57 protein-coding genes, 2 tRNA genes, 1 pseudogene and 1 riboswitch (1 of these 61 only partly in view) are annotated in these 54,057 nt (G+C 64.5%); of the genes and pseudogenes, 27 read left to right on the plus strand and 33 right to left on the minus strand.

The window, feature by feature from the left end:
* Positions 1-86: 86 nt before the first annotated feature.
* Positions 87-248, plus strand: coding sequence for a hypothetical protein (locus ACFTOW_RS10895; RefSeq protein ID WP_379915554.1), 162 nt, complete (start codon positions 87-89; stop codon positions 246-248).
* Positions 229-1,320 (plus strand): hypothetical protein, encoded by a 1,092-nt coding sequence (locus ACFTOW_RS10900; RefSeq protein WP_379915556.1) that lies wholly within the window; start codon positions 229-231, stop codon positions 1,318-1,320. The genes ACFTOW_RS10895 and ACFTOW_RS10900 overlap by 20 nt, the downstream gene beginning before the upstream one ends.
* Positions 1,321-1,403: 83 nt before the next feature.
* Here ACFTOW_RS10900 and ACFTOW_RS10905 read toward each other — a convergent pair.
* Positions 1,404-1,489: transfer RNA gene (locus tag ACFTOW_RS10905), tRNA-Leu, on the minus strand.
* Between the two features lie 119 nt (positions 1,490-1,608).
* Here ACFTOW_RS10905 and ACFTOW_RS10910 point away from each other — a divergent pair.
* A complete protein-coding gene (locus ACFTOW_RS10910) occupies positions 1,609-2,187 on the plus strand; it encodes a YqaA family protein (RefSeq protein ID WP_379915558.1) in 579 nt (192 codons plus the stop codon).
* Positions 2,184-2,654, plus strand: a complete 471-nt coding sequence (locus ACFTOW_RS10915) for a disulfide bond formation protein B (protein WP_379915559.1) — start codon at positions 2,184-2,186, stop codon at positions 2,652-2,654. Before ACFTOW_RS10910 ends, ACFTOW_RS10915 begins: the two co-directional genes overlap by 4 nt.
* 39 nt (positions 2,655-2,693) lie before the next feature.
* Here the strand turns inward: ACFTOW_RS10915 and ACFTOW_RS10920 are convergent, their stop codons facing one another.
* From ACFTOW_RS10920 to ACFTOW_RS10970, 11 genes are all read right to left on the minus strand, one after another.
* The gene (locus ACFTOW_RS10920; RefSeq protein ID WP_379915561.1) at positions 2,694-3,962 is read right to left on the minus strand and encodes an FCSD flavin-binding domain-containing protein; all 1,269 of its coding nucleotides are present in this window, start codon (positions 3,960-3,962) and stop codon (positions 2,694-2,696) included.
* Positions 3,963-3,989: 27 nt separating this feature from the next.
* Entirely contained in the window at positions 3,990-4,688 is a 699-nt protein-coding gene (locus ACFTOW_RS10925) for a c-type cytochrome (RefSeq protein WP_379915676.1), read from the minus strand.
* Positions 4,689-4,891: 203 nt separating this feature from the next.
* Positions 4,892-6,082, minus strand: coding sequence for a c-type cytochrome (locus ACFTOW_RS10930; RefSeq protein ID WP_379915563.1), 1,191 nt, complete (start codon positions 6,080-6,082; stop codon positions 4,892-4,894).
* Positions 6,066-7,337, minus strand: coding sequence for a sulfite dehydrogenase (soxC, locus tag ACFTOW_RS10935; RefSeq protein ID WP_379915565.1), 1,272 nt, complete (start codon positions 7,335-7,337; stop codon positions 6,066-6,068). The genes ACFTOW_RS10930 and soxC overlap by 17 nt, the downstream gene beginning before the upstream one ends.
* Positions 7,338-7,410: 73 nt before the next feature.
* A complete protein-coding gene (gene soxB, locus ACFTOW_RS10940; RefSeq protein WP_379915567.1) occupies positions 7,411-9,108 on the minus strand; it encodes a thiosulfohydrolase SoxB in 1,698 nt (565 codons plus the stop codon).
* A 115-nt stretch (positions 9,109-9,223) separates the two neighbouring features.
* Complete coding sequence (gene soxA, locus ACFTOW_RS10945) at positions 9,224-10,081, minus strand: sulfur oxidation c-type cytochrome SoxA (protein ID WP_379915569.1); 858 nt, start codon at positions 10,079-10,081, stop codon at positions 9,224-9,226.
* 78 nt (positions 10,082-10,159) lie between these two features.
* Positions 10,160-10,489 (minus strand): thiosulfate oxidation carrier complex protein SoxZ, encoded by a 330-nt coding sequence (gene soxZ, locus ACFTOW_RS10950; protein WP_379915571.1) that lies wholly within the window; start codon positions 10,487-10,489, stop codon positions 10,160-10,162.
* A gap of 25 nt (positions 10,490-10,514) precedes the next feature.
* The gene (soxY, locus tag ACFTOW_RS10955; protein ID WP_379915573.1) at positions 10,515-10,931 is read right to left on the minus strand and encodes a thiosulfate oxidation carrier protein SoxY; all 417 of its coding nucleotides are present in this window, start codon (positions 10,929-10,931) and stop codon (positions 10,515-10,517) included.
* Positions 10,932-10,965: 34 nt separating this feature from the next.
* Complete coding sequence (gene soxX / locus ACFTOW_RS10960; RefSeq protein WP_379915575.1) at positions 10,966-11,442, minus strand: sulfur oxidation c-type cytochrome SoxX; 477 nt, start codon at positions 11,440-11,442, stop codon at positions 10,966-10,968.
* A 120-nt stretch (positions 11,443-11,562) separates the two neighbouring features.
* On the minus strand, positions 11,563-12,141 hold the full coding sequence (locus ACFTOW_RS10965; protein ID WP_379915678.1) for a thioredoxin family protein: 579 nt from the start codon (positions 12,139-12,141) through the stop codon (positions 11,563-11,565).
* A 59-nt stretch (positions 12,142-12,200) separates the two neighbouring features.
* On the minus strand, positions 12,201-12,935 hold the full coding sequence (locus ACFTOW_RS10970; protein ID WP_379915577.1) for a cytochrome c biogenesis CcdA family protein: 735 nt from the start codon (positions 12,933-12,935) through the stop codon (positions 12,201-12,203).
* A gap of 76 nt (positions 12,936-13,011) precedes the next feature.
* On the opposite strand from ACFTOW_RS10970, the gene ACFTOW_RS10975 reads away from it, so the two are divergent.
* From ACFTOW_RS10975 to ACFTOW_RS10985, 3 genes are all read left to right on the plus strand, one after another.
* Positions 13,012-13,380, plus strand: coding sequence for a thioredoxin domain-containing protein (locus tag ACFTOW_RS10975; protein ID WP_379915578.1), 369 nt, complete (start codon positions 13,012-13,014; stop codon positions 13,378-13,380).
* A gap of 72 nt (positions 13,381-13,452) precedes the next feature.
* Complete coding sequence (locus ACFTOW_RS10980) at positions 13,453-13,782, plus strand: ArsR/SmtB family transcription factor (protein ID WP_379915680.1); 330 nt, start codon at positions 13,453-13,455, stop codon at positions 13,780-13,782.
* A 60-nt stretch (positions 13,783-13,842) separates the two neighbouring features.
* On the plus strand, positions 13,843-14,901 hold the full coding sequence (locus ACFTOW_RS10985) for a YeeE/YedE family protein (protein ID WP_379915579.1): 1,059 nt from the start codon (positions 13,843-13,845) through the stop codon (positions 14,899-14,901).
* Positions 14,902-14,977: 76 nt separating this feature from the next.
* Here the strand turns inward: ACFTOW_RS10985 and ACFTOW_RS10990 are convergent, their stop codons facing one another.
* The 3 genes from ACFTOW_RS10990 to ACFTOW_RS11000 form a co-directional block, all read right to left on the minus strand.
* On the minus strand, positions 14,978-16,213 hold the full coding sequence (locus tag ACFTOW_RS10990) for an acyl-CoA dehydrogenase family protein (RefSeq protein ID WP_379915581.1): 1,236 nt from the start codon (positions 16,211-16,213) through the stop codon (positions 14,978-14,980).
* A 139-nt stretch (positions 16,214-16,352) separates the two neighbouring features.
* Positions 16,353-16,439: transfer RNA gene (locus ACFTOW_RS10995), tRNA-Leu, on the minus strand.
* A 90-nt stretch (positions 16,440-16,529) separates the two neighbouring features.
* Positions 16,530-17,033, minus strand: coding sequence for a DUF2306 domain-containing protein (locus ACFTOW_RS11000; protein ID WP_379915583.1), 504 nt, complete (start codon positions 17,031-17,033; stop codon positions 16,530-16,532).
* Positions 17,034-17,080: 47 nt separating this feature from the next.
* Here ACFTOW_RS11000 and ACFTOW_RS11005 point away from each other — a divergent pair, with 47 nt between their 5' ends.
* The 6 genes from ACFTOW_RS11005 (at position 17,081) to ACFTOW_RS11030 (ending at position 22,249) form a co-directional block, all read left to right on the plus strand.
* Positions 17,081-17,920, plus strand: a complete 840-nt coding sequence (locus ACFTOW_RS11005; protein ID WP_379915584.1) for a LytTR family DNA-binding domain-containing protein — start codon at positions 17,081-17,083, stop codon at positions 17,918-17,920.
* On the plus strand, positions 17,917-18,576 hold the full coding sequence (locus ACFTOW_RS11010) for a DsbA family oxidoreductase (RefSeq protein ID WP_379915587.1): 660 nt from the start codon (positions 17,917-17,919) through the stop codon (positions 18,574-18,576). The genes ACFTOW_RS11005 and ACFTOW_RS11010 overlap by 4 nt, the downstream gene beginning before the upstream one ends.
* Complete coding sequence (lipB, locus tag ACFTOW_RS11015; protein WP_379915589.1) at positions 18,569-19,252, plus strand: lipoyl(octanoyl) transferase LipB; 684 nt, start codon at positions 18,569-18,571, stop codon at positions 19,250-19,252. Before ACFTOW_RS11010 ends, lipB begins: the two co-directional genes overlap by 8 nt.
* Positions 19,253-19,330: 78 nt before the next feature.
* The gene (locus ACFTOW_RS11020; protein WP_379915590.1) at positions 19,331-19,744 is read left to right on the plus strand and encodes a c-type cytochrome; all 414 of its coding nucleotides are present in this window, start codon (positions 19,331-19,333) and stop codon (positions 19,742-19,744) included.
* Between the two features lie 239 nt (positions 19,745-19,983).
* Positions 19,984-21,657, plus strand: coding sequence for a cytochrome c oxidase subunit I (gene ctaD, locus ACFTOW_RS11025; protein ID WP_379915592.1), 1,674 nt, complete (start codon positions 19,984-19,986; stop codon positions 21,655-21,657).
* Between the two features lie 85 nt (positions 21,658-21,742).
* Positions 21,743-22,249, plus strand: coding sequence for a DUF2244 domain-containing protein (locus ACFTOW_RS11030; RefSeq protein ID WP_379915682.1), 507 nt, complete (start codon positions 21,743-21,745; stop codon positions 22,247-22,249).
* A 10-nt stretch (positions 22,250-22,259) separates the two neighbouring features.
* Here ACFTOW_RS11030 and ACFTOW_RS11035 read toward each other — a convergent pair whose 3' ends face one another.
* From ACFTOW_RS11035 to ACFTOW_RS11050, 4 genes and pseudogenes are all read right to left on the minus strand, one after another.
* Positions 22,260-23,735 (minus strand): carnitine 3-dehydrogenase, encoded by a 1,476-nt coding sequence (locus ACFTOW_RS11035; RefSeq protein WP_379915593.1) that lies wholly within the window; start codon positions 23,733-23,735, stop codon positions 22,260-22,262.
* On the minus strand, positions 23,732-24,172 hold the full coding sequence (locus ACFTOW_RS11040) for a lipocalin/fatty-acid binding family protein (RefSeq protein ID WP_379915594.1): 441 nt from the start codon (positions 24,170-24,172) through the stop codon (positions 23,732-23,734). Before ACFTOW_RS11040 ends, ACFTOW_RS11035 begins: the two co-directional genes overlap by 4 nt.
* Positions 24,173-24,249: 77 nt before the next feature.
* Positions 24,250-25,164: a 3-dehydrocarnitine:acetyl-CoA trimethylamine transferase BcoG gene (bcoG, locus tag ACFTOW_RS11045; RefSeq protein ID WP_379915596.1), complete on the minus strand. Its 915-nt coding sequence runs from the start codon at positions 25,162-25,164 to the stop codon at positions 24,250-24,252.
* A 29-nt stretch (positions 25,165-25,193) separates the two neighbouring features.
* Positions 25,194-26,242: pseudogene (locus tag ACFTOW_RS11050) on the minus strand (aldo/keto reductase).
* A gap of 154 nt (positions 26,243-26,396) precedes the next feature.
* Between ACFTOW_RS11050 and ACFTOW_RS11055 the strand changes: the two are divergent.
* From ACFTOW_RS11055 to metG, 3 genes are all read left to right on the plus strand, one after another.
* The gene (locus ACFTOW_RS11055) at positions 26,397-26,996 is read left to right on the plus strand and encodes an ImuA family protein (RefSeq protein WP_379915597.1); all 600 of its coding nucleotides are present in this window, start codon (positions 26,397-26,399) and stop codon (positions 26,994-26,996) included.
* Positions 26,997-27,068: 72 nt separating this feature from the next.
* The gene (locus tag ACFTOW_RS11060) at positions 27,069-28,292 is read left to right on the plus strand and encodes an MFS transporter (protein WP_379915599.1); all 1,224 of its coding nucleotides are present in this window, start codon (positions 27,069-27,071) and stop codon (positions 28,290-28,292) included.
* A 146-nt stretch (positions 28,293-28,438) separates the two neighbouring features.
* Positions 28,439-30,148 carry a methionine--tRNA ligase gene (metG, locus tag ACFTOW_RS11065; RefSeq protein WP_379915600.1) on the plus strand — a complete coding sequence of 570 codons (1,710 nt, stop codon included), beginning with the start codon at positions 28,439-28,441 and terminating at the stop codon, positions 30,146-30,148.
* 2 nt (positions 30,149-30,150) lie between these two features.
* On the opposite strand, the gene ACFTOW_RS11070 is transcribed toward metG, so the two are convergent.
* From ACFTOW_RS11070 to metZ, 5 genes are all read right to left on the minus strand, one after another.
* Positions 30,151-31,599, minus strand: a complete 1,449-nt coding sequence (locus ACFTOW_RS11070; RefSeq protein ID WP_379915602.1) for a TrkH family potassium uptake protein — start codon at positions 31,597-31,599, stop codon at positions 30,151-30,153.
* Between the two features lie 115 nt (positions 31,600-31,714).
* A complete protein-coding gene (locus ACFTOW_RS11075; RefSeq protein ID WP_379915604.1) occupies positions 31,715-31,927 on the minus strand; it encodes a hypothetical protein in 213 nt (70 codons plus the stop codon).
* Positions 31,928-32,056: 129 nt separating this feature from the next.
* Complete coding sequence (locus ACFTOW_RS11080; RefSeq protein ID WP_379915606.1) at positions 32,057-32,488, minus strand: hypothetical protein; 432 nt, start codon at positions 32,486-32,488, stop codon at positions 32,057-32,059.
* A 184-nt stretch (positions 32,489-32,672) separates the two neighbouring features.
* Complete coding sequence (gene folE2, locus ACFTOW_RS11085; RefSeq protein WP_379915608.1) at positions 32,673-33,773, minus strand: GTP cyclohydrolase FolE2; 1,101 nt, start codon at positions 33,771-33,773, stop codon at positions 32,673-32,675.
* A 110-nt stretch (positions 33,774-33,883) separates the two neighbouring features.
* The gene (metZ, locus tag ACFTOW_RS11090) at positions 33,884-35,065 is read right to left on the minus strand and encodes an O-succinylhomoserine sulfhydrylase (protein WP_379915610.1); all 1,182 of its coding nucleotides are present in this window, start codon (positions 35,063-35,065) and stop codon (positions 33,884-33,886) included.
* Positions 35,066-35,128: 63 nt separating this feature from the next.
* A riboswitch (SAM riboswitch) is annotated at positions 35,129-35,205 on the minus strand.
* Positions 35,206-35,315: 110 nt separating this feature from the next.
* On the opposite strand from metZ, the gene ACFTOW_RS11095 reads away from it, so the two are divergent.
* Entirely contained in the window at positions 35,316-36,236 is a 921-nt protein-coding gene (locus ACFTOW_RS11095) for a DUF726 domain-containing protein (RefSeq protein ID WP_379915612.1), read from the plus strand.
* Positions 36,237-36,280: 44 nt separating this feature from the next.
* On the opposite strand, the gene ACFTOW_RS11100 is transcribed toward ACFTOW_RS11095, so the two are convergent.
* The 4 genes from ACFTOW_RS11100 to ftsY form a co-directional block, all read right to left on the minus strand.
* On the minus strand, positions 36,281-36,889 hold the full coding sequence (locus ACFTOW_RS11100; RefSeq protein ID WP_379915614.1) for an inner membrane-spanning protein YciB: 609 nt from the start codon (positions 36,887-36,889) through the stop codon (positions 36,281-36,283).
* Positions 36,890-36,902: 13 nt separating this feature from the next.
* A complete protein-coding gene (locus ACFTOW_RS11105; protein ID WP_379915616.1) occupies positions 36,903-37,805 on the minus strand; it encodes an EamA family transporter in 903 nt (300 codons plus the stop codon).
* Positions 37,802-38,236 carry a hypothetical protein gene (locus tag ACFTOW_RS11110; protein ID WP_379915617.1) on the minus strand — a complete coding sequence of 145 codons (435 nt, stop codon included), beginning with the start codon at positions 38,234-38,236 and terminating at the stop codon, positions 37,802-37,804. The genes ACFTOW_RS11105 and ACFTOW_RS11110 overlap by 4 nt, the downstream gene beginning before the upstream one ends.
* Positions 38,237-38,409: 173 nt before the next feature.
* Positions 38,410-39,597, minus strand: a complete 1,188-nt coding sequence (ftsY, locus tag ACFTOW_RS11115) for a signal recognition particle-docking protein FtsY (protein ID WP_379915619.1) — start codon at positions 39,595-39,597, stop codon at positions 38,410-38,412.
* Between the two features lie 110 nt (positions 39,598-39,707).
* On the opposite strand from ftsY, the gene ACFTOW_RS11120 reads away from it, so the two are divergent.
* From ACFTOW_RS11120 to ACFTOW_RS11145, 6 genes are all read left to right on the plus strand, one after another.
* Entirely contained in the window at positions 39,708-40,100 is a 393-nt protein-coding gene (locus tag ACFTOW_RS11120; protein ID WP_379915621.1) for a hypothetical protein, read from the plus strand.
* 232 nt (positions 40,101-40,332) lie between these two features.
* A complete protein-coding gene (locus ACFTOW_RS11125; RefSeq protein ID WP_379915623.1) occupies positions 40,333-41,433 on the plus strand; it encodes an alkane 1-monooxygenase in 1,101 nt (366 codons plus the stop codon).
* The gene (locus ACFTOW_RS11130) at positions 41,381-41,854 is read left to right on the plus strand and encodes a thioesterase family protein (protein WP_379915625.1); all 474 of its coding nucleotides are present in this window, start codon (positions 41,381-41,383) and stop codon (positions 41,852-41,854) included. The genes ACFTOW_RS11125 and ACFTOW_RS11130 overlap by 53 nt, the downstream gene beginning before the upstream one ends.
* A 194-nt stretch (positions 41,855-42,048) precedes the next feature.
* Entirely contained in the window at positions 42,049-42,447 is a 399-nt protein-coding gene (locus ACFTOW_RS11135) for a DUF4177 domain-containing protein (RefSeq protein ID WP_379915627.1), read from the plus strand.
* A gap of 82 nt (positions 42,448-42,529) precedes the next feature.
* Positions 42,530-43,159 carry a DnaJ domain-containing protein gene (locus ACFTOW_RS11140; RefSeq protein ID WP_379915629.1) on the plus strand — a complete coding sequence of 210 codons (630 nt, stop codon included), beginning with the start codon at positions 42,530-42,532 and terminating at the stop codon, positions 43,157-43,159.
* 186 nt (positions 43,160-43,345) lie between these two features.
* Entirely contained in the window at positions 43,346-44,617 is a 1,272-nt protein-coding gene (locus tag ACFTOW_RS11145) for an MFS transporter (protein WP_379915631.1), read from the plus strand.
* Positions 44,618-44,660: 43 nt separating this feature from the next.
* Here ACFTOW_RS11145 and msrB read toward each other — a convergent pair whose 3' ends face one another.
* The 4 genes from msrB to ACFTOW_RS11165 form a co-directional block, all read right to left on the minus strand.
* Positions 44,661-45,116 carry a peptide-methionine (R)-S-oxide reductase MsrB gene (gene msrB / locus ACFTOW_RS11150; protein ID WP_379915634.1) on the minus strand — a complete coding sequence of 152 codons (456 nt, stop codon included), beginning with the start codon at positions 45,114-45,116 and terminating at the stop codon, positions 44,661-44,663.
* A gap of 165 nt (positions 45,117-45,281) precedes the next feature.
* Entirely contained in the window at positions 45,282-45,842 is a 561-nt protein-coding gene (locus tag ACFTOW_RS11155; protein ID WP_379915636.1) for a fasciclin domain-containing protein, read from the minus strand.
* A 101-nt stretch (positions 45,843-45,943) separates the two neighbouring features.
* Positions 45,944-46,648: an anti-sigma factor gene (locus ACFTOW_RS11160; protein ID WP_379915638.1), complete on the minus strand. Its 705-nt coding sequence runs from the start codon at positions 46,646-46,648 to the stop codon at positions 45,944-45,946.
* Positions 46,645-47,190, minus strand: coding sequence for a sigma-70 family RNA polymerase sigma factor (locus ACFTOW_RS11165; protein ID WP_379915684.1), 546 nt, complete (start codon positions 47,188-47,190; stop codon positions 46,645-46,647). The genes ACFTOW_RS11160 and ACFTOW_RS11165 overlap by 4 nt, the downstream gene beginning before the upstream one ends.
* A gap of 136 nt (positions 47,191-47,326) precedes the next feature.
* Between ACFTOW_RS11165 and cobS the strand changes: the two genes are divergently transcribed.
* The 4 genes from cobS (at position 47,327) to ACFTOW_RS11185 (ending at position 52,605) form a co-directional block, all read left to right on the plus strand.
* Positions 47,327-48,313, plus strand: a complete 987-nt coding sequence (gene cobS / locus ACFTOW_RS11170) for a cobaltochelatase subunit CobS (protein WP_379915640.1) — start codon at positions 47,327-47,329, stop codon at positions 48,311-48,313.
* 124 nt (positions 48,314-48,437) lie between these two features.
* A complete protein-coding gene (gene cobT, locus ACFTOW_RS11175) occupies positions 48,438-50,312 on the plus strand; it encodes a cobaltochelatase subunit CobT (protein ID WP_379915643.1) in 1,875 nt (624 codons plus the stop codon).
* A gap of 77 nt (positions 50,313-50,389) precedes the next feature.
* On the plus strand, positions 50,390-52,189 hold the full coding sequence (locus tag ACFTOW_RS11180) for an aminopeptidase P family protein (protein ID WP_379915645.1): 1,800 nt from the start codon (positions 50,390-50,392) through the stop codon (positions 52,187-52,189).
* Positions 52,190-52,260: 71 nt separating this feature from the next.
* On the plus strand, positions 52,261-52,605 hold the full coding sequence (locus tag ACFTOW_RS11185) for a DUF427 domain-containing protein (RefSeq protein WP_379915646.1): 345 nt from the start codon (positions 52,261-52,263) through the stop codon (positions 52,603-52,605).
* 26 nt (positions 52,606-52,631) lie between these two features.
* Here the strand turns inward: ACFTOW_RS11185 and ACFTOW_RS11190 are convergent, their stop codons facing one another.
* Positions 52,632-54,057 carry the 3' portion of a chloride channel protein gene (locus ACFTOW_RS11190; protein ID WP_379915687.1) on the minus strand. The gene runs 212 nt beyond the window's last position, so 1,426 of the gene's 1,638 nt are visible here — the last part of the coding sequence; its start codon lies off the right edge, out of view; its stop codon occupies positions 52,632-52,634.

Here is a 54,057-nt window from a genome sequence, read left to right on the forward strand (position 1 = left end):
CTACGCCCTCCCTACGAGACCCCACCCCCGCGTTCTCATCCTGATTGACGCTGGATTCTCAGCCTGTTTGTCGCGCGGCAGCCGCCATGCTTGACATGACGGCGTCTGAGTTCCGTGACCTCGTTTCGCGAGGAGCTCTACCCCCGGCAAAGCCTATCGGAGGAACCATTCGTTGGTGTGTTGCGGAACTCGAAGCGATTTTGTCCGGCGCAACAAAAAGGCCAGAAGATGACGAAGACTTTGAGTAAGACAAGGCCGTCAAAGCCGAGGGTATCTCGGGAGCGTCTAAAGTGGGTATGGCATCGAAATGGAACCAACTGGGTCCCATATCACCGGGTCACTTGGATCGCTTCCACGGGCAAGCGCAAAGAGCGCGCAATCAAACTCAACTGGGAGGGCGACAAAAAGAAGCTCGACCAAGAATATTGGGCAGCGGAAGCTGGTCGACACCCATCACAGTATAGAGAACCCAAAAATACTTGGGGAGAGTGTATCAAGGCATGGAAAGCAGACCAAAAAAAACAGATAAAACTCGCCGCTGGGACGAAAAAATCCTATAATCGTGAATTTAACAAGATACTTGCAAAAAATGCAAACAAGCCGATGTCCGCGACGACACGCGCCGCCATTCGAAAAAAGCATAACTCGATGGCGGATACACCGCGTGCCGCTGACTGGATGCTCCAAGGCGTATCTTTGCTTTGGAACTACGCCAAGAATGAACTCGATTGGTCTTTGGGCGACAACCCGGCGTCACGAATGACAAAACACGGGGCTCAACGAGAGTTTCCAGCTTGGCCAGACTGGTTGCTGGATGCGCTGGATGAAGCGCCCGATACCGTGCGCATCGCAGGTGGACTGATTAGATTCACCGGTCAGAGACCTTCAGCAGCGATCGGGATGCTCAAGAGTGCGTTTATGGGCGACTGGGTTACCGTCGTTGACGAAAAAGACGATGAAACGTTTCCGATATACTGCCCAGAGCGGCTACGTGAGATTGTAAAAGATCTACCGGTGGGGCCGCGGCATGTCCTTGCGAAATCGAACACTGCGCCGCTGTCCTATAGCGCAGTCGAAAAGGCGTTCAGCGCTTGGCGCGAAACCCTTACCGAGCTCGCTAAGGAGCATGACGATGTTGCGAAGAAGTATAGCCTGCACGGTTTGAGAAAGCGCGCTTGCGTTGAGCTTGCTGAGGCAGGCTGCTCAGACGCAGAGATTCAGGCAGTGACTGGTCAGAGCTTGGAGATCGTGGCGAAATACAGAAAAGGGGCGAGCCGGAAAATGATGTCCCGGGCTGCCCAGATGAAGCGCTCAGAATAACCGAGTGGGAGTCGTCAGTGGGAGTCATGCGGATCTCCGGCTAAATCGCCAAAGCCCACACCCAGCAAGCTATTGAAATCATTTGGTGCCCAAGGCGAGACTCGAACTCGCACGCTGTTGCCAGCGGGGGATTTTGAATCCCCTGCGTCTACCATTCCGCCACTTGGGCCCGGAGCGGTGTTTAGCTTGGCGCAGCACGGGCGTCCAGAGACAATTCGCTTTGGTCTTGCCGCCAGTGCTGCACACGCTAAACAGGCGGAAATCCTTTCCCGGCACTGGAGTTCCGGCATGATCCGCCGCCTGTATGACTGGACGATGGCCCAGGCCGACCATCCGCGCGCCCTTTGGGTGCTGGCCTTCGTGTCTTTCATCGAAAGCTCGGTCTTTCCGATCCCGCCCGATGTGCTGATGATCCCGATGATCCTCGCCCGTCCCTCGCGCGCCTGGTTGATCGCGGGTGTGGCGCTGGTATCGTCGGTTCTGGGCGGGGTTCTGGGCTATGCCATCGGCGCATTTGCCTATGAACAGGTCGGTCAGCCCATCCTTGCCGCCATGGGCAAGGCCGACGCCATGGCCGAGTTCAACACGCGGTTCAACGATTTCGGATTCTGGCCGGTGCTGATCGCGGGGATGACGCCGTTTCCCTACAAGGTCATCACCATCATGTCGGGTTGGACCGGACTGCCGCTGACGACCTTCATCGTCAGCTCGATCATCGCGCGCGGTCTGCGGTTCTTCATCGTTGCCGCGTTGCTGTGGAAATTCGGCGCACCGATCCGTGATTTCATCGAACGGCGGCTGGGATTGATGTTCGTGCTGTTCCTCGTCATTCTGATCGGTGGCTTCTATGTCGTGAGGTTCCTGTGACGATCACCCGTCAGACCCTGATTCTGCTGGCCGCCGGTGGCTCGACTGCCCTGCTGGCCGGGGCGTTCCTGTTCCAGTTCCTGGGCTGGGCACCCTGCCAGCTGTGCCTGTGGCAACGCTGGCCCCATGCGGCTGCCATCGCCATCGGGGTGGCAGCCCTGTCTCTGGGCGGGGCCGCGATGGCCTGGCTGGGGGCTGCGGCGGCGGCCACCGCGGCGGCACTTGCACTTCATCACACCGGGGTCGAGCAGAAATGGTGGCCCGGCCCCAGCAGTTGCTCGGGCACCGGCCCCTTGCAGGGCGAGGGCGCATCGCTGTTGCCCGGAGCCAGTGCAGACTCCCCTGCCCTTGTCATGTGCGATCAGATCCAGCCATTTTTCGCCGGGCTGACCATGGCCAACTGGAACCTGGTGCTGTCGCTGGGTCTGGTGGGTCTGTGGTCTGCCGCCGCCCTTCGCCGGGAATGACGCCCGGGGCCACACCGGCCCCGGACAGATCGCACCGGATCAGCCGAACATATCGGCGGTGATCCCGGCATACCAGCCGATGCTTTCCTCATAGGTCTGCTTGCGCAGCGCCGCATCCTCGCCGGTCTGGCTGATGAAGCTCGACACGCTCGAGATCTTTTCATCCGTCGCCTCGTAGGACGCGCCCACCTTGACACCATCGTCGGTGTCGATCAGCGACCAGCAGGTGTTCGAGAACCGCGCCGGGAACACGTTCGATCCCAGCAACTCGCCCCGGATCGCCATCGAGGCCACCTTGGCCTGGCTGTTGGCCGAAAAACCCGATTTCGGCATGTCGCCCTGATTGGTGGAATCGCCCAGAACATGAATGTCCGGATCAAGCCGGCTGACCATCGTGTGGCCCGACACCGGCGCCCAGTTGTCCTCGGTCACGCCCGCCATGTCGCAGATGCGCCCCGCCTTCTGCGCCGGGATCACGTTGCAGACATCGACATTCTCGACCACCCCGTCGATCGTGACGGTCATCTCGTCGGCATTGACCTCGACCTTGTCACCGCCGAAATCCGGGCCGATGCGCTCGATCATCCCGGAATAGTGCCGGTTCCAGCCCTCTTCGAACAGAGCCTGCTTGCTGAACTTCTCTTTCGGGTCCACCAGCAGGATCTTGGCCGTCGGATTGGTCTCTTTCAGCAGATGCGCGACCATGCTGATCCGCTCATACGGGCCCGGCGGGCAGCGATATGGATTGGGCGGGGCCACCATGGCAAAGCGTCCGCCCTCGGGCATCGCCTGGATCTGCGCCTTGAGCAGCTCGGTCTGGCTGCCGCCCTTGTAGGCATGGGGCATCTTGTTCCAGGCCGATGTATCCCAGCCCGGCACTGCGTCGTCCACGAAATCGATCCCGGGGCTCAGGATCAGCTTGTCATAGGGCAGCACGGCGCCCCCGGCCAGCGACACGGTCCGCGCCTCGCTGTCCACATCCACGGCCCAGTCATGCACCACGTTGATCCCGTAGTCCGACGCCAGCGTGCCATAGCTGTGCGCCAGCGAGCTGATCTCGCGGAACCCGCCGATGTAGAGGTTCGAGAAAAAGCAGGTGTAGTAGGACCGGCTGGGTTCAATCAGCGTCACGTCGATCTCGCCGTTGCTGTCCTTGGCCAGATAGCGCGCGGCGGTTGCCCCGCCTGCGCCGCCACCGATCACCAAGACCTGCGGCCGCCCGCTGGTCGACGCCAGCACCATCGGTGCCTGCAAGACCGCCGCAGCCGCGGCACCGGTGCCGATAAAGGCTCTTCTGTTCAGTTTCATGTCTTCCTCCCTTGCGCGCGCGGCCCTTTACAGCCCCGCAAAATATGCAGCCAAGGCCGCAATCTCTTCGTCCGTAAGCCGCCCGGCGTAGCTTTGCATCACCGCGTGGGGCCGGATCTGTTGCTTGTAGGCATGCATGGCGACCACGAAATCCTCTTCGGGCCAGCCGGTGACCGACGGGATGCCCTGATTGCTGCCGTCGCGCTGATGGCAGGTGGTGCATTCGCTGGCCAGATACTCACCATATTCGGGATCGCCCACGATCGTCAGAATCTCGGGCGGCAACGCGACCTCGCGCGCGATGGCTGTGGGCTGGGCCTCGGGGATGTTCTGTGGGCTGTCAGAGAACTGGCGCAGATACGCCAGCACATCGGCGCGATCCTGCGGGTCTGACAATCCGGCAAAGTTCATCCGCGTGCCCGACACCAAGCTCTTGGGATTTTCCAGATAGGCATGCAGCTTGTCCAGAGACCAGACCAGCCCGTCATTGCCGGCGCGCAACAGCCCTTTGGAGTATCGCGCATAGCCATCGACAGTGCCCGCCTTGCGCCCGAAAATCCCGTTCAGATGCGGGCCGATGCGATGCTGCGCCCCCTGCCCGACCTGATGACACGCGGCACACTGGCGATACAGCGTTTCACCACGATCCGCGTCACCGATCGCTTCCGCCGCAGCCGATGTTGACAGAACGCAAAGGGCCGCAACCCATCCACACAAGACCCGCATCGCGCCTGATCCCATGGCTTCTCCTCCCAAGTCTTCTGACCCTCTTGCGGGGTCCGATTGCCCTTATGGTGCGGGCAGCCCCCTTTTGGATCAATAGTTTATTTGTTTCATGCAAAGAAAAGGCGCGCGCCTCACATGGAGGCACGCGCACGAAGTGCTACCACTTGAAATCAAGCTGCCGAGGCAAACCTGCCCCCGGCATATCAGGGATAGGTTTTCAGATACTCGATCACCGCAGCGATTTCTTCATCCTTTCGCAGACCGGCAAAGGACATCTTTGTGCCCTTCATGAAGCCACGCGGATCGGCCAGGAACGCGCTCAGGTTTTCTTCGTCCCAGACCATGCCGTTGTCGCGCATGTCTTCGATGGTCTTGCCATAGCGGAAATCCTCGACATGTGCGAACTGTGCCCCGACAACACCATTCAGCAACGGGCCGGTCCGGTTCTTTGCATCATCACCCACCTGGTGACAGGCCGAGCATTTCCGGAAGACCTTTTCGCCCTCTTCAGCCAGTGCCGTGTCGATCGACGCAGATGCGGGCTCGGCCTCCGCCTCGGGCTCCGCTTCGGCGGGCGTAGCCGCTGCCACCTGCGTGGTCTCTTCATCGGTGGCCGGTTCAACGGCAGATTCTTCCACCGCGGCCTCGTCAACCGGCGTCACGCCCAAATCCGTCGCGCGCAACATGATCTCGACGCTGTCCTTGCAGTTTTCCATGCATGGCTCAGCAGTCCAGAAATGCGCTTCGCTTTCCTCGCGGTCATCCAGGATGAAGCCGTCGGCGTTTGGCATCTCGACTTCAAGGAAGTTCTCATTCGACAGGACGAAATCATCGTCCACCAGGTAGTTGGAATAGAGGATATATGCGGTGATCGCGTATACCTCGTCCGGGGTCAGCGTCTGCGCCGCGCCATAGGGCATCGAGCGGTTGACGTAATCCCAGACGGTGGACAGATAGGGCCAGTACGATCCCACGGTCTTGAGCGGATCGTCGTGATCCAACGTGCCGTCACCGCCCGCCAGCTTTGGCCAGTTTCCAAGACCTTCTGCAAAATCGCCGTGGCAGGAGGCGCAATAATCGACGAACACCTCTTCGCCGTTAAGCACGTCGCCCGAGCCTTCGGGCAGACCCGTGCCGTCGGGCGCCACGTCAAGATCCCAGGCTGCGACCTCTTCCGGCAAAGCCGGGCGACCGATGCCGAACTTGCCATCCGCCGCCGCATTGCTGGCCTGCGCCGACGCGATCAGCCTGAAATCAAAGTCGGCTTCGGCGTTCATGCGCGGAGCCGCATCAGGCATCGGGGCGATGTTGCGGTCGGCAAAGTTGTAGGCCGTGGTCAGCATCGCCGCCAATCCGACGCCCACGCCGACATACAGTTTAAGAGACTTCGACATTTTCGGCCTCCCCGTTCGGGTTTACATGCCAGGTCTGGATGCAGTTGTTGTGATAGATAGAATTCAGGCCACGCACTTCGCGCAACTGCGCCTTGGTCGGCTGCACGTATCCGGTTTCATCGCGTGCCCGCGATTGCAGCAGCATGTCTTCGCCGTTCCATTCGGTGTCGAAATAGAACCGGGTCAGGGCCATTTTCGTCCCCGGTGCGGCCAGCCGCGCGGGCTGCCAGGTGACGCCGCCGTCCATCGAGACATCGACACCGGTAATGGCCCCACGCCCCGACCAGGCCATCCCCGTGATGACAAGCGGGCCGTGCCCATGCTTGATCGGTGCCTGCGGGCTGGGGCTGGTGATCACCGATTTGGCGTCCATCACCCAAGTCCATTTGCGGCTTGTGCCGTCCGCCAGCGTGTCGGTGTATTTGCTGGTCTCTTCGCGGCTTTCGATCGCCTGAGTGGTCACCTCGACGCGGCGCAGCCACTTGACCCACATGTTGCCTTCCCAGCCGGGCACGACCAGTCGCACAGGATAGCCATGCTCCTTGCGCAGCGCCTCGCCGTTCGCCTTGAAGGCCACCAGAACGTCGTCCAGCGCCTTTTCCAGCGGAATCGAGCGGCCGTTCGATGACGCATCCGCGCCTTCGACATAGACCCACTTGCCCTCGGTCTGCACGCCAGCCTCGGCCAACAGGGTGCGCAGCGGCACGCCGGTGTATTCCATGTTGTGGATCATGCCATGGGTGTACTGTGCGCCGTTCAGCTGCGCGCCCGCCCACTCCATGCCGGTGTTCGCCGCACATTCACAGAAATACACATGCTGCTCACGCGGGAAACGCTCAAGATCCTCGTAGGTGAACACCAAAGGCGTATCCACCAGACCGTTGATCATCAGGCGATAATCCTGCTTGCGCAGTTCGATCGCGCCCGAATGGTGGCGTTCGAACGCGCAGCCCTGCGGCGTGATCGTGCCATCCAGCGCGTGGATCGGCGTAAAGTTGATCGAGCTGATGGTATCGGCCGTCAGCCATTCCACGTTGCGGCGGATCACGTCGCTTTCGAATTCGATCGGCATCCCGTAGGGCGTTGCATCCACGGCATCGCCCCAGCCGCTGGCCCAGGGCTGCACCTCGGTGATCAGCGGATCGGGATCGGCCGCGCGTGCCGCGCTGGCCCCAAGCACGGCACCGCCCGCCGCAAGCGACCCTCTCAGAAAGGCACGCCGCGAGGGCGCTTTGCCTTTGAAGCTGGCTGTCATGGTTTTCTGGCCTCCTCTCGGATATTGCATGCGGCACGCCCTGCGGCCGCGTCGTTGGATACCGGCGCAGGCGTCAGACGCCTGTCACCTTGACGCTTGTGTTGGGTGCGACCGTGACCGTGCCCTGCTTGCGGATATGGTTTTCAACCACGTCCCAGATCTGCGGGCCTTCGGTGCCTTCGTTGACGCTGGCCCAGCCTGCCACGACATAGGTTTTCGCCGGATCAATCGCTTCGCCGGTCTTAAGCAGGGTCAGATCGCTGATCCGCTCGCCCTGTGGCTTGGAGATGTCGATGGAATAGCCCATCCCGCCGATCCGGACCATGTCGCCACCCTGCTGGTAATAGGGGTCGGGGTTGAACAGGTTGTCGCCCACGTCCTCAAGGATCACCTTGAGGAATTCGCCGGTCATTTCAGACCTGTAGGCCTTGCCATAGGTCATCGTGGTGACATTCCAGATATCTTCGCGAGTGATGTCCTGCCCCGGCAGGATCGACGGGCCCCAGCGCACGCCGGGCGACATCGCGATGTCGGCCTCGCGTTCCGAGAGCAGTGCATCGCAGATCAGGTCATCCCATGATCCGTTGAAATTGCCGCGGCGATACAACAGGCTGTCGGTCTTGCCGATCACCTCGGTCAACTGGTCCAGATAGGGCGCACGCTGTTCGTCGATCACGGCGGCAACCTCGGCATCGGGTTCGATCACGTCGCTGAAGATCGGGATCAGCTTGTGCCGAAAGCCCATCATCCGGCCGTCGCGCACGTCCAGATCCACGCGGCTGACGAATTTGCCGTTCGACCCCGATGCGACGATGATCGTTTCCCCCACCAGCACAGGTTCGGGCAGCGCATCATGGGTGTGGCCTGACAGGATCACGTCGATGCCGGTCACGCGGCCGGCCATCTTCTTGTCGACGTCGAAACCGTTGTGCGACAGCACGACCACCAGCTCGGCGCCCTGCCCGCGCACCTCATCGACCATCTCCTGCATCCGCTCGTCGCGGATGCCGAAACTGTATTCGGGGAACATCCAGCCGGGGTTCGCGATGGGCATATAGGGGAACGCCTGGCCGATGACCGCGATCTTGACGCCACCACGCTCGAAGAACTGGTAATCCTTGAAGTCTTCCGACGGCTCGTTCCACTCGGCGTCGAAAATGTTCTGCCCCATGGCGGCAAAGGGCAGGCCCTCGACAATTTCGCGCACGCGGTCGCTGCCCAGCGTGAATTCCCAGTGGAATGTCATCGCATCCGGCTTGAGCGCGTTCATCACATTGACCATGTCCTGACCCTGCGTGTGATAGCAGGTGTAAGAGCCATGCCAGGTGTCGCCACCGTCCAGCAACAGGGCATCGGGCCGCTCGGCGCGGATGGCGTTGATCACGGTGGCCACGCGGTCCAGCCCGCCGACCTTGCCGTATTCCCGCGCCAGGGCCGAGAAATCGTTGTAGGTCAACGCGTAGTGGCTGGGGCTGCCGTCATCGATACCGTACAGCTTGCGGAAATCCGCGCCGGTCACATGAGGCACGTCGCCTTTGTTCGGCCCCACGCCGATATTCATCTCGGGCTCGCGGAAATAGATGGGCTTCATTTGTGCATGAATGTCGGTGACGTGGATCAACGAGACATTGCCAAAAGTGTCGAACTGCAAAAGCTGATCCTGCGTCAGGCTTTGCTGCGCGGCCAGACGGCCCCAGTTGCCAAAGCCCGAGGCGCCAACCAGCGCCGAGGCGGCCATCGAGACCTGAAGGAAATCGCGGCGGGAGATCATGGGTCTTGTCTCTTTTCTTCACTGTCACGGTCGGCATGCACGACACATGCGCATATGTGAATGGATTTTTAACGATGAACCCCGCGCCGGGCCAGCCGACGCAGGGTTCAATCTCTTAGTTGCGCACCGACGGGCCTTCGACCGACAGGCCGTTGCCGCGCGACGCAACATACAGTTCCAGCGCCACGAACTCGGGGCTGCCCGGATCGAAGGTTTCTGCCCGCGTGTCGCGGATGCAGCCCTTGAAACGGCCATGCGCGGTGTTCAGCTTGGCGTTCTTCAAACGGTATGTCGGGAACCCGTTGATCTGCCCCTGGCTCAGGTGATCGGCGCGGATCATGTTGCCATAGTTTTCTTCGTGGCAGTTCGCGCAGCTCAACTCAAGCTGGCCAAAGCGGGTGTAATAGATTTCCTTGCCCTGCTCCCAGGCTTCCTGCACCGGGCCGTCGATGGCCACGTTTACCGGCATCCCCCGCGATTGAGCGGAAATCAGGGCTTCCATCGCCGCCATCGGGGCGCTGTCGTACTTGTAGGCGTCTGCACCCATGTTCTCGGTGCGGCATGCGTTGATCTGCATGGCAAGTGTCCGCACTTCGCCCGCGTCTTGGTTCCACTTCGGATAGGTGGCGCGCACGCCAACCATGCTGTCCTCGGCGCTGTCATGGCATGAGGCGCAGGAATTGCCTTCGCTGCCTTCGGCTGTTTCCCAGGTTGTCATCGCAGCCTCGACCGCCAGCATGGCCGGGTTGTCGAAATCGTCCATCTGCATGGCCTGGGTGTCATCGTTGCGGAAATGCCAGCCGGAAATGATCTCGGTCAGCATGCTGTCTTCCAGATGTGCGGGCAGCGGAGCCTTGGTGACCATCTCGATCTCTTCGTTGATGATCAGCGTGTCATCATCCGGGTCAGCAAGGGTCATTGCCGGTGCCGCGGCCATCAACGCCGCGATGGCCGTCAGTGCCTTGAATTTCATGTAATGTCCTCCCGTTTGGCGCGCCCTGCCCCGGGACCGACCCGGGGACAGGAGACGTTATTCTTATTGTTGGCCTTGTCAGCCGACCTCGACCGACTTCGTATCTTCGTAGATCGAGCCGTCATCGTCGTACCAGGTGAACTGGAGGTCGCCGGACTCGGGGATCGTCACATCGAATTCGACGTAAGGGTTGGTCGAAATCGCAGGCTCCATCGTCATATCAAGGGCCATCGTGCCATTGAATTCGCAGGTGAAGCGGTTGATGATCGACCGCGGGATGGTGTTGCCATCGCTGTCCTTGCGCTGACCCGACTCCATGGTGTGGCTGATTAGGGTCTTGATGGTAACCACCTCGCCAGCGGATGCGCTTTTGGGGGCTTTTACGCGTGGTTTGACATTGTCTGCCATGGTCTTGTCTCCTTGAAATCCGGGATCAGCCGCCGCAGCCGCCGATGGTCACTTTCACTTCCTTGGTGGCCTTGGCAAAGCTGCCATCGGCCATCTTGGCGATGGCCACGACATCCTGCGTGCCGGCCAGGCGAATGCGGGTCGATGCCATGGTGCTGCCTGCCAACTCGCCAAAGTTGAAGGTCGCCACACCCGGTGTCGGGTTGCCCATGGCCAACAGCATGATGGCGGTCGCTCCTTCGGCCGACACGCCGATCGGAACGGTGTTGCCGTTCTCGGCGATTTCCGGCGCGTCCAGGTTCACACCGCCTTCGGCAACATCCGCGCCACCGGTAAAGTCGGCGATTGCATCCTCACCGGCCGCGTTTGCGCGGAATGGCAGGACGGTCAGGGCAACAGCACCAGCAGCCAGGGCCAGCGTATCGCGACGTGTAAGTTCCATTTCAATACTCCTCAGTTTGATCCTTGGCGCTCTGTCAATCGTACTTCAGCGTGGACAGGAACGCGACAACATCCTCGATCTGCTCGGCGGTCAGAAGCGGACCGAAATCATCGGTGGCGGCTTTGCCTGTATAGGCGTTGCCGGGACGGACAAAGCCATCGACCTTGTAGTACGCAGGCATCATCGTGCCGTCGAAGGTGGCCTTGGCATTCACCAAAAGCCCGCGCAGCTCTGCCTCGCTCCAGCGATCGGCCGCCCCGTCAAGAGCGGGCCCGACATTGCCCTGGAACGGTGCATAATCCAGCGCGCTGACCTGATGGCAAGCAACACAGTTGCCAAGACCACGGCTGGTCATGACCTTTTCCCCTTCAGCCGCATTTCCCGGCTTCCCGGTCAGCGAGGCCTCGACCTCTCCGTATTCGCCCATCTTTACATCGCCAGGCGCGACGACATCGGCGGCAGCGGCGCCTGCCAGCAGCGTTGCCGCCAGCGTCAGTGTTGAAAATCTCATGGTTCCTCCCGTGACTTCAGCTCTTGTGATCGAGTTGGTTGTGTATACCGTAGTTCACCAACCGCCAATTTTGCAACATCAAATTCACGATTGCGAATTATTGATTGCAAAACATCTTGTTCAATTGTTACCTTCCTGCTGGCGTTCCTGAATTTTTCTTGCGTGGTAGCGTTGAAAATCCTCGCCGTTATCAAGCGCGTAACGCTTTTCGTTCACCCAGACAAACATGTCATAGGTTGTCTGCGCACCGAAGGCACCGGGCATCACCGCCACCGCCGCGTCCTGGGCACTTGCGCCATCCTCGACCTCTTCGGGCAGGAAAATCACCGTGGGTGTGAACAAGACGCCCCATTTGCGCGCCGCTGCCTTTTCGCTCAGCGCCTGACCGTCCAGATCGGTCATTTCGGTGTCGCCATGCAGGTTGATCTGCACGACAAAGAAATGCTCGTCGACATACCCTGCGATCTCTTCGCGCGGGTACACCTCTTCATGCATCTTCTTGCAGTAGATGCAGCCGCGCTGTTCGACCATGAGAACAAGCCGCTTGCCCATCGCGTTCGCCTCGGCCAGATCCTCTTGCAGATCCTTGAAGGTGTCGCGCATCCACGGCTGCTTGTGCAGCCCGTCATCCCCGATCTCCGCAAACGCGGGCGGCACTGCGACCATCACGGCCCACAGCGCCAGAATCACGCGTCCCATCATTCCTGTCATCACCCGTCTCATGCCATCCTCCCTGACATTTCCCCGAATCGCCGGACTCAGCCGAGCCGCGAAAACACAGGGAAGGTTTCGATCATCCAGAATGCGATCTCGTTGATGGTGCCCGTCGCGATCAGCACCGCGAACACGATCAGCATCGCGCCCAGAACCTTTTCCACATAGGGTTGGTACTTGCGATTGCGCTGGATCCAGTTCAGGAACGGGCGCGAAAAGATCGCCGCCACCACGAACGGCGCGGTCATCCCCACGCCAAACAGCGCCAGCAGCAACCCGCCGCGCCAGACCTCGCCCATGCCGCTGGCGATCATCAGGATCGTCGCCAGCACCGGCCCCACGCAGGCCGACCAGCCAAAGCCGAATGCCAGACCCATCACATAGGCCCCCAGAACCGAGCTTGGGTCCATCCTGGATTCCATGCGCGCCTCGCGGTACAGGATGCCGATGCGGATCACGCCCAGAAAATGCAGCCCAAAGACGAATATCAGTGCTGCCGCCGCATAGCGCAGCACATCGAACCAGTCGCGAAACACCTGCCCCAGGGCGGTTGCCCCCATGCCCATCAACATGAAGATGCTGGTCACCCCCAGCGCAAAGAACACCGCCGAGATGAACAGCCGCCGCTGCGCGCCGGGCGCGACCTGACCCTCGCCGCGCAATTCGGTCATCGACAGGCCCGCCATGTAGCTCAGGTAGAAGGGAACCATCGGCAGTATGCAGGGGGTAAAGAACGCCAGCAATCCGGCAAGCGCGGCACCAGCAAAGGTCACGTCCATGTGGCAATCCGCTCCGTTGTGGAATTCACATATTCAGATTAGGTTGTGTATACCATTGTCGTCAATCGGATGTTTCATGGCCGTCGCCAAGTCTTTCCTGTTCGCGCTGGCCCTTGCGCTGGCCGCACCCGCCGCTGCGGCCCTTGAACTGATCATGGTTGATCGGCAGGGGTGCCCGTATTGTGAGGCGTGGAAAGAAGACATCGGCCCGGCCTATCCGATGACCGAGATGGGCCAGTTCGCCCCTCTGCGCATCGTCGATATCAAGGATGCTCCACCGCAGGGTGTGACATTCGACAGCCGTGTGCTTTTCACACCCACTTTCGTGCTGATCGAAGACGGGGCCGAACTTGGACGGATCGAGGGACACCCGGGCGATGACTTCTTCTGGGGTCTGCTGTTTCGCCTGCTGTCGGACAGGGCCGGATATGACGGCGCAAGCTGATGCCCCTGCCCTGACGGGACAAAACGATGGAATCGCCAAACACACCAGGGCGGCAAGGGAAAGGTCATGACAGTGACATTACCTGTGTTTGACAAGGGCATGTCCGAGTCCGAGATGGACCGGATGGTCACAAACGCCACCACGGCGTCGAATTTTCTCAAGGCCGTCAGCCACGAAGGCCGGCTGCTGATCCTGTGCCATCTCGTCTCGGGCGAAAAATCGGTCACCGAACTCGAAGATCTGCTGTCCGCGCGCCAGGCGGCGGTCAGCCAGCAATTGTCACGCCTTCGGCTTGAAGGTCTGGTGATCCCCCGCCGCGAAGGCAAGACGATCTTTTACCGCTTGGCAGATGATCGACCCAAGCGCATGCTGGAACTGGTCTACGAGCTTTTCTGCGACTGACACCGGGACCGACCAACGAGTCACCGATAGCGCAGCAGGGCCCGGAATGGGAGGAGAACAATGTTTGACTGGATCACCGATGAGGCGCTGGTCGCGCTGATCGGCATGGGCGGCGGCATCCTGCTGGGGCTTGCCGCGCGACTGGGGCGATTCTGCACCATGGGCGCGATCGAGGACATGCTCTACGGCGGATCGGACCTGCGGATGCGCATGTGGGTGCTGGCCATCGGGGTCTCGATCCTGGGGACTTTCGGCCTTGCCGCCCTTGGCGCGCTGGAACTGGAAACTTCGTTTTACCTGTCGATCCGGTGGATGCCGGTGGCCGCGATCCTGGGCGGGCTGATGTTTGGCTATGGCATGGCGTTGGCTGGCAACTGCGGATACGGTGCGATCGCCCGCGCCGGCGGCGGCGATTTCCGCGCCTTCGTGATCGTGGTGATCATGGGCGTCTCGGCCTATCTGGTGCTGGCGGGGCCGCTGGCCCTGTTGCGCGCGTCGGTCTTCCCGCAAGAGGATGTGGTCAACGAGATCCCGCCGGGGCTTGCGCATCTGCTGGGCAATGCAACCGGCCTTTCCGTGCCGCTGATCGGGTTGACGATCGGTGCGCTGATCACGCTGGGCGCGCTGGCCTCGCGCCGCTTTCTGGAAGAACCTTCCGCGATCTTCTGGTCGGTGGTGGTGGCCTTGGCCGTGGTCAGCGGCTGGGCAGGCAGCTACTGGGTCAGCGCCAACGGCTTCACCGCCCTGCCTGTCGTGTCACACAGCTTTTCCGCCCCCGTGGGCGAGACTCTGCTTTACGCGATGACCGGCTCGGCCCGTGCGCCGTCCTTTGCCGTGGGATCGGTCGCTGGCGTGGCCATCGGGGCCTTCATCGGATCGTTGATCAAGGGTCATTTCCGCTGGGAAGCCTGCGACGACCCCCGCGAATTGCGCCGACAGATCATCGGCGCGGCACTGATGGGCGCGGGCGCGGTGATCGCCCTTGGCTGCACCATCGGTCAGGGCCTGTCGGCCTTTTCGATGCTGGCATTCTCTGCACCGCTTGTGTTCGCCTCGATCATCGCTGGCGCGGCCCTTGGCCTGCGCCAGTTGATCATCGGTTTCCAGCCGGCCGAGTAATCAAGGACATCGCAAGGCGAGATCCACAAAAAAGGGCGGCACCAGCCGCCCTTTGTCGTGATGACCTCTTGTGAGATCACATCTTCATCTGGGTGTATTTTTTCAACTCCATGCGCGCGATCTGGCGACGGTGCACCGCATCCGGCCCGTCTGCCAGCCGCAAGGTCCGCACCTGCGTCCATTTATGCGCCAGCGGCGTATCCTGGCTGATCCCTTCGCCGCCATGCATCTGCACGGCCTCGTCGATCACCTTCAACGCCATGCGCGGTGCCACGGTCTTGATCATCGAAATCCACGGCGCGGCCGCCCGTGCATCACCCTGATCCATGTACCACGCCGCCTTGAGGCACAGCAGGCGGGCCTGCTCGATCTCCATCCGGCATTCCGCGATGATGTCAAAGTTGGCGCCAAGCTGTGCCAGAGGCTTGCCAAAGGCTTCGCGCTCAAGCGAGCGGCGGCACATCAGTTCCAGCGCCGATTCCGCCTGCCCGATCGCGCGCATGCAGTGGTGGATGCGCCCCGGTCCAAGACGCCCCTGCGAGATTTCAAAGCCGCGCCCTTCGCCCAGCAGCAGGTTTTCCGCCGGAACCCGCACGTCGGTGAACCGCATGTGCATGTGCCCATGCGGCGCGTCGTCATGGCCATAGACCTCCATCGCGCGCAGCTTTTCGATACCGGGCGTGTCAGCAGGCACCACGATCATCGAATGGCGCTGGTGCTTGGGCGCGTCCTCGCCCCCGGTCTTGGCCATCACGATATAGACCTTGCAGCGCGGATCGCCCGCCCCGCTGGCCCACCATTTCTCGCCGTTCAGCACATAGTCGTCGCCGTCGCGAACGCAGGACATCGAGATGTTGGTGGCATCCGAACTGGCCACATCCGGTTCCGTCATCAGGTAGGCCGAGCGGATTTCACCGGCCAGCAACGGCTTGAGCCACTGTTCCTTCATCGCCTCGGTGCCATACCGTTCGAACACTTCCATGTTGCCGGTGTCGGGGGCCGAACAATTGAACACCTCGGCACCCAAAGGCACGCGGCCCATTTCCTCGGCGAACTGGGCGTATTCCACCGTGCTCAGGCCAAAGCCCTTGTCGCTGTCGGTCAGCCAGAAGTTCCACAGCCCGTCGGCCTTGGCCTTGGCCTTGAGCCCTTCCAGAATCTCGGTCTGGCGCTCGGTGAAGGCCCAGCGGTCGCCTGTCGCGACCTCTTTTTCGTATTCATCGACCATCGGCGCGATCTCGTTGCGCACCATGTCCGCCACCCGCGCCAACAGCTTGCGATTCTCCTCGCGCATGCCGAAATTCATGTCCATCGTCCGCTCCTCCTCAGACCAGTTCCAATATGCGAAATACTATTTCGCAACCATATCAGCACGTCACGTCAAGGATGAAAAGCACCAAGCCGCACGACGGGGCGTCACACGGCCATCAGACCTGGATGAAAGGGAATAATGGTGCGGCCGGCGAGACTCGAACTCGCACGAGTGTTACCTCACAGCGACCTCAACGCTGCGCGTCTACCAATTCCGCCACGGCCGCAGACCTTGACTTGGTCAACGGGCGTATAGACGAGGCTTGCCGCGATGTGAAGGGCCAAAAACAGCCCCCCGCCCGGATTTTCCCCGGGCGTCAGGTGCGGCCCATCAGCATGCGGATATGGTCGGGCCGCCGCATCCCCCAGACCAGCGCCAGCAGGCACGCAGCGGCGGCCGTGGCGACAAACCCCGCCATCGGCCCGGCGGGAAACAGGATCGCGTTCATGATCCGGCCCGGCAGCAGGGTGAACAGCCCCGGGATGCCCATGCCAAAGACATACAGCGACAGCATCGTGCTGCGATGGTCCGCCACTCGACCAGCGCGGACATGCGCCACCCCGGCCCACAATCCAACCAGCGTGGCAATGGACAGCGCATGGATCGGGCTGAAGGGACCGATCAGGCGGATGGTGTAGATGAACAGCGAACTCAGGGCGGTGGCCGCCATGGCCGCCACCCACACCCGGCCCACGACCCGGTGCACCAGATCGCGCCGGCGCCGCAGCATGGCCACAGGCCCCAGACCAAGCGCGAGCAGCGCAGCCACGATATGAAGCTGAACGATCAAAGGCGCGTCGAAGAAGGGTGCGAGGGTCATGGCGTTTTCCTTTCCTTTTGCTATACCCGGATGCAGTGACAGCAGGCATGGCAGCCGCCCCGCCGCCGCTCAAACCCGACTACGCCGAAAGACGGAGGATGTTCGTGAAATCCGGGGCACTGCAATTCGCGCTTCGTGAAACACGGGCGATCCTGACCCGCCGCATGGTGCTGGGCGGGTTGGCCGTGGCCATCGTGATTCTGACCCTCTCGGCCCCGTTCGGAACGGATGACACCCTGGCCCCGGCCCCGCGCGCGGCCTATTGGGCCACGGTGGTGGTGCTGACCTACACCGCGGGCGTTCTGGTGAACCGGCTCTTTGCCGGCAATGGCTGGGGCGAGGGGGCTTGGCGGATCGTGTCTGTCCTTGTGACCGCTCTGGTGGCCACCGTGATCGTGCTGGCGCTGAACTATGTCACCTTCGACCGCACGCCACTGGGGATGCATGCAGGCTGGTTCCTGACAGTCGAGATTCTGGTCGTGGCGGTGCTGGTCTCGGCGGGGCTGTATGTCTGGACCAGACCGGCCCCCGACACCGGGGAAACATCGCCCCGTCCCCCTGCCCTGCTCGACCGGCTGCCGCTGGACAGGCGCGGGCCATTGGTGGCGATCTCGGTGCAGGATCACTATGTGCAGGTGATCACGACGCGCGGGCAGGACCTGGTGCTGATGCGGTTGGGCGATGCGATACGCGAAACCGGCGATGTGCCGGGCTTGCAGGTGCACCGCTCGCACTGGGTGGCGCTGGATCAGGTCCGCGCGGCCAGACGCACGGGCGAGCGTGCGGTGCTGACCATGACCGGCGGGCAAGAGATCCCCGTCAGCCGCACCTACCTGCCCGCGATCAAGGACGCCGGGCTGCTGCCCAAAGGTAAGGATACCCCATGACCACTCCGCAGATCCGTGTCGATATCGTGTCCGATGTCATGTGCCCCTGGTGCATCATCGGCTACCTTGAGCTTGAGCAGGCCTCCCGCCAGACCGGCATCGGGCTGGGGGTGCGCTGGCATCCGTTCGAGTTGAACCCCGACATGCCGCCCGAGGGCGAGGACATGACCGGTCACATCACCCGCAAATATGGCATCACGAATGAGCAAAGCGCGCAGAACCGCGCGGCATTGCAGGATCGCGGTGCCGCGCTCGGGTTCACCTTTGCCTTCGGGCCCGGGATGCGGATGCGCAACTCGTTCCGCGCGCATCAGCTGATCGACTGGGCCGAGGGCCACGGCGCGCAGCACGCGGTCAAGCTGGCGCTGCTGACGGCGCATTTCACCGACAACCGCAATGTCGACGACCCGGAGGTGCTGGCCGCGATCGCCGCCGAAACCGGTCTGGATGCCGAGGCCGCCCGCGCGGCCATTGACAGCGAAAGCCATGCCGATCCGGTGCGCCGCAGCCAAGCGTTCTGGCATCAGCAGGGCGTGACGGGCGTGCCCGCGATGGTGTTTGATCAGAAATACCTGTTCACCGGGGCGCAGGGTGTGGCGCAATACGCGCAGATCCTGCAACAACTGGCCACGCAGACGGAACAGGCGCATGGTTGAATGGATCATCTCGGACGGGCTGACCGATTACGACCACGCCTGCCAGGTGATGGAGGACCGCGCCGCCGCCATCGCCAGCGGTGACGCCCCCGAGGCGATCTGGCTGCTGGAGCATCCGCCGCTCTACACCGCCGGCACCAGCGCCCGACCTGCCGACCTGGTCGATCCCGGCCGGTTTCCAGTTCACCCCAGCAAGCGCGGCGGGCAGTATACCTATCACGGGCCGGGGCAGCGCGTGGTGTATGTGATGCTGAACGTCGGCCAGCGCGGGCACGATGTGCGCAGTTTTGTCCAGCAGCTCGAGGCCTGGGTGATCGCCACCCTGTCCGAGTTCAACGTCACCGGCGAAATCCGCGAAGGGCGCGTGGGCGTCTGGGTGCCGCGCCCGGACAAGCCGCTGACGGCGGCGGGCACCGTGGCCGAGGACAAGATCGCCGCCATCGGCATCCGACTGCGCAAATGGATCAGCTTTCATGGCATCTCGATCAACGTCGACCCGGACCTGACACATTTTTCCGGCATCGTCCCCTGTGGCATCACCGATCACGGGGTGACGAGCCTTGTCGACCTCGGCCTTCCGGTCACCATGGCCGATGTCGACCTTGCCCTGCAGCGCGGCTTCGGGCAGGTGTTCGGTGAGGCACCCGCGGATGGGCGAATTGCCGCGCGGGGATGACCGCCCGAAAAATGCCATTGCACACCGACCCATACACGTTATTCTACAGCAATCTATGTCCAGCCATCGGAGAATATGATGAACAAGTTTCTGACAGCCGCAGCCCTCGTGGCCCTTGCCGCTCCGGCCTTCGCCGAAGGCGATGCCGCGAAGGGTGAAAAGGAATTCAACAAGTGCAAGGCCTGCCACATGATCGTGGCGGATGACGGCACCGAGATCGTGAAGGGCGGCCGCACAGGCCCCAACCTCTACGGCATCATCGGTCGCGTGGCCGGCTCGGTCGAGGATTTCCGCTATGGCAAGGGCCTTGAAGCCGCAGCCGAAGCCGGCTTCGAATGGACCGAGGAAGCCATGGTGGAATACGTGGTCGACCCCAAGGCATGGCTGGACGCACAGGGCTATCCCGACCAGTCCAAGATGACCTTCAAGCTGCGCAAGGGCGGCGAGGACGTGGCGGCCTATCTGGCGTCGCTGACACCTGCCGACAGCTGACCGCTGCACTAACATTCCTGAAAAGCCGCCGGCGCCACCCGCCCGGCGGCTTTTTTAATGCAATTGCAATGATTTGACGGGCATCCTGCGACCATCGGGCCAAGCCGGGGTGCGACAATTAATGTTGATCCAGATCAACATACGGCATTGCCGCTGCCCCTCAGCCATTCTAAAAAGCGAATGGATAGCCATGCGGCACTCGCCTGCCGCATACCACGGGACACAACAGGAGGCAGACAATGGCAGACGCAGCCATTCATGGCCACGATCATGAAGATCAGCGCGGGTTCTTCACCCGCTGGTTCATGTCGACCAACCACAAGGACATCGGTATTCTGTACCTGATCACCTCGGCTTTTGTCGGTCTGATCTCGGTATTGTTCACCGTCTACATGCGCATGGAGCTGATGGAGCCCGGCGTGCAATACATGTGCCTCGAAGGCGCAAGGTTCATTCCGGACGCCGCGCGCGAATGCACGCCCAACGGACACCTGTGGAACGTGATGATCACCTATCACGGCGTCCTGATGATGTTCTTCGTGGTGATCCCGGCACTGTTCGGCGGCTTTGGCAACTACTTCATGCCGTTGCAGATCGGTGCGCCGGACATGGCGTTCCCGCGCATGAACAACCTGTCCTACTGGATGTTCGTCGCAGGCACGGCGCTTGGCGTCGCCTCGCTTCTGGCACCGGGCGGCAATGACCAGCTGGGCTCGGGCGTCGGTTGGGTGCTTTATCCGCCGCTCTCGACGCTCGAAACCGGGATGTCGCTCGATCTGGCGATCTTTGCGGTCCACGTGTCGGGCGCAAGCTCGATCCTGGGCGCGATCAACATGATCACCACCTTCCTGAACATGCGCGCGCCGGGGATGACCCTGTTCAAGGTACCGCTGTTTGCGTGGTCGATCTTCGTCACCGCATGGCTGATCCTGCTGGCGCTGCCGGTTCTGGCCGGTGCCATCACCATGCTGCTGACAGACCGCAACTTCGGCACGACCTTCTTCGATCCGGCCGGTGGCGGTGACCCTGTGCTGTACCAGCACATCCTGTGGTTCTTTGGCCACCCCGAGGTGTATATCATCATCCTGCCCGGCTTCGGCATCATCAGCCACGTCATCTCGACCTTCTCGCGCAAGCCGATCTTCGGCTACCTGCCGATGGTCTGGGCGATCATCGCGATCGGCGTGCTGGGCTTTGTCGTCTGGGCGCACCACATGTACACCGTGGGCATGTCGCTGACCCAGCAAAGCTACTTCATGCTGGCTACGATGGTGATCGCTGTGCCAACAGGCGTGAAGGTGTTCAGCTGGATCGCCACGATGTGGGGCGGCTCGATCGAGTTCAAGACGCCGATGCTCTGGGCGTTCGGGTTCCTGTTCCTGTTCACCGTTGGCGGCGTGACCGGCGTGGTGCTGTCGCAGGCCGGCGTCGACCGTGCCTATCACGACACCTACTACGTGGTGGCACATTTCCACTACGTGATGAGCCTGGGTGCCGTGTTCGCGATCTTTGCCGGGATTTACTTCTACTTCGGCAAGATGACGGGCCGTCACTATCCCGAATGGGCCGGCAAGCTGCATTTCTGGGCGATGTTCATCGGGGCAAACCTGACGTTCTTCCCGCAGCACTTCCTGGGCCGTCAGGGCATGCCGCGCCGCTACATCGACTACCCCGAGGCGTTCGCGCTGTGGAACTGGTGGTCGTCCGTGGGGGCCTTCATCAGCTTCGCCAGCTTCGTGTTCTTCTTCGGTGTGATCGCCTATTCGCTGCTGCGCGGCCCCAAGGTGACCCAGAACAACTACTGGAACGAATACGCCGACACGCTGGAATGGACCCTGCCCAGCCCGCCGCCCGAGCACACGTTCGAGCAGCTTCCCAAGCGCGAGGACTGGGACAAGAGCCACGCCCACTAAAGGCCATGCTCTGACCCAAGACGAATCGGGGCCCGGACATGCGTTCGGGCCCTTTTCAGTTCAAGCCACCCAGATGCAGGACATCATGCCCTATCGCTGGACCGACACCACCACGACCGAGCGCCAGTTGGAACTGTGGCCGCACCGCTCGCTGCCCCGGCGCGGATTTGCCGCCTTCATCCTTGCGACATTCACCCTGATCACCATCCCGCTCTACCCGCTGCTGGGCACATTCGTGCTGTGGGGGCTGCTGCCATTCCTGCTGATGGCGGTGGGGGCGCTGTGGTGGGCGCTGGAGCGCAGCTATCGTGATGGCGAAATCCTCGAAGTGCTGCGGCTGAGCCCGCAGGACATTAGCCTGACCCGCACCAAGCGCAACACCGCGCCGCAGGAATGGCAGGCCAACAGCTATTGGGTGCGCCCTGAACTGCACCAGACCGGCGGGCCGGTGCCCAATTATGTCACGCTCAAGGGCAATGGCCGCACCGTGGAAATCGGGGCATTCCTGTCCGAGGACGAGCGCCGCGCGCTTTATGGCGAACTGGCCAGCGCGCTGGCACAGGCCCGCGCCGACGGCCCACCGGCGGGCTAAGGCCTTCACACTATCGCGGCGCACCCACCGCCCGGCCTGCCCCCTCGGGCCAGGGCTGCGCGGCCTGCGCCTCGGCCAACCGCTTCAGCGGGCCGGCAATGGCAGGTGGCGGCGGTGAGGCCCGCCGCGTCGCCAGATCGACATGCAGCAGCATATGCTCGCCCGTCGCCAGCAGCCGCGCACCGGATCGCATCTCGTGCCACAGGTGCATCTTCTTGCCCGCCCCCGCCAGAACCCGCGTGTGCACGGTGACCGGTGCCCCCGCGCGCACCTCGTCCAGATGCCGGATATGGGTTTCGGCGGTAAAGAAACTGCCGCCCGACGCGATATAGGCGGCATCGCAGCCCACCATCTTCATCAACCGGTCGGTCGCCTGCCCGAAGGCATCCAGATACCGCGCCTCGGTCATGTGGCCGTTATAGTCGATCCAGTCCAGCGGCACGGTGCGGGTCAGGGTCAGCACCGGCTGGCCCGGATCGGTCAGATCGTCGGCATGGGCCACCAGCCCCGCCGCGTCCTCGCGGGCGGCATCATGGGCATTCTGCACCGCCCCCGCGCCCCAGTCATTCGCCGCCAGCGCCCGCATCATGCCCACCAGGTTGGCATCGCGGATACGCTCCAACTCGCGGATCGTGTGCGCGCCCGACTGCGCGTCAGACTGATCGGCGATGCGCGTGATCAGGTCCTCGGTCAGCTCGGGCACATCCACCAGACGGGTCCAGGGCCAGGCCAGCGCCGGGCCGAACTGCGCCATGAAATGCCGCATCCCCGCCTCGCCGCCCGCGATGCGATAGGTCTCGAACAGGCCCATCTGCGCCCAGCGCAGGCCAAACCCGTATCGGATCGCATCGTCAATCTCTTCGGTCGTGGCGATGCCGTCGCGCACCAGCCACAGCGCCTCGCGCCAGACCGATTCCAGCAGCCGGTCGGCGATATGCGCGTCGATCTCGGCCTTGATATGCAGCGGCCGCATCCCCAGCCCGCGCAGGACATCGCAGGCCCGCGCGATCATGGCCGCGTCATTGGCGGGCGACCCCACTACCTCGACCAGCGGCAGCAGGTAGACCGGGTTGAACGGATGGGCCACAACGATCTGCCCCGCCAGCGCCTGGCCTGCCTGCAATTGAGACGGCTTGAACCCAGATGTGGACGAGCCGACAATCGCCCCCGCCGCCACATGCCCGGCCAATTCGGCATAGACGCGATGCTTCAGATCCAGCCGTTCGGGCACGCTCTCCTGTATCCACGCCGCCCCTACCACGGCCTCGGCCAGGGACTCGCACAGCGTCAGACGTCCCTCGGGCGGCAGCGCCACGTCGCCCAGCCCCGGCAGAGCGCGTCGGGCGTTGTCCAGCACCGCCTCCAGCTTGCGCGCGGCGTCCGGGCCCGGATCGAACACCGCCACGTCCCAGCCGTTCAGCACGAACCGCGCGGCCCAGCCGCCGCCGATCACACCGCCGCCGATGATGGCCGCCTTGCCCGTCATGCCCCCGTCTCCTTCATCAGCCCAAGGTCATAGCCCTGCCAGCCCATGATCTCCCGCGCCGCCGCGATTCGATCTGCACCGCCCCGCGCCGCGCGGTCCATGATCCAGCCCAGCCGCCCACCGGGCTGGCCGATGGCCGAAGTCCGCCCGTCGGCATCCATCCACAGCACCCACAAAACCTGCCCGGCCAGCGCGCCCTGCGTCACCTCGAACCGCCCCGGCCCGACCTGCCGCACCCCGCCCAAGCGCAGGGTATCCCCCGCCACCACCGGCCCCGTCACCGGGGCAACGCGCACCTGCCACGCGCCGTCAGGCTGCGCAGGCGTCACGTTCACCTGGCTGGACATCGGTGCGTTCACATCGCGATAGACCGCATCGCTTGGTTCCGGCGACCGCCCGCAGGCCGTCAGCACAAGCGCCAGACAAACCGCGCCCATCTTCATCTTGCCAGACAAACTCCGGGGGAGTCGCCCCTCGGGCGACGGGGGCAGCGCCCCCATGCGCGGCCAGGCCCTCATGCCACCGGGGCCCGCTTGACCAGCCCCAGCCGCGCGCGCACATCCGCAGGTCCGATCACACGCGCCCCCATGCGCTCGACGATACCGACCGCGCGCTCGACCAGTTGCGCATTGGTGGCCAGAACACCGCGATCCAGCATCAGGTTGTCTTCCAGCCCCACGCGCACATGCCCGCCCGCCAGCACACTGGCCGCGACATAGGCCATCTGGTTGCGCCCCAGCGCGAAGGCCGAAAAGGTCCAGTCGTCCGGCACGTTGTTCACCATCGCCATGAAGGTGTTCAGGTCATCCGGCGCGCCCCAGGGCACCCCCATGCACAGCTGCACCAGCGCGGGCGCGTCGAGCACGCCATCGGCCACCAGTTGCTTGGCATACCACAGATGGCCGGTGTCGAACGCCTCGATCTCGGGTTTCACGCCCAGTTCGGTCATCATCCGTCCCATCGCCTGCAACATGCCCGGCGTGTTTGTCATCACGTAGTCGGCCTCGGCAAAGTTGAGCGTGCCGCAATCCAGCGTGCAGATTTCCGGCAGGCATTCGGCGATATGGGCCACCCGCTCGGTCGCGCCCACCATGTCGGTGGCCGCCTCGTTCAGCGGAAAGGGCGCCTCGGGACCGCCAAAGACGATGTCGCCGCCCATGCCCGCGGTCAGGTTCAGCACCACGTCGGTGTCCGCATCGCGGATGCGCTCCGTCACCTCGCGGTAGAGATCCAGCCGCCGCGACGGCGCGCCCGTGTCGGGGTCGCGCACGTGGCAATGTACCACCGCGGCGCCAGCCTTTGCCGCCGCGATCGCGCTGTCGGCGATCTCTTTCGGGCTGCGCGGCACATGCGGGCTGCGATCCTGCGTGGCCCCCGATCCGGTGACGGCACAGGTGATGAAAACCTCGCGGTTCATGGTCAGGGGCATGGCGGTGTCCTTTGCGGCTGGCGTCGGGGTCAGAAGGGCATGGGATGGGCGCGGTGGGCGGTGTCGATTGCGGCGCGCATCTCGTCAGACAGGGACAGGTCGGCCCCTTGCAGGATGTGATCCAGCTGCGCCAGCGTGGTCGCGCCAAAGATCACCGATGTCATGAAGGGCCGCCGCGCCGCCCAGGCCATCGCCATATGCACCGGGTCCAGCCCATGTTCATGCGCCACATCAAGATAGGCCTGCACCGCCTTGAAAACGCGATCTGTCTTGCGCCCGCCCAGCTCGGGGTTCAGGCTCATGCGCGAGGCATCGGGCGTGGCCCCGCCCTGATACTTGCCGGTCAGCAACCCCGCCGCCAGCGGCGAAAACGCCAGCAGGCCGACGTCCTCGTTGACCGCCACCTCGGCCAGATCGGTATCGAACAACCGGCACAGCAGCGAGTATTCGTTCTGGATCGAGGCCGGGCGCGGCCCGCCCGTCGCCTCGGCCACCTGGCACCACATGGTCGTGCCCAGGCGGATTCGTTGGACAGGCCAAAGTGGCGGATATTGCCCTTGGCCACCTGGTCCTGCAACGCCCCCAGCGCGTCGTGCATATGCGCCACCGTGGCGGCGCGGTCCTGCCCCGAGGGGTCATAGCTCCAGTTGCGGCGAAACTGATAGCTGCCGCGATTGGGCCAGTGGAACTGATAGAGGTCGATCACATCGGTCTTCAACCGCCGCAGCGAGCCTTCGACCGACGCCCCGATGGTGGCCGAACTGATCAGCGGCGTGCCCCCGGGCTTCACCGCCGATCCTTCGCCCGGATGCTTGGTGGCCAGCACGAAATCGCGGCGCCGCGCAGGGTTGGCGGCGATCCAGTCGCCGATGATCTCTTCGGTCCGGCCCAGGGTTTCCGGGGACACGGGGTTGACCGGATACATCTCGGCCGTGTCGATGAAATTGAGGCCTGCGTCCAGCGCCCGGTCGATCTGGGCATGGGCGGTGGCGGCATCGGTCTGGGTGCCGAAGGTCATCGTGCCAAGGCACAGTTCGCTGACCATCAGGCCGGTGCGGCCCAGCGGGTTCATCTTCATGCGCGGGTTCCCCTTTTCCGTGTTGGCCCAGTGGTAGCCGACGGGCGCGCGCTTGTCATGGTCGGAATCGGGGCCGGAATCAGGGATGGAATCAAGGCCTGAAAATGCACGATCGCGGATTGAGAACATAGCGCGAACATCTATACTCACCCCCATGACCGCACCGATCCTGACCCGCCATCGCACCACCCCCACCCCCTGCGTCGCCCCGGCCCCCGAGATGGCGCTGCTGCGCGGGCGTCTGCACGAATTGTGCGGCCCCGCGCGCCGGGTGGCGGCGCTGTGGCTGGCGGGGGCGATGCAAGGCCCGGTTTTGTGGATCGCACCGGCCTGGGGCACCGAGGCGATCAACCCCTGCGGCATGGTCGACTGGGTCGATCCGGGGCGGTTCCTGTTCGCCAGCCCCGGACGGGACGAGGATTTGCTGTGGTGCACCGAAGAGGCGCTGCGCAGCGGCGCGGTGGCGCTGGTGGTGGCCGATCTGCGCAGCCCGCCGGGGCTGGTGCCGGTGCGGCGGCTGCATCTGGCCGCGCAGTCCAGCGGCGCGGCCCCGCTGGGGCTGATCCTGACGCCGGGGGATGGCGGCGCGCCGGGGGTGGAAAGCCGCTGGCACACGGCGCCCGATCACAAGGGCCTGCAACAGGTCTGGCGGCTGGAACGGCGGCGCGCACGCACCCTGCCGCCCAAGGCTTGGGCGGTGCATCGGCACGAGGGGCAGTTGCGCCTGACCCCGGATGGCGCGCCCGAAGGGTAGCGTGCGGAAAACGACATGCGCTGTCGGCAAGCGGCTTGCCATCGCGGCGCGGCCTGCGATGGTAAAGGCACCATGCGCATGCTGATCTCTTTCGCCGCCCTGTTCCTGTCGGTCATCCTGTTGCAGCTTTCCACCGGTGCGGTGGGGCCGCTGGATGCGCTGTCGGGTCTGGTGCTGGATTTCAGCACCGGCCAGATCGGCCTGCTGGGCTCGGCGCATTTCCTGGGATTCTTCATCGGCTGCTGGTGGGCCCCGCGCCTGATGGGATCGGTGGGCCACAGCCGCGCCTTTGCCGCCTTTACCGCAACCGGCGCGATTGCCCTGCTGGCGCATATGCTGGTGGTCGATCCGCTGGCCTGGGCGCTGATGCGGGTGGCCTCGGGGCTGTGCGTGGCGGGCTGCTATACGGTGATCGAGGCGTGGTTGCAGGCCAAGGTCACGAACGAGACGCGCGGGCGGGCCATGGGCACCTACCGCGTGGCCGACATGGGCGCCTCGCTGATGGCGCAGATGATCATCTCGGTGCTCGAACCGGCATCCTACGTGTCCTACAACCTGCTGGCGCTGATCTGCTGCGCGGCTCTGTTGCCGATCACCCTGAGCCGCAGCCCCCAGCCCGAAACCCCCGCCGCCCCGCGCCTGCGCCCGATGCTGGCGGTCACACGCTCGCCGCTGGCCGCCGCCGGGGTGATCGTTGCGGCGCTGTCCAGCGCGTCGTTCCGCATGGTCGGGCCGGTCTATGGCACCGGCGTCGGGCTGGCGACCGATCAGGTCGCCTGGTTCCTGGCGGCTTTCGTGGCAGGCGGCGCGCTGGCGCAATACCCGGTGGGCTGGCTGGCGGACAAGTATGACCGGCGCTGGGTGCTGATCTGGCTGTCGGTGGCGGCCATCGGCAGCTGCCTCCTGACCGCGCTGACCCGCGACCTGAGCACGACCGGCGTGATGCTGACCGCCGCGCTGTTCGGGCTGACCACCTTTCCGATCTATTCGGTGGCCGCCGCCCATGCCCATGATTTCGCCGACAGTTCCGAACGGGTGGAACTGTCGGCGGCCCTGATGTTTCATTTCGCGCTGGGGGCCATTGCCGCCCCGCTGCTGGCCTCGTGGCTGATCGCCTGGTTCGGCCCGCCCGCGATGTTCGTGATGATCGCCGTCGGCCACGCGGTGCTGGTGGTGTTCGGGCTGTTCCGGATGCGCGCGCGGCCCGGCGCGGTGACGCGCACGCGCTATGTCTATGCGCCGCGCACCTCGTTCCTGATCGGGCGGCTGACCGGGCGGGACCGGGACAAGAAATAGCCGGCCCCACCCAACCGCACAGGCCCCCACCACCGGCCCCTCCCCCGCGGGGAGGGGGGGCACACAGCCCCACCCAAGCGCACAGCCACTGGCCCCTGCGGTCAAGCTGCGCTACACCGTGCCGAAATCGGAACAAGGGCACGCATATGGCACGTCACCTGATCACCTCGGCGATTCCTTACATCAACGGGATCAAGCATCTGGGCAATCTGGTGGGCAGCCAGTTGCCCGCCGACCTGTTCGCGCGCTACCAGCGCGGGCGCGGGCACGAGGTGCTGTTTCTGTGCGCCACGGACGAACACGGCACCCCGGCCGAACTGGCCGCCGCCAAGGCGGGCCGCCCGGTGGCCGAATACTGCGCCGAGATGCACCAGGTGCAGGCCCGCATCGCCCAAGGCTTCGGCCTGTCCTTCGATCATTTCGGGCGCTCCTCCAGCCCCGAGAACCACCGACTGACCCAGCATTTCGCAGGGCGTCTGGCCGAGATGGGCCTGATCCGGGAAGTGTCGGAAACCCAGATGTATTCGCACGCCGACGGGCGCTTCCTGCCCGACCGCTATATCGAGGGCACCTGCCCCAACTGCGGGTTCGACTCTGCGCGCGGCGATCAATGCGACAACTGCACCAAGCAGCTTGACCCGGTCGACCTGATCAACCCCCGCTCGGTCATCAGCGGCTCGACCGAGCTGGAAATGCGCGAGACCAAGCATCTGTACCTGTGCCAGAGCCAGATGAAGGACGAGCTTGAGGCCTGGATCGAGTCCAAGACCGACTGGCCGATCCTGACCACCTCGATTGCCAAGAAATGGCTGAACGACGGCGACGGGTTGCGCGATCGCGGCATCACCCGCGATCTGGACTGGGGCATCCCGGTGAAGCGCGGCGATCAGGACTGGCCCGGGATGGAGGGCAAGGTGTTCTATGTCTGGTTCGACGCCCCGATCGAATACATCGCCTGCGCGCAGGAATGGGTGCGTGCGGACAAGGGGGCCGACTGGGAACGCTGGTGGCGTACCGACAAGGGCGCGGATGACGTGACCTATACCCAGTTCATGGGCAAGGATAACGTGCCGTTCCACACCCTGTCGTTCCCAGCCACGATCCTCGGCTCGCGCGAGCCGTGGAAGCTGGTGGATTACATCAAGTCGTTCAACTATCTCAACTACGACGGCGGGCAGTTCAGCACCTCGCGTGGGCGCGGCGTGTTCATGGATCAGGCGCTGGACATCCTGCCCGCCGATTACTGGCGCTGGTGGCTGTTGAGCCACGCCCCGGAATCGTCGGATGCCGAGTTCACGTGGGAGAATTTCCAGGCCTCGGTGAACAAGGATCTGGCCGACGTGCTGGGCAATTTCGTGTCCCGCGTGACCAAGTTCTGCCGCTCAAAGTTCGGCGAGACGGTGCCCGAGGGCGGCGCATGGGGCCCGCAAGAGCAGGCGGTGATCGACGAGCTGACCACCCGCATCCGCGCCTATGAAGGGCACATGGAGGCAATGGAGGTGCGCAAATCCGCCGCCGAGCTGCGCGCGATCTGGGTCGCGGGCAACGAGTATCTGCAAATCGCCTCGCCCTGGGCCACGTTCAAGGACGATCCCGACCGTGCCGCAGCCCAAATCCGCTTTGCCCTGAACCTGATCCCACTCTACGCCACCCTGTCGGCACCGTTGATCCCGTTCACCGCCGATCTGATGCTGGCGGCGATGGGTATCGGGGCCAAGTGGCCCGGCGACGTGACGCAGGCGCTCGAACGGATGCCCGCCGGTCATGGCTTTGCCGTGCCCGAGAACCTGTTTGCAAAGATCACGGACGAGCAGCGCGAGGCGTGGCAAGGGCAGTTTGCCGGGCAGCGCGGCTGAGATCAGCCGCGCCAGAAGGTGCCGGTGAACAGCACGTAGACCACAACCAGCTCCAGCCGGCCCAGCAGCATGCCAAAGATCATCACGTACTTGGCCGCGTCCGGAAACGCGGTCAGCGCCCCGCTGTCGCCCACCAGCCCCCCAAAGGCCGGGCCGACGTTGAAGATGGCGGTCCAGGCGCCTGTCGTGGCTTCCAGAAACGGCAGGCCGGTCAGCGACAGCGCCACCGACATCACCCCCAGCGTCAGGATGAACATGGTGAACATCAGCATCACCGACTCGGTCACGTCACGCTCGATCGGGCGGCCGCCCAGCCGGGGCGCGACGATGCGGTTGGGGCTGCCGATCAGCCGCAACTGCGCCCCCAGCGCCTTGAACAACACCATGTAGCGAAACACCTTGAGCGAACAGCCCGTTGACCCCGTGCAGCCGCCGATCGCGCCCACGGTCAGCAACACCACAAAGGGCGCGGCCCCCCACAGCGTCACGTCCCCGTCGCCATAGCCGGTGCCGGAAAAGATCGACATGACGTTGAATGCGATGTGGCGGAAATTCTCTTCGTCCAACGGCGCGCCCAGCGCCGCGCGCAGGGCAAACACCAGCAGCACCGCGAACAGGATCGCACCGGCATAGGCCTGCACCTGGAAATCCATCGCCAGCGGACGAAACTGCCCCGACCCCACCAACATCAGCCGCACGAACGGCACCGAGGCCAGGAACATGAACACGATGGCCGCATACATGATCGGCCCGTCATAGGCCGAAAAAGACGAATCGGTGTTGGCAAAGCCCCCGGTCGACACGGTGGTCAGCGCATGAACGGTGGCATCGAACGCCCCCATGCCCAACGTCACATAGGTCAGCACGCACACCATCGTCAGCGCCAGATAGGTGCCCAGCAACGCCTTGGAAATGTCGATGGCCCGGGGCATCACCTTGCCCAGCGTATCGAAGCTTTCGGATTTGAAGAACTGCATCCCGCCAACGCGCATGATGGGCAGGAACAGGAAGGCGACGATCACGATCCCCAGGCCCCCCAGCCATTGCAGGATGCCGCGCCACAGCAGAAGGCCCTTGGGCAATGTCTCGAGTCCGGAAAACACGGTCGATCCGGTTGTCGTCATGCCCGACATCGCCTCGAACAGGGCATCAACGAACCTTGCCTCGGTCGCGCCCAGCATGAAGGGGATGGCGGCAAAGACCGGCAGCACCACCCATACCCCGACCGTCAGCAGGAACCCCTGCCGGATCGAGATTTCGCGGTGCCGCACGTTGCGGCAGGCCAGCGACACCAGCACACCCGTCAGCGTGGTGATCACCGCGCTTTCAAAGAACACCTGCCAGTGCTCGCGCCCCTCGGCGATGTCCACCAGCATGGGCGGAATCATCATCAGGCCAAGCACGGCCAGGATCAGGCCGATCACATATCCGACGGGGCGCGGGTCCAACATGAGGCGCAGGCTTGGCCGCAGCGTCGTGGGCTGTCAAGCGCCCACACGCGCGCATGCACAAACAAGGCCGAAACGGGCTGGCACGAGGTCACAAGCCAGCCCGCAGGGGCCGCGATCAGACGTAGAACAGATCGCGGAACACGTAATGGGGGATGCGGTCGCGGGTCAGGCCCATCTCGGCCAGTTGCGCGTCGGATTTTGCTTCCAGCGCGTCGATTTCCGAGCGGCGCGACTTGGCGTCGGCATAGGTTTCGAACCACGCCAGAATTGCGCCACCAAAGGCGGCGAGCGGATTGCGAACGGTTGTGTTCGTTGTAAGAGTTGCCATTTTTCGGAACCTTTCAAATGAAGATGTCGGGTTCCTCCCTGCTGACAAAGTTAGGTCACACGGGCTGACCTTACCACCAACAAACCCGCATAGCCGCGTTGCGGTTTTCGCAAAGGGGTGCGCGGGCGATCAGCCATCGACGCTGCCGTTGGGCATCACGGGCGGCACAGATGGCGTGCGGCGCTTGCGCGCGCGCGCGGTGGTCCGGGGCTTTGCCGGCGACGACGCGGATGCCTTGGGCGCGGTCTTTGCGGGTGTCTTGGCCGGTGCCTTGGCGGCGGTGTGTGTCGGCGGTGTCTGGGCCTTTGCCGGTGCAGCGGCGGCCTCTGGCGCGGCTTTGGCCGCCGGCTGGGCGTCGCATATCTTCGCCGGTTCGGCAGGCGCTTCAGCCGGGGTCGCCAGCGCCTTGCTGACTTCCTTCAAGCCGGCGGGGGCCAGCGGCCGTGCCTCGCGCAGCGTGGTGATCATCGCGCGGGTCATGCGCATCTGGATCTCTGCCGATGTGGCGGCATAGCGCCACGCATACCAGCCAAGCCTGACGGGAAGGGGAACGGAACTCATCGGGCACCTCCTTTGCGGTTCGGGCAAGAATGCCACGCCAGCGTAACAAAGGCGCAACATGCGACGGTATACTGACAGGTCACACGGCAAATCGGGCCGCCCCGCGTGGGGCGACCCGATCACAAACCTGCGATGATGGTAATTTGTGCACCCGGTGCCGCGCCTGCCCGTTCAACAGGCTGTGTCAGCCCACGTGAAACAGCGACGCGAACAGACGCGGATCCAGGCTTTCGGCGGCAAAGGTCGGTCCTTCGGTCAGCACGCTGACCGCATCATGGCTGTGCAGGCTTTCCTGATGGCTGGCGATCACGCGAAAATCCCCCACCCGGTCGTCGCGCTTCAACTGCTCGCAGAACAGCCGCGCCGCATCTTCGACAAAGATCGGGTTGGCGGCGTTCAGCTCGGCAAAGGCCTGTTCATCCTCGCGCTTGACCATCACCTGCGTCTCTGTCGGCACGGCCTCGCGCGCCATGTCGATCAGATCCTCGAACCACAGGCAGTCGCCCTGCGCCAGCTCGACCGAGATGCGCGCCACCGAACGTTGCGAATGCGGCGTGGCCAGCTGCCCGCGCGCCATGCGGGCATGTTCGGACAGTTCCAGAGAACACGGGCAGGTCGAGGAATAGACGTAATCCAGATGGATCAGCTTCTTGCGCACGCCGCCCCGTTCCACCAGTTCCAGCGCGATGTCGTAATACTGGTATCCCGACAGCCCCGAGCGCAGCGAGGGCACGCGCACCGGATAGGAAAACCGCATCTGAATACGGGCGTCAAAACTGTCCAGATCGGCGATGTAGTCATCCAGCGCCGCCTCGATCACCTCGAAGCTGAAGGTCTTGTCGGCATGCTTGTAGAACGACCGCATGATGCGGCTCATGTTGATGCCCTTCTTGTCGGCCTCCAGGCTGACAGTTCCGGTCACGCTGGTTTCCAGCGTCAGATCCCCGTTGTCGCGGGTGTGATACTGGATCGGCAGGCGGAAATTGCTGATGCCCACGTGCTGGATCTGCTGGCGCGATCCCCGGATCAGGCTGGATGGCCCGTTCTGCAGATCGGGCAGGCTTTCCTTGTACAGGGTATCGGCCATGAAGGTCTGGGGATATTCGCGGCTGAGTGTGGGATAGTCGCCCGAATCCATGCCCGGGATCAGCCGCGCGATGGCCGGGTCCAGGTCGGCAATCTCTTCGGGCTGCGCGGATTCGGCCCATTGCCGCAACCGCGCAAGCGCCTCGCGCGCATCCTCGCGATCGGGCATGCGGTCGATGTCAGGCGTGTGAATGTTCATAAACTGGCCCCTCGGCTCATTATCGTATCGCTAACCTAGGTCAGTGACCCCGGTATTTCCAACAGCGAAACTAATACGCCACGGTCTGGCCGCCAGATCACCCCTCGCGGTTATGTCGCATCCAGTGCACAGGTGATGTCGGCGATCAGGTCGGCGGTGTCCTCCAGCCCGCAGGACAGGCGGATCAACCCCGGGGTGATACCCAGCAGGGTTTTCTGCGTGTCCGAAAGCCGTTGATGCGTTGTGGTGGCCGGATGCGTGGCGATGGATTTCGCGTCGCCCAGGTTGTTCGAGATCACGACGATGTGAAGCGCGTTCAGGAACCGGAACGCCGCTTCCTGCCCGCCTTTCAGGTCCAGCGACAGCACCGTGCCCCCTGCCCCCATCTGCGCCTGCGTCAGCGCGTGCTGGGGATGCGCGGGCAGACCGGGATAGATCACCCGCGCCAGCCGCGCATCGCCCTCCAGCGCCTGCGCCACGGCCAGCGCGGTGTCGGTCTGTGCCCGCACGCGCAGGTCCATGGTTTCCAGACCCTTCAGCATGATCCAGGCCGTGAACGGCGACATCGACCCGCCGGTGTGTTTCATGTAGGGTTCGACCGTCTTGCGGATGTAGTCGCGCGTGCCAAGGATCACGCCCCCCAGCGCGCGGCCCTGCCCGTCGATATGCTTGGTCGCGGAATAGACCACCACATCGGCGCCCTGTTCCAATGCACGCGACCAGATCGGCGTGGCAAACACGTTGTCCACGATCACCTTGGCGCCCACGCCATGCGCGATGTCGCAGACGCCCTCGATATCGATGACTTCCAGCGTGGGATTGGAAATCGCCTCGAAAAAGCACACCGCCGTGTCCGGGCGCATCGCCGCGCGCCAGGCGTCCAGATCGGTGCCATCCACGAATGTGACCTCGACGCCATAGCGCGGCAGGATCTCCTCAAGGATATACAGGCACGAGCCGAACAGCGCCCTTGCCGCCACCACGTGATCGCCCGCGCGCAGCATCGACACCAGCGCCCCATTGACCGCCGCCATGCCGCTGGCCGTGGCAAACCCGTCCTCGGCCCCTTCCAGCGCGGCGATCCGGTCCTCGAACATCGCCACGGTGGGGTTGCCATAGCGGGCATAGATGAACTCGTCCGGCCCGGCGTTCAGGAAGCGGGCCTCGGCGTCCTCGGCCGTGTCATAGACAAAGCCCTGGGTCAGGAAAATCGCCTCGGACACCTCGTTGTACTGGCTGCGGCGGGTGCCGCCGTGAACCAGTTTCGTGCGGGCTTTCCAGTCTTTCGTCATCGCGCATCCTTCTGGGGGCCTGCCGCCCCACGAAAAAACCCCCGGTCGCGGTCAAGCGAAAGGGGGCCCTTGCGTCTGACCTTTTAGCGGCATGTTTAACGTGGCCCGCAATCCGGTAACAAATCGCCACAAGGCTTCATTTACGCCCCGCCCCCGCCCGCGTCAACCGTCACGCGAGGGTTACGATTCCGTCACGCCCATGTCGCAGCGCAGCGATAAGCGGGGCCACAACATCTTGTGGGTGGCGGGCATGACGCTTCTACGGATCAATGCGGGTCTGACCGGGCTGGCGGATATGCCGGACCTCGATGCCTTGGCGGCGGGCGACGGTCCGGTCGTGATCCTGACCCATGGCTACAAGTTCCAGCCCGGCCACCCGGTGCATTGCCCCCACAGCCACATCCTGTCGCTTGACGACGCGCCCTGCCCCAAGGCGGTCAGCTGGCCGCGTGCCCTGGGTGTCGGACAGGGCGCCGGGCAGAACGACGTGGCGGCGGTGGCCTTCGGCTGGCCCGCCCGGGGCACGATCTGGGCGGCATGGCAGCGGGCCGAGATGGCAGGCGCGCAACTGGCGCAGGTGATCACCGCGATCCGCGCCGCAGCCCCGCACCGGCCCGTGCACGCGCTGGCCCATTCGCTGGGCGCACGCGTGGTGCTGTCGGCGCTGCATCACCTGGCCCCCGGCGCGCTGGGGCGGATCATCCTGCTGGCCGGGGCCGAATATGCCGGAAACGCGGCGGCCGCACTGGACACGCCCGCAGGCCGCCGGGCCGAGGTCATCAACATCACCAGCCGCGAGAATGACCTGTTCGATTTCCTGCTGGAACGGCTGGTCGCGCCGCCCGTGCGCGGCGACTGGACGATCGGTCAGCGCATGGACATTCGCGCCAATGTGCTCAGCCTGCAACTGGACGCGCCGCGCACCCTGTCCGCGCTGGCCATGCGTGGCTTTGCCATCGCGCCGCCCGCCGCGCGGATCTGCCACTGGTCGGTCTATCGCCGGGCGGGCGTGTTCGAACTGTATCGCGCGCTTCTGCTGCGGCCCGAGACGCTGCCGCTGGCCCATCTGCGCGCCGCCCTGCCCGAGGCCCCGGCCCCGCGCTGGTCGCGCCTGCTGACCCCGCCACGTGTGGCGCTGCCAGTGCCATTCGCGCGCAACGCGTCAGGCTGACGGGTGGGGGTGCGGGGTGGGTTGGCACCCACCCTACGCCGCGATCAGGTGTCCTTGTCGTCGTCCTGCTCGCCATACTTGCGGAAGATGTCGCCCTGAAAGATGAAGAACACGAACACCGCCGCTGTCAGGCCAAAGGTCTTGAACCAGACCCAGCTTTCGGTGCTCATCGTGCGCCAGACGATCTCGTTCGTCGCCGCCAGCGCAAAAAAGAACAGGCACAACCGCCGGGTCAGCGCCATCCAGCCCTCGGGCGCCAACGGCATCATCTCTTCCATCACGACCTGCAGATAGCTTTCGCCGCGCACCAGGCCTACACCAAGGATCGCCGCGAATATCAGGTAGATCATCGTCGGCTTCAGCTTGAAGAACCGCTCGTCATTCAGCCAGACAGACAGCCCGCCGAACACCACCACCAGAACCAGCGTGACCACCTGCATCTTGGACAGCTTGCCGGTCAGCCGCCACAGGATGCCCGTGGTCAGCATCATCAGCGGCACGAACCCGGCGGTCACAAGGATGAACCCGCCGTATTCCCGCCCGGCAATCATGAACACCCGGTCCTTGAGCAGCAGGTACGCCACGAAGAACGCCAGCACGGGGCCAAGCTCCAGCGCCGATTTCAGCATCGGGTTTATTTCGCGCGCAGCCATGTGGCCCCCTTTGTCATCCGCCAAATTCAACTATCACAGCGCCCAGCGCAATCAATGTCATGAGCGCGATCCTGCGCGGCCCCACGGTTTCGCGCAGCACCAGCCAGCCGATCAGCGCCGCGAACACGGTCGAGGTTTCGCGCAGTACCGCCGCCTCGCCCACCTTGTCCAGCCGCGTGGCCATCATGACCGACCCGAAAGAACCAAAGGCGATCAGCGCCCCCGCCACCCCGCGAAAGGCCAGCGCCCCCAGCGCCGGGCGCTGCGCCAGTGTCTGCCAGCGCACCAGCGCCACCACCGGCATGATCCAGCCATCTATGAAGAAAAACCAGAAAATGAAGGTGAAGGGATTGGCCGTCGCGCGGATACCGTAGGCATCGTAGGTCGTGTACAGCGCCACGAACAGGCCTGTCACCACCGCAAACAGCAACGCCGGCACCAGCGTGTCGCGCGCATCTACCAGGTAGCGCAGGTTATACAGCGCCAGGCCGTAGATCCCCGACAGAAGCACCGCCACCCCCGCCCATTGCACGGGCGTAAAGGTTTCGCCGAACAGCAGATAGGCCCCGATCACGGTGAACAGCGGCCCGGTGCCGCGCACCACCGGATAGACGACGGTGAACGCCCCGCGACTGTAGGCCATCGCCTGCAACACCTTGTAGACGGTGTGGATCACGAAAACGACCGCAAAGATCGGCCACATATGCGGCTCGGGCCAGGGCATGACGAACAGGGCAATAGGCGCAGCGATAAGGCCATAGGACAGGTCCATGGCACCACGCGTGATCCACGGATCGACCCGCCCCTTCTGCAGCGCGCCAAAGACCGCGTGCAGAAAGGCCGCCGTCAGCGCCAGGATCATGGCCAGCCGGCTTCCGGCCTCGGTGCCCTCGATCCCGGCCAGCCAGTCGGTCATGCGCGGGGTCGGCGCTGACCATGGGCGGCCATGTGCCGCCCCTCGTTGCGCGCGGCGCGGGTGATATCGATCAGCCGCCCGTCATGGCCGCGTACCACCTCGCCGCCTTCGGCCTCGGCGGCATATTCGGCGATCAGTTCCTGCTCCAGCGTGTCGATGAAGAACGCCTGCCGGAACCCCGGCGCAAAGGCCAGGTCGGTCACGCGCGGCAGATCATCTGTATGCGCGTCCCAGATCACCCGGCCAAAGCCGACCGCCCGCGCGCCTTCCAGCAGGACACATTCGCCCAGCAGATGCCGCTCTTCGGGCCAGCCCTCGTCGTCATTGGCCGGAACAAGCCGGTCACATTCAAGCAGAGCGCCCAGGCCCTCGGGCTCGACCGTGATTTCGATGGTACGAAGGATTTCCAGCATGGCGGGCGCTGCGGGCAAAGGGGACCTCCTGTCGGGATTCACAAGGCGCGACTCGGGGTCGCGCGAACAGGGGCCAGACAAACACCCGATGACGGGGGAAGGTCAAGATGGGGTGTGACAGACCGGCAGCAAGCCGGAAACTTCGAAAGTTTCCGGCGCGATTTCTTGGTCAAGAAATCGGGGCGCTCCGGTCAGCGATCGATCCCCGTCAATGCCCTTGCAAACTCGTCCGGGTCGAACGGGGCCAGGTCGTCGATCTGTTCGCCCACGCCGATGGCGTGGATCGGCAGGCCGAACTTGTCGGCCAGCGCCACCAGCACGCCGCCCTTGGCGGTGCCGTCCAGCTTGGTCATCACCAGCCCGGTCACATCGGCCAGCTCGCGGAAGGTCTGCACCTGGCTCAGCGCGTTCTGGCCCGTGGTGGCATCCAGCACCAGCAGGGTGTTGTGCGGGGCTTCGGGGTCTTTCTTGCGAATGACGCGGACGATCTTGGACAGTTCTTCCATCAGGTCCTTGCGGTTCTGCAAGCGCCCTGCCGTGTCGATCAGCAGCAGGTCGGCGCCCTCGGCCTCGGCCCTGGTCATGGCGTCAAAGGCCAGCGATGCCGGGTCCGAGCCTTCGGGCGCGGTCAGCACCGGCACGCCCGCGCGTTCACCCCAGACCTGCAACTGGCCCACAGCGGCGGCACGGAAGGTGTCACCGGCGGCAATCACCACCGTCTTGCCCGCCGCCTTGAACTGGCTGGCCAGCTTGCCGATGGTGGTGGTCTTGCCCGAGCCGTTGACCCCAACCACCAGCACCACCTGCGGCTTCTTGGGATACAGCGGCATGGGCCGCGCCACGGGCTCCAGCACGCGCGCGATCTCGTCGGCCAGAACCTGCTTGATCTCGTCGGTCGACAGCCGCTTGCCGAACCGGCCCTCGGCCATGTTGGCAGTGACGCGCAGGGCGGTGTCCACGCCCATGTCCGAGGCAATCAGCAATTCCTCGATCTGCTCCAGCATCGCGTCATCCAGCGCCCGGCGCACGACCTGCGGCGATGCATCGCGCCGTCTCAGACGGCCCAGGATGCCGGGCCTTGCGGCCTCTTCCTCGGGCAAAGCCTGCGGGATCGCGGCCTGCACCCGCGGCGCGTCGGCCCTGTCACGTGGCCCCTCGGGCCGGGTGGCGGCGGGCGCTTGCGGCGCGGGCTGCGGGTCCGGCGCGGGATCCTCTTGCGGGGCGGGGGCCGGTGGCGCGTGATCGCGGTCCTCCGGGGCCGCGCGCTGCGGCGCATCCGCTTCGGGCGCGCCACCGTCCGACACGATGGCGTCCAGACCCTCTTCCAGCCGCGACGAGGATTTGAACAGCCGATCCTTGAGTTTTCCGAAAAGCGACATGGCCCGTGGTCCTTGACAGTTTATCCTGACCTAGCCCCTCGGCCCGGATTTTGAAAGCCCTCGCGCTGGCGTGACTGGCGCGGGCACGGGTTTTGCGGCACAGTGCCATCATGCGACACCTGATCCTTGCCCTCGCCCTATTGCCCGCTGCAGCCCATGCGCAGGACGCGCTGGACGCCGCCGAGTTCGATGCGCTGACCCGGGGCCAGACCTTTACCTATGCCGAAAGCGGCACGCCCTACGGGGCCGAGGAATACCTGCCCAATCAGCGCGTGCGCTGGTCCTTTCTGGACGGCAAATGCAAGGCAGGCCGCTGGTGGGAGCAGAACGGCCAGATCTGCTTTGTCTACGAGGACAACCCGGTGCCGCAATGCTGGACCTTCTTTGACGGCCCGCGCGGGCTGACCGCACGGTTCGAGAACGACCCCGAAGCGACCGAGCTATATGCCGTCGACCGCAGCGACGAGCCCTTGATGTGCCTTGGTCCGGATGTGGGCGTCTGAGGCCAGTGCCCCGCCAGTGACCCGAATGAGTGGCTGCGCCACGCATCTTTGGTAAAGGATGCAGGGGCGCTGCCCCTCTTGGGCCTGCGGCCCAATTCACCCCGGAGTTTACCGGGCAAGATGAAGACCAAACCCTGAAGCCGGGTTTGCCATGCGGGATGTGGCACCTTTGGATATGGCGCGCCCAACGGGCCTGCGCTAGGGTCTTGCCGGAACCAACGCCGGGAGGGTCATGCTGTTTTTCGACATTGCCACGCTGTTGCCGGTTGTGCTGCTGATCGCGGGCGTAACCTTTGGCGGGGTCTGGGTCTGGGCGGCGGTGCTGTGCATCTCGGTGTTGACCTGGGCGCTGGACCGTCTGGTGCGCCGGGCCGCCGTGGTCCGCGGCGCGGGGTCGGAGTTTCCCACCGGCACCGGGCTGGCCGTCGGGCTGGGCGTGGCGCATCTGCCGCTGATGGCGCTGGCGGTCTGGGCGGTGGGCGGCGCATCGGGGCATGACCTGACGCATCGGCTGGGGCTGCTGGTGGGGTTCGGGCTGTTCTTCGGGCAGGTCGGACATCCCAACGCGCATGAGCTGATCCACAAGCCCGCGCGCTGGCAGCAGATGCTGGGCCGGGCGATCTATGTGGTGATGCTCTATGGTCACCACGCCTCGTCCCATCTGCGGGTGCATCACATCCACGTCGGCACCGATCGCGATCCGGCCTCGGCCCCGGCCGGCATGGGGTTCTGGCGCTATGCGGCGCGGGCCTGGGGCGGGTCATTCATGGCGGGCTTGCGGGCGGAGACCGCGTTGCGTGCCCGGGCGCGGATGGCCCCGGCGGTCTGGACCCATCCCTATGCGCGGTATCTGGCCGGGGCGGCGGTGTGCCTGGCGCTGGCGGCCTGGATCGGCGGCGCGAGCGGCGTGCTGGCCTATGCGGGCATCGCCGCCTATGCCCAGCTTCAGATCCTGCTGTCGGATTACCTGCAGCACTATGGCCTGCGTCGACGCATCGGGGCGGATGGCCGGCCCGAACCCGTGGGCGCGCGGCACAGCTGGAACGGGCCGCAGTTCTGGTCCTCGGCGATGATGCTGAACGCACCGCGCCATTCGCATCACCACACCCATCCCGGCGTCGCCTTTCCTGCCCTTGACCTGACCGAAGAAATGCCGACCCTGCCCAGATCGCTGCCGGTGATGGCGGTGGCCGCGCTGATCCCGCCGCTGTGGCGGCGCGTGATGGCGCGGCCGCTGGCGCGCTGGGGACAGGACAAGACAGACAGAAGAAGGGACGCAGATGCAGACGAAATCCTCGCTCATGACGGTCAAGCCGGAATGGATCGACTATAACGGGCATTTGAACATGGCCTATTACAACGTGCTGTTCGACCAGGCCGCCGACGAGATCTATCCGCAGATGGGGTTTGGCCCCGACTATGCCGAAACCCGCCGCCTGACCACCTACACGGCCGAGTTTCACGTCTGCTATGTGCGCGAGCTGCACGAGGGCAACCGCGCCTATTCGACCTTTCAGATGATCGACTTCGACGAAAAGCGGTTCCATTCCTACCAGGAACTGTATCACGAGGATGGCTGGCTGGCCGCCACCGCCGAGGCGCTGACGCTGCATATCGACATGACCGGCCCGCGCGTGGCGCCGATGCCGGACGACGTGATGGCCAGGGTGCGCGCCCTGCATGCCAGCCACGCCGACCTGCCTCGCCCCGAACGCGTGGGCCGGTCCATCGCGATCAGGCGCAAACCGGGCTGAGCCGGGGCCGGCGCGGGCGGGTCGGGCTGGGTACCGCTGCCGCGTGGTGTCTCTCATTCCCCTTGTGGGGTGGGGCCGGGGGTGGCGGGCGTGGAGGGATCGCGCACAGCGATTGCCCCTGCGACCCATTCCCCGCTTTCCCTTCGGGGCGCGCGCTGATACCCTCTGCCGGTCGCGCGAAACAGGGTATTCTGATGCTGTATGACTACAAGGTGATCCCGGCCCCCCGAAAGGGTCGCAAGGCGCGCGGGGTCAAGGGGGCGGAAGAGCGGTTTTCCCACACCCTGCAGGACACGATGAACGAGGCTGCCGCAGACGGCTGGGAGTTTCTGCGCAGCGAAACCCTGCCCAGCGAGGAGCGGTCGGGCCTGACCTCGACCACCACCGTGTTCCGCTCGGTTCTGGTGTTCCGCCGCGCGCGCAGCGAGGACGTCAGCGCGTTCGCGCCGGAATTGCTGGAGGATCACTCGGACGAGAACCTGCCGGAACCTGACAGGGCCGAGGCAGACAACGACAACCTGTCCGCCCTGCCCGAGGATGACTGGTCGGACGCGCCAGAGCCCCCCCGTCAGACGGACGCCACCCGCGCCTGAGCGCGGATTTATTTGCCAATTCCTCTTCCATCCCGTGGGCGAGGATTTACAGTGTAGCCCCGCAGTCGGAACAGGTGACCCCATGGCCAAATCAGACCCCTTCGGTTTCGATATGTCGATCAAGTCGGCGAAAAAGAAGAACCCGCGCGGACGGCGTGGGATGACCGGGGAGTTCGAGACCTCGCAGCGCGAGTGCGAGCATCCGGGCTGCACCGAGCCGGGCAAGTTCCGCGCGCCCAAGGCCCCCGACGTGCTGGACGATTACTACTGGTTCTGCCGCGACCACGTGCGCGAGTATAACCTCAAGTGGAACTTCTTCGAAGGCACCACCGAGGCCGAGATGAACGCCCAGGCGTCCAAGGACAAGGTGTGGGAGCGGACCACGAAACCGCTGGGTGACCCCGAGGCCCGGGCCTGGGCGCGGCTGGGCATCGAGGACCCGCATCAGGTGCTGGGCCAGAACGCCACCCGCAACCCCGGGCGCGGCAATGCCGATGGCCACACCCGCAAGCTGCCCCCGACCGAGCGCAAGGCGGTCGAGATCCTCGAGGCGCGCGACACCTGGACCAAGGCCGAGGTGCGCAAGTCCTACAAGGCGCTGATCAAGGTGCTGCATCCCGACATGAACGGCGGCGATCGCAGCCAGGAAGAACAGTTGCAGCAGGTCGTCTGGGCCTGGGACCAGATCAAGGACAGCCGCAACTTTCGCTGAGCGGACAGGGTGACGGCATGCGCATGGCCCGTGCATGCCGCGTGCATGGGATGTGAGCCACCCAAAACGCCGCGCGACGTCGCAAATCGGCGTCAATGCGGCGCTGCAGCATCGGAGGACTCGGGCCGCCCCGTGCGACGGTGAACCAGCAACGCGAGTCACCCGCAGTTCGCAAAGGGCATCGTCATGTTCAACGTCCTGTCCGGAGTCTGGGCCCTGCTGCTGGGCATCGTGCTCATCATGCTGGGCAACGGGATGCATTTTACCCTGATCGGCCTGCGCGGCGGGATCGAAGGGTTCAACGCGACCGAATTGGCCATCGTCACATCGGGCTATTTCGTGGGCTTTCTGTCGGGCGCGCGGTTCACGCCGCTGCTGATCCAGCGCGTGGGCCATGTGCGGGTATTCGCGGCGCTTGGCAGCTTCATGTCGGCGGGGCTGATCGCCTTTCCACTGCTGGCCGAGCCATGGGCCTGGACGATCCTGCGGGTGCTGGTCGGGTTTTGCATGTCGGGCATCTACGTCACCGCCGAAAGCTGGCTGAACAACGCCTCGACCAACGAGACGCGGGGCAAGGTGCTGTCAGCCTACATGATCGCGCAGACGCTGGGAATCATCGGCGCGCAGGGGGTGCTGACGCTGGGCGATGCCGCGACATCGGTGCTGTTCATCGGGGCGTCGATCCTTGTGTCGATCTCTTTCGCGCCGATCCTGCTGTCGGTCACGCCAGTCCCGGCGGTCGAGGTCGCGCGACCGATGCCGCTGCGCAAGCTGTTCATGGGCTCGCCGCTGGGAACCGTGGGAATATTCCTGCTGGGCGGGGCCTTTGCCACGCAATCGGGGATGGGCGCGGTCTTTGGCAGCCAGATCGGGATGAGCGCCTCGCAGGTGGCGCTGTTCGTGGCGATGCTGTTTGCCGGGGCCCTGCTGCTGCAATATCCCATCGGCTGGCTGTCGGACCAGATGGATCGCCGCAGGCTGATCTTTGGCGCGGCGGTTCTGGGCGCAGTGGCCTGTGCCGCCGGGTGGAGCATGGGCGACGGCTTGTGGCCGCTGATGGCCGCCGCGTTCTTTGCGGGCGGGGTGACGACGCCGCTTTATGCGCTGTTTCTGGCCTATACAAACGATTTTCTGCATGCAGACGACATGCCCGCAGCCTCGGGCGGGCTGGTGTTCACCTTCGGGCTGGGGGCGATTTTTGGCCCGCTGGTCACGGGGTGGGCGATGCAGGCATCAGGCCCATTCGGCTTTTGGCTGGTTCTGGGGGCGACCTTTGCCGCCATCGCGCTTTACGCGCTGTATCGCATGACCCAGCGCACGGGCGATCCGGCGTTCGAGACCGAAAGCTATCTTGGTGTTCTGCCCACCTCGTCGCCCGTGGTGATCGAGGCGGCGGGCGCTTGGTCCGCCGAACAGGCCGAGATCGAGCGCGAGGCCGAGGCCGAAGCACAGGGTTGAAACCCGACGCCTTGATCCTTGTTCAGCCCCGGCCAGACGGCCTTCAGGCCGCGCGGAACACCAACGACACACCGTTCAGGCAGTGCCGCTTGCCGGTTGGTTGCGGGCCGTCGTTGAAGATATGGCCCAAGTGGCTGCCGCAGCGCGCGCAGTGGCATTCGGTGCGCGGGTAGATCAGCTTGAAATCGGTCTTGGTGCCGACGGCCCCGTCCTGCGCCTGCCAGAAGCTGGGCCAGCCGGTGCGGCTGTCATACTTGTGCTCGCTGGAATAGACCGCCAGATCACAGCCCCGGCAATGGTACATGCCATCGTCATAGACCTTGTCGAGGGGCGAGGAAAAGGCGGGCTCGGTGCCTTCGCGGCGCATCACGCGGTATTGCGCATCGGTCAGCATGTCACGCCACTCGGCGTCGCTGCGGGTGACTTCGAACGCATCGGCGCGGGCGGCACCGGCGAAGGGCAGGATGGCGAAAAGGCTCAGCAGATGGCGGCGGTTCATGACTCGGCTCCTTTATGTCTGCATCTCGAATATAGCCGCGCCGCCTGCGTAGGGTAACACACAGGCGGCGCACATTCATGTGAGATAAACTGGTTCACTCGAACTTCGGGACGCCCGGGCGCGGCAAAACAGCCCGGGATGGGAAAACGCCCCCGGCCCCTGCCCTTACATGGCGGGCAAAAGCACCGTGTCGATCACATGAATGACCCCGTTCGACTGGTCGACATCCGCGATGGTCACCTTGGCGGTGCGGCCGCGCTCGTCTTCCAGCATGATCGTGTCGCCGTCATAGCTGGCCTGCAGGGTGCATCCGCCCACGGTTTCGACCGGGTGGGTGCCACCATCGTCGTCGATCATGCCCATGATCGCCATGGACATCGCATCGGCGGCAACCACGTGGCAGGTCAGCACCTTCTGCAGCGCGGCCTTGTTCTCAGGCTTGAGCAGGTCATCGACCGTGCCACCGGCCAGCATGTCGAATGCGGCGTTGGTGGGGGCGAAGACGGTAAAGGGGCCGGGGCCCGACAGGGTTTCGACCAGGTCGGCGGCCTGAACAGCGGCGACCAGCGTGGTGTGATCGGCCGAGTTCACGGCGTTTTCGACGATCGTCCTGTCGGCGAACATCGCGGCACCGCCAACCATCGGGTTGTCATTCTCGGCGGCGATTGCGGCGGTTGCGGCCAGGCCAAAGGCGGCGATGGTGCCCAGCAGCGTTGTCTTGGTCATCATGGTAACTCTCCCGTTTGCAATGCCGCGCGGCGTCAGTGCTGCGCGACCTGTGCCGAAAGCCACGCAGGCCAACGACCAGGAGTTTCAATTCCTTTGCATCACGAGGCCGTGATCTGCCCAACGGCCAGAACATCGCCGGTGGGCTGGCCCGTGGGCGACCCGCCGGGAGGCTCATCGGACACCGCCAGAACGGCCCCGGGGGCCAACACCGGGCGCAGGGCCTCGGGCACGGTGATGCGAGTGGCGCTGTCGTCGGGCAGCACGCCCAGCGACACCGGCGCGGCATCGCCCGCGATCAGCCACAGTTCCAGCACCCGGCCCGGCACCGCCTGCCCGGTGTCGCGGCTCAGCGCGAGTTCGCCGGTATCAGGATCGAATCCGGCGGCAAGGATCAGGCTGCCATCCTCGGCCGCGACCTCGGCCACCAGCGGGGGTGGCGCATCGGGCGAAATCCGGTCGATCGGGCCTAGCATCAGCACAACCACCGCAGCCAGCGCCAGCGCGGCCCCTGCCCCGGCCAGCCAGCCGAACAGGCCGAACCGGCGGCGGGCGGGCGGCGCGCCAAGCACCTGCGCCTCGATCCGCGCGCGCAGATGGGCGGGCGGCGCGACCGGCGCGATGTCATCGGTCAGGGCGGCAAAATCCTCGGCCCAGCGAGCATAGGCCGCGCGCAGATCGGGTTCCTGCACCATGCGGGCCTCGAACGCCTCGGCCTCGGCCCGCGACAACAGCCCCAGCGCGTACTCCGCGGCCAGCGCGTCATCCTCGCCCCCCTGGGCGATATCGTCGCGGGCGTCGGTCATCGGCCAAGACACTCCTTCAGTTTCAGCAGGCTGCGGCGCAGGCGCGTGCGCATGGTGTTGAGCGGCACGGCAAAATGCTCGGCCAGAGTGGCATAGGTTTCACCGTCCAGATAGACGCGGCGCACCGCGACGGCATGGTCGGGGTCAAGCTCTTCCAGGCAGGCGGCCAGTTGCGCGGATTGCGAGCGGGCCATCACCTGCGCCTCGGGTCCGGGGGCCGGATCGGGCACCACATGGCCCTCATCCATCGGCGCATTCCCGGAGGCACGCGTGCGGCGCAGACGGTCGATGGCGTGGTTGCGGGCGATGGTGATCAGCCATGTCATCGGGCTGAGGCCATTGACCTGATACCGCCCGGCGTGTCGCCAGATTTTCTCATACACCTCTTGCAGGGCGTCCTCGGCGAGGTCGCGGTCATTCAAGACACGCAGGGTGATGCCGAACAGTTTCGCCGAGGTGGCATCGTATAGCATGCCGAAAGCCGCGCGGTCGCCTATGGCGATCCTCGCGATAAGCGCCTCGATCTGTTGCCTGTCGGCCATCATGCCCTCACCGATTGACCCCATGTGTAAAGGCCCGGTCGCAAATGGCAAGGGCGGCGCGGCTTGCCCTTGCCACTTATCGCTTTATGCTGCACCAAACGGGCAGGATCGGGCCGGACGAGGAAGGATAAGCGATATGGCGGATGGCAGCATGGACTTGAACACGAAACCGACCGAGGAAATCTCGGTCCGCGATGTATTCGGCATCGATACGGACATGGTGGTCAAGGGGTTTGCCGAGCGCACCAACCGCGTGCCGGACCTGGACCCGACCTACAAGTTCGATCCCGACACGACGCTGGCCATTCTGGCCGGGTTTTCGCGCAACCGGCGCGTGATGATCCAGGGCTATCATGGCACCGGCAAATCGACCCATATTGAACAGGTGGCGGCACGGCTGAACTGGCCCTGCGTGCGCGTCAACCTTGACAGCCACATCAGCCGGATCGACCTGATCGGCAAGGATGCGATCAAGCTGCGCGACGGCAAGCAGGTGACCGAGTTTCACGAAGGCATCTTGCCTTGGGCGCTGCGCAATCAGGTCGCCATCGTGTTCGACGAATATGACGCTGGCCGCGCCGACGTGATGTTCGTGATCCAGCGCGTGCTGGAGCATGACGGCAAGCTGACCCTGCTGGACCAGAACGAAATCATCACGCCCAACCCCTATTTTCGCCTGTTCGCCACCGCCAACACCGTTGGTCTGGGCGACACGACGGGGCTGTATCACGGCACCCAGCAGATCAACCAGGCCCAGATGGACCGCTGGTCGCTGGTCGCCACGCTGAACTATCTGTCGCATGACGCGGAATGCGCCATCGTGCTGTCGAAGAACCCCCATTACAACACCGAGACCGGGCGCAGGACGGTGTCGCAGATGGTGCATATCGCCGGGCTGACGCGCACCGCCTTCATGAATGGCGATCTGTCCACGGTGATGAGCCCGCGCACGGTGATCAACTGGGCACAGAACGCCGAGATCTTCCGCAATGTCGGGTATGCTTTCCGGCTGTCCTTTCTGAACAAATGCGACGAGTTGGAGCGGCAGACCGTGGCCGAGTTCTATCAGCGCTGTTTCGACGAGGAACTGCCTGAAAGCGCCGCGAGTCTGGCAATGAAGTGATCCAAATGTGAGGCGCTGGCGCGCCTCGCAGGTTTTGCGCGCCCGATGGGCGCGCGGTGCCTCCGGCGGGAGTTTATCGGCAAGATGAAGCCCGCGCGCAGGCGCAAGCCCAAGGTGGAACCAGATGGCCCAGAAGACCGACAACCCCGCCGATCCGTTCAAAAAGGCCCTCGCCGAGGCCACCAAGGTCATGGCCGATGATGCCGAACTGAACGTCAGCTACTCGGTCGATCCCGCGGGGCTGGCGGGCGATCAGATGCGCCTGCCGCAGGTCAGCCGTCGGATGACCCGCGACGAGGTGCTGCTGGCGCGCGGCACGGCGGATGCGCTGGCCATGCACCGCCGCTATCATGATGACGGTCTGCATGCGAAATACCGTCCCCAGGGCGACATGGCCCGCGACATCTACGAGGCGATGGAAACCGCCCGCTGCGAGGCGATGGGCGCGCGCGACATGCCCGGCACCGCGGGCAACATCGACGCCAAGATCGGGCACGAGGCCGCGCGGCTGGGCTATGACCAGATCACGCAGGCCGCCGACGCACCGCTGGCCACCGCCGCCGGTTATCTGGTGCGCCACATGGCCACCGGCCGCGACCTGCCTGACGGGGCGCGCAACGTGATGGACCTGTGGCGTGGCCATATCGAGGGTCAGGCCGGGGCCACGCTGGGCAATCTGGACGCAATCCTGTCGGACCAGACCGAATTCGCCCGTCTGGCGCGCAAGGTGATCGAGGATCTGGGCTATGGCGATCAGCTGGGCGATGACCCCGATCAGCCCGATGACGATCAGGACGACGCGCAGGACAGCGCCGAGGAAGAGGACCAGCCCGACAGCACCGGCGAGGACGACAACGAGGACGAGGATGCAGATGCCTCGCCCGAGCAGTCGCAGGACGAGCAGCAGGATGCCAGCCAGGCGCAGGTCAGCATGGACGAGCTGGCCGACGAGGAAATGAGCGAGGAGACCGAGCTGCCCGAGGGCGAGGCCCCGCTGGAACCGCCCGGTCCTGCGCCGGTCTCGGATGCCGATCCCAACTATGCCGTCTATGCCGCCGCGTATGACGAGGAAATCCCGGCAGAGGAACTGGCCGAACCGGCCGAGCTGGAACGGCTGCGGGCCTATCTGGACCAGCAGCTTGATCCGCTGAAAGGGGCCGTGGGCCGTCTGGCCAACAAGTTGCAGCGCCGCCTTCAGGCGCAGCAGAACCGCAGCTGGCTGTTCGACATGGAAGAGGGCATTCTGGATGCCGGTCGTCTGGCGCGCGTTGTCGCCAACCCCACCACGCCGCTGTCGTTCAAGGTGGAAAAGGATACCGAGTTCCGCGACACGGTGGTGACGCTGCTGCTGGACAACTCGGGCAGCATGCGGGGCCGCCCGATCAGCATCGCCGCGATCTGCGCCGATGTTCTGGCGCGCACGCTGGAACGCTGCGACGTCAAGGTCGAGATCCTGGGCTTTACCACCCGCGCGTGGAAGGGCGGGCAGGCGCGCGAGAAATGGCTGGCCGAGGGCCGCCCGCAGCAGCCCGGCCGCCTGAACGATCTGCGCCACATCATCTACAAATCTGCCGATGCGCCCTGGCGGCGGGTGCGGCCCAACCTTGGGCTGATGATGAAAGAGGGGCTGCTGAAGGAAAACATCGACGGCGAGGCGCTGGAATGGGCGCACCGCCGCATGGCCAAGCGTCCAGAAGCGCGCAAGATCCTGATGGTGATCTCGGACGGCGCGCCGGTCGATGACAGCACCCTGTCGGTGAACCCGGCCAATTACCTGGAAAAGCACCTGCGCGACGTGATCGAGATGGTCGAGCGGCGCAAGATGGTCGAGTTGATCGCCATCGGCATCGGCCATGACGTGACGCGCTATTATCAGCATGCGGTCACGATCACCGATGTGGACCAGTTGGCGGGCGCGATGACCGAGCAGCTGGCCGCGCTGTTTGACAAGGATCCGCGCGCAAGGGCGCGGTTCCTGGGGATGAGGCGCGCAAGCTGAGCCCGAGGCGCCGTTTCCAAGACTGCACCGCGGCCAGACCCGGCCCGGTGACGCATGACTGACATCCGCGAGGCCCCATGTTCCAGAGTTTCGACACCACCGCCAGCCCCGAGCATGGCCCCGCCCGACTGGCGCAGTTGCGCGACCGGATGCGGGCCGAGGGGCTGGCAGGGTTCCTTGTTCCGCGCGCCGATGCCCATCAGGGCGAATACGTCGCCCCCCATGATGCGCGGCTGGAATGGCTGACCGGGTTCACCGGATCGGCGGGCTTTTGCATCGCGTTGATGGATGTGGCCGGTGTGTTCGTCGATGGGCGCTATCGCACGCAGGTCAAGCATCAGGTCGATCTGGATGCCTTTACCCCTGTCGACTGGCCCGAGACGCAGCCCGCGCCTTGGCTGCGCCAGAAAATAGACGTCGGGCGTATCGGGTTTGACCCCTGGTTGCACACCCCGTCCGAGATCGCGCGGATCGAAAAGGGGCTGGCGGGCAGCGACATCATCCTGACCCCCTGCGCCAACCTGGTCGATCAGATCTGGCCGGATCAGCCTGCGCCGCCCGCCGGGGCCATCACCCCCTACCCCGAACGGCTGGCAGGCGAGGCGCATGGCGACAAGATCACCCGCCTTGCCGCGCAGTTGCGCAACCAGTGGCAGCAGGCGGCGGTGATCACGCTGCCGGATTCGATTGCATGGCTGCTCAACATCCGGGGCAGTGACATCCCGCGCAACCCGATCCCGCATGCCTTTGCGATCCTGCACGACAGCGGGCAATGCACGCTGTTCGCCGACGCCGCCAAGCTGGGCGACGATCTGCGCGCCCATCTGGGCGAGGTGGTGACGATCCGGCCCGTGGCGGCCTTTGCCCCCGCGCTGCGGTCCCTCACCGGGCCGGTGCGGGTCGATCCCGACAGCGCCCCGGTCTGGATCGTGCAGCAACTCGACGAGGCGGGCGTGACCCATGTGACAGGGCAAGACCCCTGCATCCTGCCCAAGGCCACCAAGACCCGCGCCGAAATCGCCGCCACCCGCGAGGCGCATCTGCGCGACGCCGCGGCGATGTGCGAATTCCTGTGCTGGTTCGACGCGCAATCCCCGGGCCAGATCACCGAGATCGACGTGGCCACCGCGCTGGAAGGGTTCCGCCGCTCCAGCAACGCCCTGCTGGACATCAGTTTCGAGACCATCGCCGGCACCGGCCCGCATGGCGCGATCATGCATTACCGGGTGACGCATGACACCAATGCCACGCTTGAGGATGGCCACATGATCGTGGTGGATTCGGGCGGGCAGTATCTGGATGGCACCACCGATATCACCCGCACCCTTGCGATGGGCGATGTGGGCGACGAGGAAAAGGCCTGTTTCACCCGCGTGCTGCGCGGCATGATCGCCATATCACGCCTGCGCTTTCCGCGCGGGTTGGCCGGGCGCGATCTCGACGCTGTCGCGCGCTATCCGCTTTGGGTAGCGGGGCAGGATTTCAACCACGGCACCGGGCATGGCGTCGGTGTCTATATGTGCGTGCACGAAGGGCCACAGCGGCTGAGCCGGGTGTCCGAGGTGCCGCTGCAACCCGGCATGATCCTGTCGAACGAGCCGGGATATTACCGTGAGGGCGCGTTCGGAATACGGCTGGAAAACCTGATCGTGGTGCAGGAGGCGCCGGACCTGCCCGGCGGTGACCCGCGCCCGATGCATGATTTCGAAACGCTGACCTATGTGCCGATCGACCGCCGCCTTGTGCTGCCCGGTCTTTTGAGCGATGAAGAACGCGACTGGTTGAACGACTATCACGCCGCGTGCCGGGACAAGATCGCATCTCGTTTGTCGGCAAAGGCGCAGGTATGGCTGGAAACGGCCACCGCGCCGCTGTGACGGATGACACGAAACCGTCATGCAACGCGGTCACAAAGCAAAAAAACAATACTGAAAAGGGGGACTGCCAGATGGCAAGCGATATCACGATCACACGGGCCGAGGGCACATGGGTGGTGCGCGCAGGCGGCGCGGTTCTGGGCGAAAGCGCCGATGCGCTGGAACTGACCGAGGGCGACATGCCGCCGGTCATCTACTTCCCGCGCGACGATATCGCGATGGCCTTTCTGGATGCGACCGATCACAGCACCCGTTGTCCGCACAAGGGCGATGCCAGCTATTTCTCGATCGTCACCAAAAGCCGCACGCTGGAAAACGCCGCTTGGAGCTATGAAAACCCCAAGGATGACGTCGCCCGGATCAAGGATCACCTGGCCTTCTACACCAGCGACGCCGTGGCCGTGGAGCAGTTGTAGGCGGCCCGGGCGCGCGTGGTCTCGTTCTAGGAATGCTCTTCCGCCGCCGTGGCCGACAAGGCCCGGTTGAAGGTCTTGAGAGCATCGACATGAAACAGCGCGCCCAACAGCTTTTCACCGTCGCCCTCGGGCGTGGTGACAGGCAGGAATGGCACGCCTGCGCGGTCGAACAGCGGCATCGCCTCTTCCAGGGTCGCGTTGAAATCGACTGAAATCCCGTCCTCGATCATCTCGAGGCAGGTCTCCTCATTGGCCGTCCCCGGATCGCCAGGCTTGCGCATCAGGATCCCCGCGCGGAACATCGCCAGCAGATAGGCCTGCGGACCGGCGGCCAGATGCACGCCCCGCCGCTCCAGCTGTGTCAGAAAAAACGAACGGTCCACCAGACGCGAGGCGATGGCGGTCGAGACCGACACCGATACCATCACCGCCAGCCCGGTCTGCCAGTCGCCGGTCAGTTCGAACACGATTAGCGTGGTCGAGATCGGCGCGCCCAGCACGGCCGCGGCAACAGCGCCCATGCCCGCCAGCGCATACAGTGACAGGCTGCCCGAGACATCGGGAAACAGCCCCGTCGCGAACAGCCCAAAGGCCAGCCCGGTCAGCGCCCCCATCATCAGCGAGGGCGAGAACACCCCCCCGCCCATACGCCCGCCGATGGTGATGGCGACCGCCAGGCATTTCAACACGGCGAACACAACCGCCTCGTGCCACATCAACTGCCCGGTCAGTGCCAGCGACGTGGTTTCATACCCGACCCCTATGATATGCGGAAAGCCGATGGCGATCACGCCCAGCAGCGCCCCCGCCAGCGTGGGCCGCAACCAGCACGGCAGACCGGTGCGCGCCTGCATCGCGTTGCCCAGATCCTCGGCCAGAAAGATCGCGCGCATGAACAGCACCGCCACCGCGCCGCAGACCAGCCCCAGCAGCAGAAAGGCGGGCAGTTCCTGATAGAATTGCAGGTCCGTCGCCTGCGGCAGGGTGAACTCGGTCACACCGCCGAATTCCAGCCGGTTGATCACCGTGCCAGCCGCCGACGCGATGACGATGGGGGCAAAGGCATGCACCGCGAAATGGCGCAACACCACCTCAAGCGCGAACAGCGCCCCGGCGATGGGCGCGTTGAAACTGGCCGACACGGCGGCGGCCACGGCACAGCCCAACAGGTCGCGCCCGGTGATGCCATCCGCCGCGATCCGGTTGCTGACCCAGGTCGAGATCACCCCGGCGATATGCACCACCGGCCCTTCGCGCCCGGACGACCCCCCCGATCCCAGCGTGATCATCGACGCCAGCGCCGAGGCGATACCGGCCTTTTTCTCGACCCGCCCGTTGTTCATCGCCGCGCCTTCGATCACGTCGGCCACCGACCGTACGCGCCCGTCGGGTGTGAACCAGTGAAGGATCAACCCCACAACGGTACCGCCCGCCACCGGGATCAGCAGCACC

This window comes from Lacimonas salitolerans (genome assembly GCF_042677865.1).
Taxonomy (GTDB): domain Bacteria; phylum Pseudomonadota; class Alphaproteobacteria; order Rhodobacterales; family Rhodobacteraceae; genus Lutimaribacter; species Lutimaribacter salitolerans.

What these genes read in the sequence shown, in the direction of transcription:
- ACFTOW_RS11160 (WP_379915638.1), bottom strand. Translation starts at nt 46,648, where the DNA reads ATGACCGACGCCCGCGACGATATCGCCCAGGGGGGCGAGGATGACGCG.
- metZ (WP_379915610.1), bottom strand. Translation starts at nt 35,065, where the DNA reads ATGACGAAAGACTGGAAAGCCCGCACGAAACTGGTTCACGGCGGCACC.
- cobT (WP_379915643.1), top strand. Translation starts at nt 48,438, where the DNA reads ATGGCCCAGAAGACCGACAACCCCGCCGATCCGTTCAAAAAGGCCCTC.
- bcoG (WP_379915596.1), bottom strand. Translation starts at nt 25,164, where the DNA reads ATGCCCCTGACCATGAACCGCGAGGTTTTCATCACCTGTGCCGTCACC.
- ACFTOW_RS11180 (WP_379915645.1), top strand. Translation starts at nt 50,390, where the DNA reads ATGTTCCAGAGTTTCGACACCACCGCCAGCCCCGAGCATGGCCCCGCC.
- ACFTOW_RS10925 (WP_379915676.1), bottom strand. Translation starts at nt 4,688, where the DNA reads ATGCGGGTCTTGTGTGGATGGGTTGCGGCCCTTTGCGTTCTGTCAACA.
- ACFTOW_RS11120 (WP_379915621.1), top strand. Translation starts at nt 39,708, where the DNA reads ATGCGACACCTGATCCTTGCCCTCGCCCTATTGCCCGCTGCAGCCCAT.
- ACFTOW_RS10990 (WP_379915581.1), bottom strand. Translation starts at nt 16,213, where the DNA reads ATGGACATGAATTTCGGCATGCGCGAGGAGAATCGCAAGCTGTTGGCG.
- ACFTOW_RS11100 (WP_379915614.1), bottom strand. Translation starts at nt 36,889, where the DNA reads ATGGCTGCGCGCGAAATAAACCCGATGCTGAAATCGGCGCTGGAGCTT.
- ACFTOW_RS10975 (WP_379915578.1), top strand. Translation starts at nt 13,012, where the DNA reads ATGGCCGTCGCCAAGTCTTTCCTGTTCGCGCTGGCCCTTGCGCTGGCC.
- ctaD (WP_379915592.1), top strand. Translation starts at nt 19,984, where the DNA reads ATGGCAGACGCAGCCATTCATGGCCACGATCATGAAGATCAGCGCGGG.
- soxB (WP_379915567.1), bottom strand. Translation starts at nt 9,108, where the DNA reads ATGATCTCCCGCCGCGATTTCCTTCAGGTCTCGATGGCCGCCTCGGCG.
- ACFTOW_RS11140 (WP_379915629.1), top strand. Translation starts at nt 42,530, where the DNA reads ATGGCCAAATCAGACCCCTTCGGTTTCGATATGTCGATCAAGTCGGCG.
- ACFTOW_RS10920 (WP_379915561.1), bottom strand. Translation starts at nt 3,962, where the DNA reads ATGAAACTGAACAGAAGAGCCTTTATCGGCACCGGTGCCGCGGCTGCG.
- ACFTOW_RS11095 (WP_379915612.1), top strand. Translation starts at nt 35,316, where the DNA reads ATGACGCTTCTACGGATCAATGCGGGTCTGACCGGGCTGGCGGATATG.
- ACFTOW_RS10965 (WP_379915678.1), bottom strand. Translation starts at nt 12,141, where the DNA reads ATGGGACGCGTGATTCTGGCGCTGTGGGCCGTGATGGTCGCAGTGCCG.
- ACFTOW_RS11125 (WP_379915623.1), top strand. Translation starts at nt 40,333, where the DNA reads ATGCTGTTTTTCGACATTGCCACGCTGTTGCCGGTTGTGCTGCTGATC.
- ACFTOW_RS11055 (WP_379915597.1), top strand. Translation starts at nt 26,397, where the DNA reads ATGACCGCACCGATCCTGACCCGCCATCGCACCACCCCCACCCCCTGC.
- ACFTOW_RS11060 (WP_379915599.1), top strand. Translation starts at nt 27,069, where the DNA reads ATGCGCATGCTGATCTCTTTCGCCGCCCTGTTCCTGTCGGTCATCCTG.
- soxY (WP_379915573.1), bottom strand. Translation starts at nt 10,931, where the DNA reads ATGGAACTTACACGTCGCGATACGCTGGCCCTGGCTGCTGGTGCTGTT.
- lipB (WP_379915589.1), top strand. Translation starts at nt 18,569, where the DNA reads ATGGTTGAATGGATCATCTCGGACGGGCTGACCGATTACGACCACGCC.
- ACFTOW_RS11030 (WP_379915682.1), top strand. Translation starts at nt 21,743, where the DNA reads ATGCCCTATCGCTGGACCGACACCACCACGACCGAGCGCCAGTTGGAA.
- ACFTOW_RS11155 (WP_379915636.1), bottom strand. Translation starts at nt 45,842, where the DNA reads ATGACCAAGACAACGCTGCTGGGCACCATCGCCGCCTTTGGCCTGGCC.
- folE2 (WP_379915608.1), bottom strand. Translation starts at nt 33,773, where the DNA reads ATGAACATTCACACGCCTGACATCGACCGCATGCCCGATCGCGAGGAT.
- ACFTOW_RS11105 (WP_379915616.1), bottom strand. Translation starts at nt 37,805, where the DNA reads ATGACCGACTGGCTGGCCGGGATCGAGGGCACCGAGGCCGGAAGCCGG.
- ACFTOW_RS10970 (WP_379915577.1), bottom strand. Translation starts at nt 12,935, where the DNA reads ATGGACGTGACCTTTGCTGGTGCCGCGCTTGCCGGATTGCTGGCGTTC.
- ACFTOW_RS11010 (WP_379915587.1), top strand. Translation starts at nt 17,917, where the DNA reads ATGACCACTCCGCAGATCCGTGTCGATATCGTGTCCGATGTCATGTGC.
- ACFTOW_RS11080 (WP_379915606.1), bottom strand. Translation starts at nt 32,488, where the DNA reads ATGAGTTCCGTTCCCCTTCCCGTCAGGCTTGGCTGGTATGCGTGGCGC.
- soxA (WP_379915569.1), bottom strand. Translation starts at nt 10,081, where the DNA reads ATGAAATTCAAGGCACTGACGGCCATCGCGGCGTTGATGGCCGCGGCA.
- ACFTOW_RS10895 (WP_379915554.1), top strand. Translation starts at nt 87, where the DNA reads ATGCTTGACATGACGGCGTCTGAGTTCCGTGACCTCGTTTCGCGAGGA.
- ftsY (WP_379915619.1), bottom strand. Translation starts at nt 39,597, where the DNA reads ATGTCGCTTTTCGGAAAACTCAAGGATCGGCTGTTCAAATCCTCGTCG.
- ACFTOW_RS11135 (WP_379915627.1), top strand. Translation starts at nt 42,049, where the DNA reads ATGCTGTATGACTACAAGGTGATCCCGGCCCCCCGAAAGGGTCGCAAG.
- ACFTOW_RS11165 (WP_379915684.1), bottom strand. Translation starts at nt 47,190, where the DNA reads ATGGCCGACAGGCAACAGATCGAGGCGCTTATCGCGAGGATCGCCATA.
- ACFTOW_RS11075 (WP_379915604.1), bottom strand. Translation starts at nt 31,927, where the DNA reads ATGGCAACTCTTACAACGAACACAACCGTTCGCAATCCGCTCGCCGCC.
- ACFTOW_RS10910 (WP_379915558.1), top strand. Translation starts at nt 1,609, where the DNA reads ATGATCCGCCGCCTGTATGACTGGACGATGGCCCAGGCCGACCATCCG.
- ACFTOW_RS10985 (WP_379915579.1), top strand. Translation starts at nt 13,843, where the DNA reads ATGTTTGACTGGATCACCGATGAGGCGCTGGTCGCGCTGATCGGCATG.
- soxC (WP_379915565.1), bottom strand. Translation starts at nt 7,337, where the DNA reads ATGACAGCCAGCTTCAAAGGCAAAGCGCCCTCGCGGCGTGCCTTTCTG.
- ACFTOW_RS11130 (WP_379915625.1), top strand. Translation starts at nt 41,381, where the DNA reads ATGCAGACGAAATCCTCGCTCATGACGGTCAAGCCGGAATGGATCGAC.
- ACFTOW_RS10930 (WP_379915563.1), bottom strand. Translation starts at nt 6,082, where the DNA reads ATGTCGAAGTCTCTTAAACTGTATGTCGGCGTGGGCGTCGGATTGGCG.
- metG (WP_379915600.1), top strand. Translation starts at nt 28,439, where the DNA reads ATGGCACGTCACCTGATCACCTCGGCGATTCCTTACATCAACGGGATC.
- ACFTOW_RS11035 (WP_379915593.1), bottom strand. Translation starts at nt 23,735, where the DNA reads ATGACGGGCAAGGCGGCCATCATCGGCGGCGGTGTGATCGGCGGCGGC.
- ACFTOW_RS10900 (WP_379915556.1), top strand. Translation starts at nt 229, where the DNA reads ATGACGAAGACTTTGAGTAAGACAAGGCCGTCAAAGCCGAGGGTATCT.
- soxX (WP_379915575.1), bottom strand. Translation starts at nt 11,442, where the DNA reads ATGAGATTTTCAACACTGACGCTGGCGGCAACGCTGCTGGCAGGCGCC.
- ACFTOW_RS11145 (WP_379915631.1), top strand. Translation starts at nt 43,346, where the DNA reads ATGTTCAACGTCCTGTCCGGAGTCTGGGCCCTGCTGCTGGGCATCGTG.
- ACFTOW_RS11185 (WP_379915646.1), top strand. Translation starts at nt 52,261, where the DNA reads ATGGCAAGCGATATCACGATCACACGGGCCGAGGGCACATGGGTGGTG.
- cobS (WP_379915640.1), top strand. Translation starts at nt 47,327, where the DNA reads ATGGCGGATGGCAGCATGGACTTGAACACGAAACCGACCGAGGAAATC.
- msrB (WP_379915634.1), bottom strand. Translation starts at nt 45,116, where the DNA reads ATGAACCGCCGCCATCTGCTGAGCCTTTTCGCCATCCTGCCCTTCGCC.
- ACFTOW_RS11070 (WP_379915602.1), bottom strand. Translation starts at nt 31,599, where the DNA reads ATGTTGGACCCGCGCCCCGTCGGATATGTGATCGGCCTGATCCTGGCC.
- soxZ (WP_379915571.1), bottom strand. Translation starts at nt 10,489, where the DNA reads ATGGCAGACAATGTCAAACCACGCGTAAAAGCCCCCAAAAGCGCATCC.
- ACFTOW_RS11020 (WP_379915590.1), top strand. Translation starts at nt 19,331, where the DNA reads ATGAACAAGTTTCTGACAGCCGCAGCCCTCGTGGCCCTTGCCGCTCCG.
- ACFTOW_RS11005 (WP_379915584.1), top strand. Translation starts at nt 17,081, where the DNA reads ATGGCAGCCGCCCCGCCGCCGCTCAAACCCGACTACGCCGAAAGACGG.
- ACFTOW_RS11040 (WP_379915594.1), bottom strand. Translation starts at nt 24,172, where the DNA reads ATGGGCGCGGTTTGTCTGGCGCTTGTGCTGACGGCCTGCGGGCGGTCG.
- ACFTOW_RS11000 (WP_379915583.1), bottom strand. Translation starts at nt 17,033, where the DNA reads ATGACCCTCGCACCCTTCTTCGACGCGCCTTTGATCGTTCAGCTTCAT.